Genomic DNA, 56,178 nt, shown 5'->3' with positions numbered 1-56,178 from the left:
CGTGATCGTCGATACCGCCGGTCGTCTCGGCATCGACTCGGAGCTGATGGCGCAGGCCGCCGGCATCCGTGACGCCGTCAACCCGGACGAGACCATCTTCGTTCTCGACGCCATGATCGGTCAGGACGCGGTCAGTACCGCCGACGCTTTCCGTGAGGGAGTCGGCATCACCGGCGTCGTCCTCACCAAGCTCGACGGCGACGCCCGCGGTGGCGCCGCACTGAGCGTCCGCGAGGTCACCGGTCAGCCGATCCTCTTCGCCTCCACCGGCGAGAAGCTCGAAGACTTCGACGTCTTCCACCCCGATCGCATGGCCAGCCGGATCCTCGGCATGGGCGACGTCCTGAGCCTCATCGAGCAGGCCGAGCAGGTTTTCGACGCCGATCAGGCCGAAGCCACCGCAGCCAAGATCGGTTCCGGACAGCTCACCCTCGAAGACTTCCTCGATCAGATGATGGCCGTCCGCAAGATGGGCCCGATCGGCAACCTGCTCGGCATGCTGCCGGGTGCAGGCGGCATGAAGGACGCGCTTGCCAACGTCGACGAGAAGCAACTCGATCGCATTCAGGCAATCATCCGCGGTATGACGCCGGCCGAGCGTGACGATCCGAAGATCATCAACGCCTCACGCCGACTGCGCATCGCGAACGGTTCGGGCGTCAAGGTTTCCGACGTCAACCAGTTGGTGGATCGCTTCTTCGAAGCCCGCAAGATGATGGCTGCCATGGCCGGCCGTATGGGCATGCCCGGCGCCCGCAAGCAGGTTCGCAGTAAGAAGGGCAAGAAGGGCAAGAAGGGCGGCAAGGGTCCGACGCAGCCCAAGATGCGCGGAGGATTCCCCGGCATGGGCGGGTTCCCGGGTATGCCCGGCGGAATGCCGGCCGGAATGCCCGACCTGTCGAACATGCCCAAGGGTCTCGATCAGTTGCCGCCCGGACTGGAAGGCATCGATCTCTCCCAGCTCAAGCTGCCCAAGAAGTAGTCGGTGACTGCGCTTCATCTTCGGGGTATCGGTCTGCCCGATGCCCGGCCGATCGAATTGTGGATCGTCGACGGGCTGATTTCTTTCGAGCCGGTGTCCGGTGCGGAGGCGATCGTCGAATCGGGTTGGATCACACCGGGTCTCGTGGATGCGCACTGTCACGTCGGTATCCGTTACGGCGGTGGCGGCGGCGAAACCGTCGACGGCTTGCTGGGGCAGGCGCAGACCGAACGTGACGCGGGCGTGCTGTTGCTTCGCGACGCAGGATCACCGGTCGACACCAGGTTCATCGACGAGCACCTCGATTTGCCGCGGATCATTCGCGCAGGTCAGCACATCGCGGCACCCAAGCGATACATCCCGGGCCTGCCGGTCGATCTGGACGACGAATCTCAGTTGCCGGCCGAAGTCGTACGGCAGGCACGCGCCGGTGACGGTTGGGTCAAGCTCGTCGGGGACTGGATCGATCGTTCCATCGGCGACCTCGCCCCGTTGTGGAGTGACGAGATTCTGGTCGAGGCCATCGCCGCCGCTCATGCCGAAGGCGCACGGGTCACCGCTCACGTTTTTGCCGAAGATGCTCTACCCGGACTGATCAACGCCGGTATCGACTGCATCGAGCACGGGACCGGATTGACGGACGCGACCATCGAATCGATGGTCGCTCACGGCACAGCCCTGGTTCCGACGCTGATCAACATCGCTACTTTCCCCGAGATCGCGGACTCTGCCACGCGGTATCCAACCTACGCAGCGCACATGCGGGATCTGCACGCTCGTCGACACCAGACCATCGGTGCCGCTCACGACGCGGGGATTCCGATCTATGCCGGAACGGATGCCGGTGGTTCGATCAGGCATGGGCGGATCGCCGACGAGGTGGCCGAACTCCAGTTTGCCGGTCTGACGGCGCACCAGGCGCTGGGTGCAGCCTGCTGGGACGCACGGAGTTGGTTGGGCGCTCAGGGCATCGAAGAAGGAGCGCCCGCCGACCTGGTGGTGTACGCCGAAGATCCGCGCGGAAACCCCGCTGTGCTCGCGAAGCCGACGCGTGTGATCCTGCGCGGCACCCCCGTGAGTGGTTAGGGAGTCCCTGCACTCCCCGGACGCGCACAGGGTGGTTTCCGAACGAGCCCACCCATCTGGCACAATGGACCATTGTTCGTCGCAACCGGTTACGTACCGCTGCGACGGTCACAGGATAGAGGCAAAACCGGGCTCACAAATCGTGTGGGTCGCTGAATTGCACGTGACATGCGCAGCACTGTTGTGCGCGCTGAAGGAGAACTGCAGCTGTGGCTGTCAAAATCAAGCTCACCCGCCTCGGCAAGATCCGCAACGCTCAGTACCGCGTTGTCATCGCCGACTCGCGCACCCGTCGTGACGGCCGTGCGATCGAGACCATCGGCAAGTACCACCCCAAGGAAGAGCCCTCGCTGATCGACATCGATTCCGAGCGCGCTCAGTACTGGCTGTCCGTGGGCGCACAGCCCACCGAGCCCGTCGAGGCACTCCTCAAGATCACCGGTGACTGGCAGAAGTTCAAGGGCCTGCCGGGCACCGAAGGCACCCTGCGTGTCAAGGAAGCCAAGCCCACCAAGCTCGAGCTCTTCCAGGCTGCACTCGCGCAGGCCGAGAACGAGCCGGTTGCTGAAGCAATCACCCCCAAGAAGAAGAAGGCTGCAAAGGCTGACGAGGCCAAGGCAGAAGACACCGCGGCTGACGCCGAGGCTCCCGCTGCAGACGCCGAGGCTGCTGACAAGTGAGTGCCGTCGTCGCTGATGCGGTAGAGCATCTCGTGCGTGGCATCGTCGCCAATCCCGACGATGTTCGTGTCGAGCTGATCACCGGACGTCGGGGACGGACCGTCGAGGTGCACGTGCACCCCGACGATCTCGGCAAGGTCATCGGTCGGGGTGGTCGCACGGCGACCGCTCTGCGGACCTTGGTCTCCGGCATCGGTGGCCGCGGTATCCGTGTCGATGTCGTCGACACCGATCAGTAGACGGCAGTAAACAGGTGGAACTCGTAGTCGGTCGTGTCGCGAAGTCGCATGGCATCAAAGGTGAATTGGTTGTCGAGGTTCGTACAGACGAGCCCGAAGATCGTTTTGCCGTAGGTTCCGTGCTGCGTGGGCGTAAGCCGCGCGAGTCCACACTGAAGTCGTACACAGTGGAAGCCGCCCGGGATCATTCCGGGCGGCTTCTGCTGCGCCTCGAAGGTGTCAGTGACCGTGGCGACGCAGATGCGTTGCGCGGCACACTGTTTGTGATCGACAGTTCCGAACTCGAGCCTTCGGATGATCCGGACGAGTTCTACGATCACGAACTCGAAGGACTGAAGGTCGTCCTCACGGACGGCACCGAGGTCGGTTCGGTCATCGAGGTATTGCATTCCGCCGCAGGCGAATTGCTTTCGATTCGCCGCGCCGGTGAGACGTCGGGTGAATTGCTGATCCCGTTTGTCGCAGCCATCGTCACCTCGGTGTCGATCGCCGACGGCGTCGTGGTGATCGAGCCCCCCGAGGGACTGCTCGACCCGGACTTCGGTGACAAGTCGAACAGCGACAATTCGAACGCCGACAGCGACTGATCGCTCGTCATGCGTCTCGATGTAGTCACCATCTTTCCCGAGTATCTCGAACCGCTTCGTGCTGCCTTGCTGGGCAAGGCAATCGAACGTGGCTTGATCTCGGTCGACGTCCACGATCTGCGGTCGTGGACCCATGACGTGCACAAAGCCGTCGACGATTCTCCGTACGGCGGCGGACCAGGCATGGTCATGAAACCGACCGTCTGGGGCCCGGCCCTGGACGACGTGATCGGACGAGCAGATACTGACGGCCCGGATGACGCCGAGACGATTCTGGTGGTGCCCACTCCTGCCGGCGTCCCGTTCACTCAGGCGACCGCGCACCGCTGGTCTACCGCAAAGCATCTTGTCTTCGCCTGCGGCCGATACGAAGGAATCGATCAACGAGTTTTCGACGACGCAGCCAAGCGGGTTCGCGTCGAAGAAGTCAGCATCGGCGACTACGTGCTGATCGGCGGTGAAGCTGCCGTGCTGGTGATGGTCGAGGCTGTTGTTCGACTGATGCCCGGTGTTCTCGGCAATCAGCTTTCACACCAAGAAGATTCGTTTTCCGACGGACTCCTCGAAGGACCCAGTTACACGCGTCCGGCCGTGTGGCGCGACCTCGAGGTCCCTCCTGTTCTGCTGTCCGGTGATCACGCAAAGATCAAGGCTTGGCGCCATGAGCAGTCGCTGCAGCGCACGGCCGAGCGTCGACCGGACCTGCTCCCTTAGGTATTTCGCTTCAACCAGGTGATGCTCGCGCCGTCACTCAGCGATTCGGTTGCAGTCGGTGTGAACGGTGTCGGCTCGAAGTTGCCTCTGATCATCGGTATGCCCGCGCCTGCGACAAGCGGATACCTCTTGACGACCAATTCGTCGATCTCCGGTAGCAGTTCGCCGGCGAGAGTTCCGCCGCCGCAGAGCCAGATATCTTGTCCTTCCTCCTCTTTGAGAGATTTGACCAGCGCCAGGGGATCAGCGCGGACGAGGGTGATCGCGGGATCCTCGGTGTCGGGGAGGGTGGTGGAGACGACGAACTGGCGCAGATGTGCGAACGGACTGCTCACCCCGGCGGACAGCCCGGGCTCGTAGGAACCGCGACCCATGATGACGGTGTCGAAGACCTTGTTGGGTACGCCCTCCACTCCGAGGGAAGACCGCACGTGCGTTGGCACGGTGTCGGGATACCGATCGCATATCCAGGCCGTGATCTGTTCGGATACCGGGTAGAAGTCGAATTCGCCGCCGGGTCCCGCGATGTAGCCGTCGAGCGATGCTCCTACGTAGTACACAAGCTTTCGCATGAAATGCTCCGTTCGTAGTACTCTGTTTGTAGTGGTTTAACCTAGGTTCGTGTCTGGAGTGATGTCAAGTGCGAAAGAACCCGGAACGTCGGCTTGCCCTGATCGACGCGGCAATCGAGGTGTTGGCGCGAGAGGGCGCTCGAGGCTTGACCTTTCGAGCCGTCGACAGTCAGGCAGCTGTGCCGAACGGGACTGCGTCGAACTACTTTTCCAATCGCGACGACCTACTGACACAAGCCGGTGGCCGGATCTACGAGCGACTGATTCCGGACGACCTCGAGGGACTGATCGATCCCGTCAACGGCACCGATCGTGAGCGTCTGGTGACGCTCATGCTCGAAGTGGTCGAGCGGGTCACCTCGTTCGGGACAGGTTTCCTTGCGCTCATGGAGTTGCGACTGGAGGCGACGCGTCGACCGGACCTGCGTGCGGTACTGACCGTCCGCATCCGAGAAGATTTCGATCTGAACGTAGCCAATCATCTGGCGTCGGGCGTGCCCGGTGATGCGATGACCGTTCGCCTGCTCTACATGTCGTTGAACTGGCTCGCTCTGGATCGACTCACATTGCCGAACCTGTTCGGAGAGGAAGACATTCGAGCGATCGTCGAGGCGGCAGTGGATCGCGCGTTACCCCGCGAGTCGTAGAAGGTCAGTGCCGTTCGGTTGGTTTGCGGCGGAACGAGAAGTATCGATGACCGAAGAAACTCACACCGGCAACGATCAGCATGACAACAGCCTGAGCGGGGAGCGGCGGGGCGTGCAGAATCGACACTGCGAGTGTTCCGAGAATCAGATTCAGCACGAGGCCACCGGAATTGACGACGATGAACGCGCCCAGATCGCGAGCAACATGTCCGCGAACGCGGAATACGAGAGTCCGATGCAGAACAAAAGCGATGAGGACGCTGATGGAGTACGCGCCGATCACGGCCACCTGATACAGATTCTTGTTGTCGAGGATCAACGACCACATCACGAAGAGCACGTAGCCGATCGCCGTATTGGCAACTCCGACAATGGCAAACGCAATGGGTTGATGCTTGACCACCCGCAGCAGTGGGCCGGGGTTCTCGGTTGATGTGACGTCTTCGGTCATGAAGACTCGGTGTGCACGTCGCTGATCCGGTCCTTGCGTCGCGTGCGCAGATACATCCATTCGAGCACCCCGAGTCCGAGGACTCCGGCGACCATCGAAGCGCCGCCGACCTTCCATCCCGGGGGACGCCACGTCAGGACAAGTTCCGCGTCTTTCGTACCGGCTGGAACGTCCACGGTGACAAAGGACTTCGCGACGACGTCGATCGGGACAGGCTGACCGTCGATGCTCGCCCGATATCCGGGCCAGCCGAGCCGTGCGAACACAACCTTACCGCCGGTCTCCGAACTGACACGAAGGGTGCTCGACATGTTCGATTCCCCGGTCGAAACAGCCTCGACACCTTGGGCGTCGGCGATGCGTCCGTTGCGTGTCGAGACGGGGCCGTCGACGCGTTCGAGTACCGAGATGTAGTTCTCGTGTCCGGGGTAGTCGACCCATTTCCATCCGTCGGGAGCCGGGTTCTTGCGTGCATCGGGATAGAGGGCGTTTTGCAGTACGACGCGGTCCACGTTCATCAGATCGACGATGGTGCGGCCAGTGGTGGGTTCGACGGTGAATGCGCGTCGGAAGGCGTCGGGGCAGACACTCATGTCCCAGCGCATGCAAAGCAGGTCACCGAAGTAGAAGTGCCCGTTGGGGGTGTAGCCGCTGGTGTAGGTCAGTTCGAGGTCTTTGGGGTAGTTGCCGAAGGCCAGGGAACCGTACGCTCCGTCGAGTGTTCGCTCGCCGGGGCCGATGAGCGCGCGGTCGCCCAGTTGTAGTGTCGTGCCTTCGAAGTCGGGGAAGGCTTCCTTCATCTCCGAGCGGGATTCGGGCAGGTTCCAGCTCATCGGGGTCGGTTGTGCTGCTCGAACCTGGGCATAAGCGATGGGGGAGACCGCGACGATCGCTACGAGGCATGCGAACGCAGTGCCCTTGGTACGGCCGAGCCACACCGTCGCGGCGCCGAGGGCAACGACGGCGACGGCTGAGATCACATGCCATTTCGCGAGCCCCGGGGCTGCCGAGGCGGACCGAATCAGCAGCAGGCCCACGAGGATTCCCGCCGCAACGCAGCGCCCGCGCAACTTGTCGGTCGTGGCGTAACGCCCGAGCAGGATGCACACCAGAAGCAGAAGGCCGATGGCCACCATCGGAAGCACGCGTGCGGGCCACCGCAGCGGGCCGATCGTGCTCGGCCCGGCAGTCCACATGAGGACGGCGACGGTGAAGATCCCGACGGCGGTCAATTCGCGTGCCGCGGCGCGTGCCTTGCCCCAGTCGATGAACGCCAGGGCCGGAATGAGGAACCAGGCGATGTAGACCATGGGCATGGTCTGGATGTATCCCCACCACGAGGTGAACGCAGGCATGGTGCTCGGCAGGCTCGCGTTCAGCGATTCCGACCACGGAACGGCAAGGAATGCGTCGTTCTTGACCTCGGATGCACCGCGCCAGGTGACGTCGGCGGTGAGCAGGCTCGGCAGATACGTCGCGAGCCCGGCCAGAGCCGCACATGCGGACACCGCCAGAAGCCGCAGCGACGGTAGCCAACGCCGCTGATAGACAACTTCGCCGATTGCGACCGCGCCGATCATCAAGCCGGATTCGACTGCGGGGAAAACATATTGGACCGACATCGCGAGATACAAGAACACGAAGGTCGGGATCGGACCGCTCTTACCTCGGGCATAGCGGATTGCCGACGCCCACGCCTGAACCATCCATGCAGTGCCGGTGAAGGCAGTCATCCAACTGGCCGAGTCGAAGAACAGCAGGAAACCGGTGAACGGAATCGAGACGCCGGCGACCGCAGCCCACGTGGGCTTCGAACCGTACTCGAGACAGATCCGATAGACGCCCAGCGCAAGAATGATCGCGAAGATCAACTTCACGATCGTCGCGTACAACGCCAAGTTGTCGAAGGACGGTGCGATCAGGTCGATCAGGAGTTGCGGTGGATTGAGAAGGCCCGCTTCCTCGATCGCGTAGTTGCCCGCCATCCAGTTCTCGGGGACGAGTACCGGGAGGTGTCCTTCTCGCAGACTGCGGCCGAGCATGACCCACAGCGGTGCGTACTGGGACTCGGTGTCGTCCGTGTAGAAGTGACGAGCATTCGCGAGCACCACGGCCAGGTAACCGGCGATGACACCGACCGCCGTGACGGCGCCCCACTTGTACACATCGGCCCGGGCGAGAGTGCGAGTTTCCACCACGAGTTCCAGACCTTAACAGGGCAGGTCGGGCGTACGGAGACGCGAGCGCGTCACGCGCCGCCGGCATCCGAAGTCAAGACATCTTTGCGTGTTAAAGTTCGCGACGGTGTGGGCCCGATCGTGCCTGTCTCTCGGCGCCAGTCGAGCCCCCTGAAGGGAGTGGAAGCGAGTGCACTCGATTTCCGTCGTAGTGCCCGTTTATCAGGGCGAAAAGACGATCACAGCGCTCGTCGAGGAGTTGGACGCCCTGGGCGCACCGAGTACGACGCCCGGTGGTGCGCAGTTCTCGGTCGACGAGATCGTGCTGGTCCACGACAACGGCCCGGACCGCTCCGACGTCGTGTTACTCGAATTGGAGCGCCGTTTCGAGCAGGTGCGTGTCGTGTGGCTCAGCCGCAACTACGGCCAGGACGCGGCGACCATCGCCGGCATGGCCGCTGCAACCGGCCAGTGGATCGTGACGATGGACGAGGACGGCCAGCACGACCCGGTGCACATCGGGGCTTTCCTCGACACCGCGCTGACGGAGCGATCCGATCTCGTGTATTCCAAACCCACGAACACCCGCCCTCACGGATTTTTGCGGAACCTGACCTCGCGCGGCGCAAAGATCGTCTTGGCGACGGTGTTCGCGTTCCCTGATTCGACGAGATTCGAAAGTTACCGCCTGATCCGCGGTGACATCGGTCGACAGTTGGCCGGCGTCGCCGCCAACGGCGTGTATCTGGACGTCGCGCTGACGTGGGTTGTCGGTAACACGGCCACGGCCCCGGTGACACTTCGAGCCGAAGGCCGCGAGGAATCGGGATACAACTATCGCCGTTTGTTCTCGTTGTTCTGGAAGATGGTGTTGTGTAGCGGAACCCGCGGTCTGCGGCTGGTCAGTCTGCTCGGAGTCACCCTGGCGTCAGCCGGTGTGATCATGGCCGCGGTGATCTTCATCCAGGCCATGACCGGCGACAACAACGACCCCGAAGGATGGGCGTCGATCATCATGGCGCTGCTGGTCTGTTCAGGTGCGATCCTGTTCTCGCTCGGGCTGATCGCCGAATACCTCGGTGTGGCACTGCACGTCCTCGTCGGAAAGCCGCTGTATCTGACTGTCGATTCACCGCGGCCGGGAACCTCGATCGATCGGCGTACTCGTGAGCACTGATCGAATCATCTTTTCCCGCCCCTATCGGGCCTCGAACGAATTGTCGAATCTGGCAACGGTTCTGGAGTCCGATCACATTCACGGTGACGGGCGTTTCACCAAGTCCGCGACTGCAGCCATCAAAACGATTACCGGATCCACGCATGCCCTGCTGACCACCTCGTGCACGCACGCACTCGAATTGGGTGCCCTGCTGCTCGAATTGGGCCCGGGCGACGAGGTGATCGTTCCGAGCTTCGCGTTCAGTTCGGCGGCGACCGCCGTCGCGTTGCGCGGGGCCACTGTTGTTTTCGTCGACATCGATCCGAGTACCGGCAACATCGATCCGGCGTGCGTCGCGGCGGCGATCACCGAACGCACCAAAGCAGTACTTGTCATGCATTACGGCGGGGTCGCCGCCGACATGGAACCTCTGCTCGACCTCGCGGAACTTCACGGCGTCGCGTTGATCGAAGACAACGCACACGGGCTCGGCGGAAAGTGGCGCGGGCGCGCGCTCGGCACCATCGGAACAATCGGAACGCAGAGTTTTCACGACACCAAGAACGTTCATTGCGGCGAGGGTGGCGCGCTGTTGCTCTCCGACGATCAGCTGATGACCCGCGCCGAAATCATCCGTGAGAAGGGGACCGACCGTGCGCGTTTCCTGCGCGGCCAGGTCGACAAATATTCGTGGCAGGACATCGGGTCGAGTTATCTGCCCAGTGAACTCAATGCCGCTGTCCTCGACGCACAACTCTCCGAGTTCGACGCGATTCAGGCGGCCAGGCATCGCGTCTGGGATGCCTACAGCGTGAGTCTGGGCGAGTGGGCGTCCGCGAATGATGTCGTGCCCATGGCGGTCCCTGATGATCGCGAGCACACCGCGCACCTGTTCTACCTCAAGATGCCGACCGAAGAGAGCCGTGACGGCTTGATTCGGCACCTTGCCGGTGACGGAATCGTGGCGCCGTTCCATTACGTTCCGCTGGATACGAGTGCGGCTGGTGTGCGCTATGGACGAACACCGGAGCCGTGCGTGCGTAGTGCCGAGTTCTCGGCGTCGATCCTTCGACTGCCGCTATGGCCGATGCTCACGTCCGAACAGCAGGAGCGGGTCATCAGTTCGGTGCTCGAGTACAAGCAGGCTTGAGGACGAACACGACCGCGCGGATCGAATCAGGGCCCGGAAGCTTCGGGCATCGCCGAATCCGCGGTCGTGGATGCCGCCGCCCAGTCGTCGATGCTTCCGCTCGGGAAAAGTATCTGCGTGACGCCGGTGACCGTGTCGCGAGCGTGCAGTGCACTCTCGTCGTCGACGGCATCAGTGAACGAGGTGTCGGGATAGAAGCTGTCCTCGTCCGTGTACTGGACGTCTTCTCGCGAACCGATCGCGATGATGTATCGGTTGTCGTCACCGACGATGCCGGTGGACAGATGGATCCACTTGTCCTCGACACAGCACATCCAGCCCTGTTTGACTCCTATGACCGGCTCGCCGAACAGGGCCTCGGGCAGGCCGAACCTCTGGTCGTAGCCGTCAGTTCCTTCGGGAGTGGATTGCCGCAGGTACTCGACGAACTGGTCGACCCGTTCGGGTCCGAGTTGGTCGGAGTCGTCGAGGACGGCGTTGTAGAAGGTGACCAGGTCACGGGTCGTGGTCTCGGTGTTCCACCACATTCCGTCCCACGGCGGCGTCGTCGCGGTCAGTGCGTAACGCTCGGCGACGCGGGTGATCACCTCTTGACCGCCGACCTCGTCCCACAGGAGGTTGGCTGCAGTGTCGTCGGAGGATTCGAGCATCGCCGCCATGAGAGTGCGGTCGTCGTCCGTGATCGGTCGCTCGCCTCGCGCGTCCTGATGAAGTAGATCCTCCGCGATGAATAGCTTTGCCACCGAGGCGGTTTCGATCTGCTGGTCGCCTGACGCATCGAGGTACTTGTCCGAGGAGCGGTCGAGGATGGCGATGGAGACGTCCGCGCCGCGCCCGAGCGCCGCCACCTGAGCTTGCGCCAGTCGACCGTCGAGAGTCTCCGCGACCGGAACACTGGTGTCGGGAAAGGCGGGGGTCTGCATCGGATCATCCGGGTTCTGTCCACCGCTGCACGAAGCCGCAAAAGTAACTGCGGCCACCATTGCGGCAATCCGGACGTACCGCGTACTCATTTGTTTCCCCCGGTAGCCCTGACACGGCACTGTTGCCGATCTTCTTGTCTCAGGATAGCGGTAGGGTCGGATCTCGTGATTCTCAAGACCGTGAACCAGCGCATTGCCGAGGAACTCGACGTCCGCGAAGGCCAGGTTGCAGCAGCAGTCGACCTTCTCGACGGCGGAGCCACGGTGCCCTTCATCGCCCGGTACCGCAAGGAAGTCACCGGCACGCTCGACGACGCCCAGCTGCGACTCCTGGACGAGCGGCTGCGGTATCTCCGCGAGCTCGACGACCGTCGTGACGCCGTGCTCACGGAGATCGACTCTCAGGGCAAACTCGACGATCAACTGCGCGGTCAGATCATGCTGGCCGAGACAAAAGCGCGGCTGGAGGACATCTACCTCCCCTTCAAGCCGAAGCGGCGCACCAAGGCGCAGATCGCCCGCGAGGCCGGCCACGAGCCCGTCGCCGATGCTCTCATCGGAGATCCCACCACCGATCCCTCGCAGTATTCGGACGAGCAACTCGACGGTGCCCGGTCGATCCTCGTCGAGCGCTTCGCCGAGGACGCCGATCTGGTCGGTGAATTGCGTGAGCTGATGTGGAATCGCGGCCAGGTCGTCTCCTCGGTCCGCAAGGGCAAGGAATCCGATGGCTCGAAGTTTGCTGACTACTTCGAGTTCTCGGAACCGTTCTCCAAATTGCCCTCGCACCGCATCCTCGCCGTCCTGCGCGGCGAGAAGGAAGAAGTGCTGTCGGTGAACATGGCTGCCGACACCGAAGAGCTCGCGCCGGGGGAGCGCACGGTCTACGAAGGCCGCATTGCGTCGCGGTTCGAGATTGCCGACCGTGGCCGTGCCGCAGACGGGTGGCTCCTCGACACCGTGAGGTGGGCGTGGAAGACGAAGTTCGCGGTCACGCTCGGTATCGACACTCGGATGCGTTTGCGCCAGTCGGCCGAAAAGGATGCCGTCGACGTCTTCGCCACCAACCTCAAGGATCTACTTCTCGCGGCTCCCGCAGGCGCCCGGCCCACCATGGGGCTCGACCCCGGATTCCGCACCGGAACCAAAGTTGCCGTCGTCGACGGAACCGGCAAAGTTGTTGCCTACGAGACGATTTACCCACACCAGCCGCAGAACAAGTGGGACGCTGCTCTCGCGACGCTTGCCGGGCTTGTCGCCAAGTACGGCGTCGAACTGATCGCCATCGGCAACGGCACGGCTTCACGCGAGACCGACACGCTCGCTACCGAACTGATCAAGAAGACCGGCGCGCCCAACCTGACCAAGATCGTCGTGTCAGAGGCAGGCGCGTCGGTGTACTCGGCTTCGGCCTATGCGTCGCAGGAACTTCCCGACCTCGACGTCTCGATTCGCGGTGCGGTGTCCATCGCGCGTCGCCTGCAGGATCCGTTGGCGGAGTTGGTGAAGATCGATCCCAAGTCCATCGGTGTCGGTCAGTACCAGCACGACATCACCGAATCGCTGCTCTCCCGTTCCCTCGACGCCGTCGTCGAAGATGCCGTCAACTCGGTCGGCGTCGACGTCAACACTGCGTCCGTGCCGCTGCTCGCTCGGGTGTCCGGAATTGCAGGCTCGCTCGCGGAGAGCATCGTCGCGCATCGGGACCAGAACGGTCCGTTCAAATCCCGCAAGGGACTCAAGGACGTCTCACGATTGGGGCCCAAGGCATTCGAGCAGTGTGCCGGCTTCCTCCGGATCGCCGACGGCGACGACCCTCTCGACGCGTCGAGCGTCCACCCGGAGGCGTACCCGGTGGTTCGCAAGATCGTCGCGAGTGCCGGCGGGGACGTGCGCACCGTGATCGGAAACTCGCAGGCACTTCGATCGGTCAAGGCGTCCGACTACGTCGACGAGCGATTCGGTCTGCCGACCGTCACCGACATCATCTCCGAGTTGGAGAAGCCTGGACGAGATCCGCGACCCGAGTTCAAGACCGCGACTTTTGCCGCAGGCATCGAAAAGGTCGCGCACCTCAAGCCCGGTATGACGCTCGAAGGTGTGGTCACCAACGTCGCGGCCTTCGGCGCCTTCGTCGACATCGGAGTTCATCAGGACGGTCTGGTTCACGTCTCGGCGATGTCACACAACTTCGTCAAGGACCCACGAGAGGTCGTCAAATCGGGTGACGTCGTCAAGGTGAAGGTTCTCGAAGTGGACGAGGCGCGCCAACGCATCGGGTTGACGCTCCGACTCGACGACGAGGTGGGCGCACCCCGCAAGTCCGAAGGCCCGCGAGGTGGGCAACCTCAGCGACAGGGCCAGCCTCCGCGTCAGGGGCAGGGCCAGCAACGAGGTGGCGGAGGGCGACAGGGTGGACGCGAGTCGCGTCCGGACAACCGTGCGCCCGTCGCAGGATCGATGGCCGACGCGCTGCGCAAGGCCGGATTCGGCAAGTAAAGCCGTACGCCGGGTTTTCGAAGTCCGTATCGTCACAATCGAGTCGGTTCGCGGTATGAATCCGATCAGGGTCGGATCATGAATTCGGTGAAGGGAGGACAGTGATGCGGGAGTGGCTCGAGCGAGAGATCATCGCCCATGGCCGATTGCCGCTGCTGTTCTTCCTTCTCGGGTTCCTGTCCGCCTTCCTTTTCATCCGCCTGAGCGTCCGGATGATCCGCGCGAAGGTGAAATGGTGGCCGGGCAACATCGCGCCGGGCGGTCAGCACGTGCATCACGTCGTATTCGGTGTGATCGCCATGATGATCTCCGGTGGTGCGCTGATCGCGGTCTACGTCGACGGTTCGCAGACCACCGGTGCCGTACTGGCGGCGATCTTCGGTATGGGTGCGGCGTTGGTGCTCGACGAGTTTGCACTGATCTTCTATCTGAAGGACGTGTACTGGTCCGAGCAAGGTCGGACCTCGGTGGATGCGGTCTTCGTAGCGATCGCCGTGACCGGTCTGGTGCTGTTGGGTTTCCGCCCGCTCGAACTGCTCGACGTCGCCGGATTCCGTGAGGAACGAGATCCGTGGATCAAGTTGGTCTTCGTTTTTGTCGCGTTGATCAACTTCGCCTTGGCCGCGATCGTGATTCTCAAGGGGAAGATCTGGACGGGGCTCGTTGGCCTGTTCGTCTTTCCGTTGCTGGTAATCGGCGCGCTTCGCCTGAGCCGGCCGGGTGCGCCGTGGGCACGCTGGCGATACACACGGAAGCCGAAACGGATGAACCGCGCTCTCGAGCGTGAACGGAAATGGCGTCGGCCCGTCATCCGCGCCAAGATCTACGTTCAGGATCTCATCGCCGGATCGCCGAGCGTCGAACATGCCATGACGGCGGCCGAGCAGGAATTGGACCACACCATCCACGCGGCTCCGCCGCCACCGATTTCCCCGCTGGTGTCCGCGTCTGGCACAATGGACGGGTTGCCTGGACCAGGCAGCAGCACTTGATCTGGGCACGAACCAGACGAGCGCCGTTTCGGGAGACCGAAACGCGTGCCGCTCGGTTCCTCTGCTCCTGCGAAATACAAGGATGACATATGAACACCCTGGACTTCCTGGACAAAAAGTCGCTTCGCGACGACATCCCCGAGTTCCGTCCCGGCGACACGCTCAACGTGAACGTCAAGGTTATCGAAGGCTCCAAGGAGCGCGTGCAGGTCTTCAAGGGCGTCGTTATTCGTCGCCAGGGCGGCGGCGTTCGCGAGACCTTCACCGTCCGTAAGGTCTCCTTCGGCGTCGGCGTCGAGCGCACCTTCCCGGTTCACAGCCCCACGCTGGCCTCCATCGAGGTTCTGACCCGCGGTGACGTCCGTCGCGCCAAGCTGTACTACCTCCGTGAGCTTCGTGGCAAGAAGGCGAAGATCAAGGAAAAGCGCTGATCTTTCCGATGAGCCCGGCACCGCGTACGCGCGGTGTCGGGCTAATCTGGTTTCTGTGGCAGATTCTTCGAAGGAGCAGGCATTGTCGTCCGGACCCGAGAATCACGAGGGATCAAGCGGTTCCGAGGAACCGACCTCACATCGGCCGCAGAAGAAACAGCGATCGTTCCTGCGAGAACTCCCTGTTCTGATCGGCGTTGCGCTGGTACTCAGCATCGTTCTTCAGGCATTTGTCTTCAGAGTTTTTCTCATCCCATCCGAGTCGATGGAACCGACACTGCACGGCTGTGCGGGATGTACCGGTGACCGCATCGTCGTGGAGAAAATCGGATACCGCTTCGGCGATCCGGAACCCGGCGACGTCGTCGTCTTCAAGGGACCCGATTCGTGGAACACGAAGTATGTGTCCAATCGGTCCGACAACGTTGTCGTCCGCGGCATTCAAGAGGTCGGTTCGTGGGTCGGCCTCGTCCCGCCCGACGAGAACGATTTGGTCAAGCGAGTGATCGCAACCGGCGGCCAGACCGTCGAATGCTGTGACGATCAGGGCCGAGTGCTGGTCGACGGCAAACCACTCGACGAGCCGTACATCAAGATGGACTTCCCGTTCACTCCGGGAACACAAACGTGTGACACCGAACTGAAGTCGGGGCGCTGCTTCGGACCGATCACCGTGCCCGAGGGACACGTATGGGTCATGGGTGACAATCGGAGTAATTCCGCCGATTCGCGCTACCACGTCGACGACGAGTTCCAGGGAACCGTCCCGGTCGACAACATCATCGGTCAAGCACGATTCATCGTCCTTCCCCCGTCGCGAATGGGCGGCATCGATGCGCCTGATATTCAGGGCAATTGAGTTGTCGGACCGTACACATGGATTCGCTTAGTTCCGAATAGGCAGAGACAGTGAGTAGTTGGCCCCCTCGCGTTGTCATTCGCAGATCGGCAGGTCTGCGGACGATGGAGTCTGCGTTAGCGCGAACCGGACTCGGCCCGGTCGCCGGCGTCGACGAAGCCGGTCGCGGAGCGTGCGCTGGTCCGCTCGTCATCGCAGCGTGTGTCCTGGCACCGAAACCGCAAGCGGCACTGGCGCGTCTGGACGATTCGAAGAAGCTGACCGAACGTGCTCGCGAGGAGCTTTTCCCAGCCATCAAACGCTTGGCATTGGCGTGGAGTGTCATCGCTGTTCCCGCCGCGGAAGTCGACCATATCGGTATTCACGTCGCGAACATCGAGGGGATGCGGCGAGCAGTTGCGGGCCTCGACCTCGAACCGGGCTACGTCCTCACCGACGGATTCCGGGTTCCGGGTTTGACGGCTCCCTCACTGCCGGTCATCGGCGGTGACGGCGCCGCCGCATGTATCGCTGCGGCCAGCGTTCTCGCGAAGGTGACCCGAGATCGCGTGATGACCGAGATGGACAACACTCATCCCGGATACGGCTTCGCAATTCACAAGGGATACAGCACGCCCCTGCACATGGACGCTCTCGACGAGCTGGGGCCGTGCCCAGAGCACCGCATGACCTACGCCAACGTGGTGGCTGCGGGAGTCCGGTTGGAACAACGTGCAGGCCGTACGGGATGATGGAAGTTCAGACGAACTGGGAGGACTGGCTAAACCGATGAGTGCCGAGGATCTCGAGAAGTACGAAACCGAGATGGAGCTGTCGCTCTACCGCGAATACCGGGACATCGTCGGACAGTTCTCCTACGTCGTGGAGACCGAACGACGTTTCTACCTGGCCAACACGGTCGAGTTGCTGCCCCACAATTCAGACGGGGAGATCTACTTCGAACTGCGGATGTCCGACGCGTGGGTGTGGGACATGTACCGCCCGGCGCGATTCGTGAAGTACGTACGCGTCGTGACGTTCAAGGACGTCAACATCGAAGAGCTGGACAAGCCGGATCTGCGCCTTCCTGACTGACCTGCGCTTGCCTGACTGCTCGACAACGAAGTGCCCCGCCGATATCGGCGGGGCACTTCGTCTTTCGCGGAGTTGCGCAGGTCAGTTGCCCTTGACATTCAGGATCTGACGCAGCGTGTGCCGAATCTCGACCAAGTCCTTCGCGTCGTCCATGACGACGTCGATGTCCTTGTAGGCACCCGGGATCTCGTCGAGGAACGCCGCGGAGCGCTTGTATTCGATTCCGACCATTGCCTTGTCGAGATCTTCGATGGTGAAGGTCTTGCGTGCCTGGTTACGCCCGTACACCCGACCCGCGCCGTGGGGGCTGGACTTGAACGACGGTACGTTTCCCTTCCCGACGACGACGTAACTCGCCGTCCCCATCGAACCGGGGATGAGCCCGGGCGTGCCCTCGTCTGCCTTGATCGCACCCTTACGGCTCAGCCACACACCCCGGCCCATGTGGAATTCCTTCTGCGTGAAGTTGTGGTGGCAGTTGATCCGCTCGATCTCGTCGATGATCGTGCCGTCACCCATGAAGTGCGCGAAGTCCTTCACGACGCGGTCCATCATCTCCTCACGGTTGAGCAGAGCGAAGTGCTGAGCCCAGTTGAGATCGGTGATGTACGAGTCGAATTCGGGTGTCTTCTCGATCAGGTAGGCAAGATCCGGATCGGGAAGGTTGATATACCACCGCTCGCACAAGTCCTTGGCGATCTTGATGTGATGCTGTGCGATCTTGTTTCCGATACCGCGGCTACCCGAGTGCAGGAACAGCCAGACGCCGTCGCTTTCGTCGAGCGTCACCTCGATGAAGTGGTTACCAGAACCCAGCGTTCCGAGCTGAAACCTCCAGTTGTTCTTGAACTTGTCGTAGAAGGGCAGACGATCGCCCGCCATGGTCTCGAGTTCTGCGATGCGGATTTGCGCCGTGTCGCTCAGCGTCTTGTTGTAGACACCCGCCGAGAGTGGAACGGAGCGTTCGATGCTGTGGCGAAGAATGCTCAGGTCGCGGTCTTGCAGGTCGCGTGCGTTGAACTGGGTTTTGACTGCGATCATTCCGCAGCCGATATCGACTCCGACGGCGGCGGGCATGATTGCGCCTTCCGTCGGAATGACCGAACCCACCGTCGCTCCCGCACCGAGGTGCGCATCCGGCATCAATGCCAGATGTGGACGGACAAAAGGCATCTGGGACGTGCGCAGCGCTTGCTCGCGAGTATTCTCGTCGAGTATCGATGCCCAGTTCCACAGCCTCTTGGTGATCTTCTCCATCAGATTTCTCCCACATAGTTCACAACCGAACCGATCGGTCCGGTGTGTCGTGCAGGAATGACCATGCGCTCGGTCAGTGGTTGTGTGCAACCCCTTTTCAGGTGCGCAGGCCGTCTGCGAGTTCGTAGATTCGTCCGACGTACTTCTCCTGGAAGGCTTTTCGGGCAGCGTCTGCTTGTTGTCGCTCGCCCATTCTGGAGTAGAGGTACTCGAGTTGAACCAAGCTCTCGCCGATGTCGACGCGTCGCTGGTCGAGAACCGTCAGTTCGTCGACCAGTCGAGTCAGATCTAACGCGGTGCCCGGTACCTCGTCCATGGTGGTCCTCGATGTTCGTGGGTTCGTCCTGACTTCGAGGCTAGCACTCTTCGAACATAGTTTCGATACCTGTCCTGTTTGTTTACTTCGACAACGTGGCGGTCAGTTGGTCGATGGCATACGGAATGCTCAGGACTGTGTTGCCGGACATCGCCGCACCAACCGGTGGATCTGCGGTGTATCGCACGACTACCGCGCTTCCGTTCTTCACGGCGGGTAGGCGCTGGTAGAGGGTGTTGCCGGCGAGGGCCTTCTCTCCCTCCGGGTCGGCCATCACGATCAAGCGGTCGACTGACTCGAGGATGTCGTAACGCTCGTTCGGAAGCCAGTCGCCGAACTGTTCGCCGACAAATGCGTCGACCGTCGGCGGGAGGGTGAAGCCGAGCGAAGAGAGGAAGATGCCACGTGGGTCGTGCGACGAGAATACGTATCCCTCGGGAGTGTCGAGGTTGACGATCGTTGCGGTTTGCCCGGAAAACTCCGGGTGTGCAGCGCGAGCGGTGGCAAACGCGTTTTCGGTATCCGTGATCAGTTGCTGAGCTTGTGGTTCTTTGCCGAGGGCGCGCCCGGCGGTGAGCGTCATGTCGGTCCACGGCGTTGTGTACGCGTCGTAGTCCTTGCTCTGTGCGACAGTCGGCGCAATCGAGGTCAGCTTCTTGTAGGTTTCCGTGTCGATGTCGGCGTACAGCGCAAGGATCAGATCTGGTGCGAGGGAGGCGATTTGCTCGAAGTTGAAGTCTCCGCCGCTGTTGATGTAGGTCGGAGTCTTTCCCTTCCAGTAATCCTTCGTCCACGGCCAGCTTTCATCCATGCCGGACCCCCACCATTCGGCCATGCCGACGGGTTCAACTCCCAAGGCGAGCAGTGGTTCGTGATCGGTGTATCCGAGTGTCACTACCCGCTGCGGTTCGGCATCGATGGTCGTCGAACCCTGTGCGTGCTCGATCGTCACGGGGAATGTGTCGTTGCTCTGGGTCGCTGATGCGGTGTCGACGCCTTGCGAGGTTCCACAGGCGGTCGAGAACCCGACGATCGCGGCCGTCGTGAATAAGGCGGCGAGGATTCGGGTGCTACGTGAGGGCACGTGCATGCTCCTTCGAAGTGGTGGGCGAAGTGATCTGAGTTCCGCGTGAAGTGCTGAACTGGTCGCGTCAGCAATAAAGTGAGGCTAACCTTTGCAGGATCGTCGGTCCATCCTTCAGGATGGACTCGGATACGCCCAGAAAGACGCAAAATGTCCACTATCGAGTACTCGACTCGTCCAAAGTCCTTGCTAGCGCTACCCGATAGTCGCGGACGGACATTCAAAGATTTTCAGGTCTACACCAACGTCGTCGACGGAGTGACTGCGTACGGAGCTCATCGACACCCCGAGCATCAGATCGCCTGGATGAGTGAAGGGACGATGCAGATCGCTGCCGGAGGCAATGTGTGGCACCTGCACAGCGAGCACTTGGTCTGGTTGCCGGGCACCGTTCTCCACGACATGACACTTCTGACGGAGGGGTGCATGATTGCGGCCTATGCGCGTCCGGATCTACGCCCTGCCGGGCCGCGGTGGACTCAGCCACTTGTTCTCGAAGTCGATGCTCTGTCCGCTCAATTGCTGCGCCATCTCGCCGACCGGACCATCGATGATGCTCGGCGGTTGATGAGTCAGGAGTTGCTCTACGACATTCTTGCTGCCGCGCCCGAACGGCACGACGTCCTCGCGGTTCCTCGCAATGCTGCGGCGAGTTCGGTTTCTGCCCGCATCCTTGCCGATCCGGCAGACTCACGGACGCTGGGGGAGTGGGCGGGCGAACTCGGGGTCAGTTCCAAGACCTTGATGCGTGCCTTTGTCGCCGATACCGGGATTACCTTCGGGCAGTGGAGAACTCGAGCACGCATGTACGCATCACTCGAGATGCTCGCGCGGGGTGAGGGTGTCAATGACGTTGCCCCGCAGGTTGGTTACCGTACCAGCAGTGGGTTCATCGCCGCATTTCGGGAAACCTTCGGTACGACGCCGGCCCGGTACGGCGGAAAGCTGATGCGGTGATTTGCTGATGATTTCTTGAACTCGGTTGACGGCAAAGCTTTGTTCGGCAACGTAGAAATGGGCCGAGCTACCAGCATCTGCTGGTAGCTCGGCCGATTTACTAATCTGAACTGAGTCAGCTCATGTTGCCGAGCACATTGCCCAAGACACCGCTGATGACATTGGTCATCGACCCCTGCGGGTCGGTCAGGGAGCCGAATACCTGGCCTGATCCGGAGTTGAGTGAGCCGAAGCCCATGTCCTCGAGGCTTCCGGCGCCCGCCTCGACGGGGTTCGGCTGCCGGATGGTGACGCACACGCCCATCGGGTTGATGTTCCAGTCGCCCGCCGCCAGCACAATGTTGGTGCCGGCGCCGCTGTCGAGCTGCGTGCCTACAACTGCGTTATCGGGAACTTTGTAGGTGGTTTCCAAAGCGATGACGCCGCCGCCCGCAGTGGTCCATCCGCCGCCCTTTGCCACCACGGAGTTGTTGCCGACAACGACGGTCTTGGTGACGTCGTCCCACTTCTGGTCGCCGATAAGCCATTTGACGTTCAGGCGAGCCTTGACCAGCTGGAATCCTGCCGGGTGGAAATCGCGGATCTGATTGACGAGGGCTCCGGAACCGGAAACCTTGGTGATGTAGGTGACCGTCTGACCCGCGGCGACCTTGCCATCGCCGACAACCTCCTTGCTGACGGTGTACGGCGTTCCGAGGGAACCGGCCCAACTGTCGGTCACCGATTGGTTGAGCGCGCAGGCCGGCGCTGCTTGTGCCACCGAGGCACCAAGTCCAACAGTGACGCCGGCGGCGATGAGAACGAGGGAAGTGGTGGTGGCTACTGCGTGGCGTAGTGAGCGGCGGGCCATATAGAACTCCATTCAGCGGGGTGCGTGACGGTTTGAGCAAAACTGTAACTAGTTCTACTGGACTTTTGTCCAATTTGTGGGGATTTCAGAAAATTGCCGGAATGTGCGTCGTTGTTGTTGTGCCGCGCTGCCGAATTCCACAGGTTCTGGGTTGTCCACAGGTTGGTTTTGGGTGGCTTGGTTTTGTGGTGGTGGGTTGAGGCTGGTGGTTGGGACGCGTTTCGTATGGGGCGGGCGCGCGGGGTGTGAGTGGTGGGGGCTGCGATGGCGGGAAATATGGCGTTGGGGGCTCGGGGCGAGGATGTGGCTGTCGAGTTTCTGATCGATGCGGGTTTGGAGATTGTCGAGCGTAATTGGCGTTGCCGGTATGGCGAGTTGGATGTTGTTGCGACGTCCGGTGATCGGTTTGTGTTCGTGGAGGTGAAGACTCGCTCGGGTGTCGGGTACGGGAGTCCGGCGGAGTCGGTGACGTTCGCGAAGCAGCGTCGGATTCGGGACCAGTAGGCCGATCAAATCTTCGTACGTGTTGCGGTGGATAACCCGACAGCGCGGACAAACTCCGTTGGTGTCGTGGTAGTCCGTAGTGTGCCGGGACATATCCAGACAAGCAATACAGCGGGTGACAGTTGCGCTAGTCATCGCCGTTCATCATCTTCTCGATCTGCTTATGTCGGAGCCGGCCCAATACGGCTTCCGCATCATCGACATTCTTGATCTTGATTCACACCGACACGAACCAGTCTCGGCTCTTCCCCATCTCATCGGCGAGATCGCTTATCTCTGTAAAGACTCGCTCTAGGGGATCGATAGGTTCATCGCCGACGATCTCAGCTTCTACAGGATCTTGCTTCGGTGCTGGGGTAGGAGCTGGTGTCTCCGGCTCCTCAACGGACTCTTGGGTCTGCACCTCGAACTCCCCGCTAATCTCGCCCTCTACGTACACAGGAGTGCCGTAGAAGACGTCTGGCGTGTAGAAGTGGACTCCGTTGCTTAGAGCACGGGCGAAGCGCATGTTCATAGGGAACTTCTGCCAGGTTGGATTCCGCGTGAGGCCAGCTCGTTTGGCGTCGTTGATCGTCCATGTGGACTTCCCGAGCGACACGCTTTTGCCGGCTATGAACTGGAAGAACTCAAGGGTGCACTCGTCGTTGGACGATGTCACTACCCGGTAGTCATACTTCGGATGCTTCTTGACCTTGGCAGCCATGAGGTTGGAACTCATCTCTGCGTTGCCGTTGATGATGTTGATGCCCCTCATGCTTGCGAAGGGTTGGATGCCAAACTCGATACCCGCGACGATCTTTACGCAGGCCTGGGACAGTTGCTTCAACTGATTGGTGCCAGATTCGGTCTTGAACATGCCTGACTCAATGAACATCGAGGACTAGCTGTTGTGGGTATGGACGTAATGCGAAACGGTGGGGCATCGTCTACCTACTGAACGCGGAGCGATCATTCGGAACACGATCATCGGCCTGGACGCGGTCAATCCGGCGATCACGGACGCAGCACGCGGTGTGAGACGATACATAATCCGTACACGAACGAACGCCAGGAGCTCGTGGCCAAGCTCGACGCTCTGGGTGCGTCTATCGAGTATCGGCAAGACGCGTTCACCAGCGCAGACCGTAAGACGGACGTCGAAACGGCAATAGTCCATGTGAAGATCGAGCAAGCGCCACAGAGAGACATACTCAAGAACCTGGCAGAGACGAAGCAGGTCGAGGAGCGCGAGCACACTACCTCTGACCTCGTCGACGGCGATGCACTGAGGGGTGCAGTGCGACGTTACGAGATCGAGGCAGAGTCTGGCCTCAAGTTGATCGATGAGTACAACGCGCTCAACCAATACCTACGCGGAATTTTGAGACGGATGGCCGGCACTCGTACCCGATCCTTCAGCTCAAAGTGGATGGAGATACTGGCAACACCAGACAGAAGTTTGTGGAGCGTCTGCGGATGAAGTACTGGCAGCAGGCCTTCAGCATCGGGGACATGGCGCGGTTCTTCACCTCGAAGACGCGCGAGGCGTACCAGGCGAAAGTGGCCGAGCTAGCTCGGTACGAGTTCAATCTTGCCAACATCAAGCAGGTGCAATCTGACCTCGCCAGCTCAATGCTCGTGAGTCTCGATGACTCGATCGTGCAGCTCTTCGACAGTTTCTGCAGCCAGTACTGGGACGAAGCGAGCAACAACGTCCACTATTACAACGGGTGGAAGACCAACAAGGCCTACAGAGTCAATAGCAAGGTGATCACCGGCTCGACGCGTGGGGCTGGGGTGGAACATTTACCCGCGCTACAACGTCAACGAGCACCCTGGCGGACATCGGGAAGGGGTTCGCTTACCTCGATGGGAAAGTGTTCGAGCCCGAATTGATCAGTAGCGTGCTCGAAGAGACTAAGCGGACGGGGGAGAGCCGGAACGTTGATACCCCACACTTGGTGGCGAGCTTCTACAAGAAGGGCACGACGCATATCGTCTTCAAAGATGCGGACTTGCTGAAGAAATTCAAATATATCGGGTCGCAGCGTAGAGGCTGGCTACCCCCGAACTATGGCAAGAAGAGCTACACGGCCATGACCAGCGACGAGCGTGCCGTGGTGGATGATTTCGAGGGTGCGGAGGCATACGCCGAGACTGTCCAGCGGATCGAGTTCTACGAGTCACGGCCTGCTATGGGCTGGGCGCTGGGCTCTAACTACTACATCTTGCGCTGGTGGTTTCCCCTCCCGGCGCTTTTCCATCTCGGCAAACTCCCGGCGTCGGCGCTCGTCCCAGGTCATCGTGTGGTTCTCTTCCATGCGACGCATGTATCTCGTCCGCGAGACGCTGTCCTTGCGCTCCTGCTGCAGCTCGCTGAGTACGCGGAGGACCTGGTAGGTGAACCCCGATACGGCGGTTTAGTAGTAAGGAGGGGGAAGCGGTTGGTTTCGATGAAGTGACGCCGTTCAGACTCATCGAAGTCATCCTGCTCAGGCATGCGTACATCAAACACCACACATGGGCGTACTTGCCGATCACCTACAGGTACGTCCAACCTTGGGGCATCGGTCTGTCAGCCTCATGTGTGACCATCATCTGTATGGACCCAACCACCGACAACGTCACTCGCTTGATCGCGCACATCAACGCCCTCGGTCTCGAGCCCAAAGAGGAGGAGCGGAAGTGGGACCACATGGGTGCACTCATCACTGACGCTGCACTCCAGCCGCGGACGAACTACAAGACGACCGTGTGGCCACGCGCAAACAAGGTGTGGAGGGAGTGGCCAGACGCGGACACGTTGAGCGGCTTCCTCAAGCGACTCGATGCGGAAGACTTGCCCTCGTTCCTCAAGTGGCGGCGCTCGTCTCCCAAGTTGCCGAAGATTCAACACACTGCCATGGCACTGGATGAACTTGGCGTAGAGACGGTTGCGGATCTGGCCACTAGGTTCCGTGATCCAGTCCTGGAGGCGGAGACGCGGAAGACGCTCAGGCGTGTGAAGCATGTCGGGCCGAAGACGCTGGACTACATCGCTATCCTTACCGGGTCCAACAACCACGTCGCCGTCGACCAACATGTCCAAGCGTTCGTGGCAGATGCCGGCGTCCCTGGCCTGGACTACGACTCAATCGGTTCGCTCGTGAAGGCGACCGCTGACGAGATGGGCTTCAGCCCCGGAGCTCTGGACGCTGCGATCTGGAACCACATGAGCACGCGGGGCAAGGCTTGATCGGCATACTCAAACTATGGAGCTGACGAACACAATTCCCACCGTTAAGCCGGGGCAGTCCCTCTACATCGGCCGGCCGCATTCAAGGGACTGGCGGGAGGCGCTGAAGGATCACTGGGAAGTGATGGCCGGCGGAGCCCCGAAATCGGTCTGGGTCGTTCCTGAGTGGACCTTCAAGAAGGGCGACATCCTCGTGACCTACATGCAGACGCGTCCCTCGATGGTTGTGTTTGTCGATCGTTTCACTGAGGACGCAGCCGAGTGGCAGGACTACATACCGTCGGACACCTTGGCGCTGTTCAAGCACGGCATTCCGCTCGGAGTCGTCGCCGAGCACACGGGCATCGATCTGAGTCAGCGGTTCAAGCTCGATGAATCCGAGGCGAGAGCCGTGCTCAAGGTGTTGCGCCGGGAGCACAAGGCCGACGTCGGCGTGTTCGGCGACAGCAGGATGGCGGATCTGATCTAGCGATCTGGTTGCAACCCTGTTGAACGGACGACGGACTTACACCGCACACTGTCGGTGGGCCGAGCTGTCAGATCAACTCGGCATACTCTCCACCCGCGACGGTTTACAACAAGCTCGCGTACCAGCGCGGTGAGCTGCTGAGTAAGCAGCATGCCCCGCGCAACGTAGAAGCCCGGCTTGCACGCCGATTCAACGGCGAAGTAGGTCGTCTGAACAAGTGGGTCGAAGAGGTGCGAGCCGAGACCAGCGAGTCAATTCCGTACCTGGACTCCGACGCCGCACGCAAGGGTGTCCGCATACTCGTGCTCTTCCAAGACCCGTCGGGAGCTGCCGAGGGTGACTCCGGCTTCATCAGCAAACACAACAACGAACCAACGGCGCGCAACTACTACGGGGCCACCGAGGCAGCCGGAGGCCCATACGACATCACGTTGAACTGGAACGTCGTGCCGTGGTGGTCGACGAACAACCCGCTGTTCCCAGCTCGCACAGTGAGCAAGGAGGCTCCGCGTGCAGCGCCGTACCTCGTCGACTTCATCCGGCTGTTGAGTGAGCCGCCCCGCGTACTGGTGTTGTCAGGGGACAAGGCGCAGAAGGCATGGGATCGGATTGCTTCGAAGATCGATGCTGAAGTAATCCGTAACACCGTTATCCTCAGGTGCCCACATCCGAGTCCGTTGTCCTACAACGCCACCAACAGCGGTGACGGTCGCAAGAACTACCTGCACATCATCGAGACGTTCCGGGAGGCTGCGAGGATCGCGGGCTAGTTGCTCGGGTGCTCCGAAGAAGTTGGGTAATCGGTCGGTGCCCGCAAGTAGAGTCCTGAGCATGACTCCTGGCAAGACGACCCCGCCGTTCGCCCTCATGTCCGAGGTGCCGCGTGGTTACTAGTAGGAGAGGTTGGTTCGAGTGGGACGACGATAACCTGATTCCCGGCAACCGTAAGGACGGCGGGCTTCACAACAACCTTTACGACTCTGACGGCAAGCTCAAAGGGAGTGCCAGATTCATCCCGGATGACGAGCCAGACCCCGTGGTGGTCAACAAGCCGGCCAATCCGCATGGCACAGAGCAAGAGCAGCGGCAAGCCCCTCAGGGCCTTGGAACCCTTATTCGGGGAGAGGTTGCCGAGATTCTTGTCGATATTGTGAAAGGTGTAGCCAAGGACCTCGTCGTGGAAGCGACACCCCACGCGAGAAGGTTGTGGGAGGAGAAGGCTCTCCCTGCCATTGAGGCACGACGTGCAGAGGCAGCGCACGATGCCAGGCTGTTATGGAACGAGAAGGCCTTACCACTTTTTGAGCGACAAGTTGGACGACAACGCGAAAAGTTTGCGGCGCGCACGACGAAGAAGGCCGCAGCCAAACAACCCATCGTGATTGAGGGCGAGGTCGTTCCCAGCGAAGAGCGACGGGATCGGTAATGATGAGAACGGCACCTGATAATTCGTAAGGTGCCGGTGGTCTGGCGTTACTAACTCATCCACACCCGCTTATAAAAGTTTTGCAATAAAATGCACTATAGCGCATAGTAGTACCGTAATATAAGCGGAGACAACTGAATAATGAATAACCGAATCAATCGAATAGCGAAGCTTCCCCGCAGCGAGAAGCTTATCCTCGCCGCAAGTACATATCGACGTGACAGAGGAGATCGTCGTGAAGGTCATCCTCGACAAGCAGGTGGACTGGAAGGACGACGTTGACCATGAGCAGCACGTCAAGAAGCACCTGCGCCGTCTAGTGGAAGAGCGCTCAAACGATGGCCGTTTGTACGCACCAGGCACCATTCGTTACGCGCTCGCGAACCGGCTGGAGATCTGAGCGTCAAATGCGCCTCGGCAGTGACCATGCTCTCCGCATTTCTTGCCGCGATCCCATACTCGACCGACATCGCCGCACTGACCGCGACTCGTTTACTCGTGCGTACTCGATACGAATGCCAACGCAATAGCAATGTCGTCTGAACGTATGAATCCCGTGGCTAGCGACGCTATCTGGTGCTATGTTGGCCCGCGGGTTGGGGATTAACAATGACAAACAGAAACGGGTCGAATAGTGCGCTCTCTTGTGAACTCTCTGGTTGCCGTGGCCGCTCTCTGCCTTTCGCTGGCAGCCTGCGGCTCTGGTGACAGCACGGATGGGTCTGCCGCCTCCGGGGGGATCAGCGGAGGTGCAGGGCTTCAGTATGGAACGGATGAGTACACGGCAGCGCGCATCAAGCTCTACGAGGATGCTGACCTGATCGAATCAGGAAGGCTAACGGCAGATCATCTGCCGTGGGACCCCAATGGGCCTACTGTCAGTATCGCCGACCTCAAAGCAACCCTCCGCCAAGCTACGCTGCTCGACACCGTCCCGGAAACCCGGGACGGATATGCCGACTTCAACAACAAGCTTGATAACTTGGTTCTCGCTGTGCGGAAAGTCTGCGCGGAAGAATTGACCGGATGGGATGCAGCTGAGTATATCGACGAGACAATTGCCTACCTGCGCTTCGGCAGCAGCTTGGGTAGTAGCCCTGTTGATGCCAGCGGCGGAGTCCAGTGCGAAAACAACAAAGTAGTCGGTGGTACGGGCCACCCCGTCTTCATCAACCATGACCAGGATAACTACACCTTCATCGGTGGACTGGTGGTGCAAGAAGCTCTTGTCCCATAGGTCTATTGACCAATCATTCCGACCCTGCAATGTGAAGGGTATAAGTGGGAACCAACAATCGATGTCGACAACTACATACAAGAACGTCTCTGAGGCCGACCAGACTCTGGTCGGCTTCGGCGTTGTTCGGGCCGGTGACACGGTCGAGACGGAGCAAGAGATTAACCACCCTGCCTTCGAGCAGGTTGACGCAAAGGCGGTGAAGAGCAAGAAGGAGGTACGGGTAGATGAATGACGGAACTAGCGGTAACAGTGGCTATCTCATGATTGGGCGTGAGTCGACCATCGGCGTTCCAACAGCCACGATACACACCGTCCCACCCACTGAAGAGACGCTGACAAGCATATTAAACATGAACGTGAGTCGCTTGTCTTCGGCTCCAAAGCGGCACGCCTCCTGATCCCTCCCGGCATCCGATGATATGGCGGTGATAGTTACCGCCCTTGCCGAACCAATGAGTGCACCGCTTAACTTCGACGCTCTGCTCCCACGGATAAGCATCACGAGAATCGGGGGCGTTAATCGCAGCGGCGAGTTCGGAGCCTTGATGTACCCCGATTTTCGTGGAGTTGCGGTATTTGACTTCATGCCGCACTTCGCTGGTTCGGAACTGTTGTAGCGCGGTCTGGCTGGGCTTAGGTAGTCGATAACACCGCCCGCGCGACGTGCGATTGACAAGCATGATCGGAAACTCGGCTGATATTCCCGAAAAAGTCTTGTTCTGGTACCCGTTCTTGAGATCGTTTGCTGCATGGTGGAATCCGTTCTGACATCGTGCGGTCACCTCGAATCGCACAGCCGTGACGTGGACAGCCAAGTTGGGTCCAAGCGGGACTGCCTCGACCTTCAATCGCGCAGCCGCTCTCAGAGGATGAGTCTTCATCACACTTATTCGCGTGGTTGAGTGCGACGTCGGTCAATTCGACCGTCACACCAGTGCCCCAGTCACCACGTGCGGTGATCGAGCGAGAGTCGAAGCTCGCAGCTGCGTCCCCCTTCTTAGTCGTGAGTTAACCGGCGAGGGGACCTCTGCTGGCGATCTGCCTGTGGTGATTGATCTTTGCCGGGCAGAGCCGTGCTCAGGGTCCAGGCCAGGGGGAGTTCATCCACAGGTTCTGGGTTGTCAACAGGTTGTTTTTGGGTGGCTTGGTTTTGTGGTGGTGGGTCGAGGCTGGTGGTTGGGACGCGTTTCGCATGGGGCGGGCGCGCGGTCGTGTGAGTGGTGGGGGCTGCGATGGCGGGAAACATGGCGTTGGGTGCTCGGGGCGAGGATGTGGCTGTCGAGTTCCTGATCGATGCGGGTTTGGAGATCGTTGAGCGTAATTGGCGTTGCCGGTATGGCGAGTTGGATGTGATTGCGACGTCCGGTGATCGGATTGTGTTCGTGGAGGTGAAGACTCGCTCTGGTGCCGGGTACGGGAGTCCGGCGGAGTCGGTGACGTTCGCGAAACAGCGTCGGATTCGGGTTTTGGCGATGCAGTGGCTCACTGATTCGGGCCGGTCGTGGTCGAGGGTGCGTTTTGATGTGGTTGCGGTGTTGATCGGCCGCGACGGCGAGCCTTCGGTCGAGCATTTTGTGGACGCGTTCTGATGGCGTTGGGGCGGGCGCATTCTGTTGCGGTCAGTGGCGTGGACGGGCAGATCGTGGAGATCGAGGCGGATATCGGGCGCGGGTTGCCGGCGGTGCATTTGGTGGGTCTTCCGGATACGGCGTTGCACGAGTCGCGTGATCGGATTCGGGCGGCGGTGACCAATTCTGGTGAGGAGTGGCCGGACAGCAAGGTGATTTTGGCATTGTCGCCGGCGACGTTGCCGAAGGTGGGCAGTGTTTACGATTTGGCTTTGTCGTTGTCGGTTCTCGATGCGGCGAAGAAGTTGCCGCGGAAGTTGTTGCGGGAGACTGTCTTTTTGGGGGAGTTGGCGCTCGACGGTCGTTTGCGGTCGGTGCGTGGTGTGTTGCCTGCGGTGCTTTCGGCGAAGAGGGCGGGGTGGGGGACTGTCGTGGTTCCAGCTCGGGCGTTGGCTGAGGCGGGCCTGGTGAAGGGGATCGAGGTGCTGGGCGCTGACGATCTGTCTGCGGTGATCGGGTGGTTGCGTGGTGAGTTGGCGCTGGCTGTTCCTGATGTTTTCGAGCGTGCTGATGCGGTGACGGTGCGGGATCTGAGTGAGGTTGTCGGGCAGACGGATGCTCGGTGGGCGATCGAGGTTGCTGCGGCGGGTGCGCATCATCTGATGTTGACGGGTCCGCCGGGGATCGGGAAAACGATGTTGGCGCAGAGGCTTCCGGGGATTCTTCCGCCGTTGACGGAGGGGGAGTCGTTGGAGGTGACGGCGATTCATTCGGTGGCGGGGGTGTTGCCGGAGGATCGGCCGTTGATAGATATGCCGCCTTTCATTGCGCCGCATCACAGTTCGTCGGTCAGTTCGCTGGTGGGTGGTGGTAGTGGGATGGCTCGTCCTGGTGCGGTCAGCCGGGCTCATCGCGGCGTGCTGTTCCTCGACGAATGTGCCGAGATCGGGGTGAAAGTGCTCGAAGCGCTACGCACGCCACTCGAAGACGGGGAGGTGAGAATTGCCAGGCGGGACGGAGTTGCTCGTTACCCGGCGCGATTCCAGCTCATCCTGGCCGCGAATCCGTGCCCGTGCGCGCCGCCCCGAGACGCGGATTGCGTCTGTGCACCCGCGGCACGTCGCCGATACCTGGGTAAATTGTCCGGCCCGTTGTTGGACCGAGTCGACATCAGGGTCCGGATGCAGGCCGTTGCAACCGGAGCGCTGATCGACGAAGTGGGGGAAAGCACCAGCGATGTTCGTGCGCGCGTGGCGGCAGCTCGAGACACTGCGGCCCAGCGGTGGAGTGAGTACGGGTGGCGGACCAACGCGGAGGTACCAGGGCCGGCGCTGAGGCAGAAGTTCAGACTCTCGCGTGCTGCGTTGGCGCCAGTGGAACGGGCGCTGCGCAAAGGGGTGATCACAGCTCGAGGGGCGGACCGAGCGTTGCGGGTTGCCTGGAGCGTCGCCGACTTGGCAGGTGAGGCGATGCCCGGACCAGATCAAGTTGTCACTGCACTCGACTTCCGAGACAGAGGATTCCAATGACTGCACACGATCCACGACTACTCGCTTGGGCATATCTGTCCCGCGTCGTGCAAGGGCCCAGCGCGTACATGTCCATGTTGATCGACGAGCTCGGGATCGAAGAAACTGCGAGGGCGGTCCGCACCGGCGATCTGCCACCCGCGATCGAGGAGAAGACGCGAGCGCGCGCTCACATCGACACAGCCCAGCGAGACCTCGACCTGATGGCGGCGATGGGAGGCAGACTCGTAACACCGAACTGCGCCGATTGGCCGGCGTGGCGAATGCTCTCCTTCGACGGACTCGATGCCGCCGCCAGCGAGATCGCGCCATTTGTGTTGTGGGTGTTGGGGTCTGGGGATCTGGTAGATCTGACCGAGAGATCGGTAGGGATTGTCGGCACGCGGGCCTCGACTGCGTACGGCGAACACGTGACGGCAGAGATTGCCGGTGACCTGGCTGTCGACGGATGGACCGTGATTTCCGGGGCGGCCTTCGGTATCGACGGGGCCGCGCACCGCGCTGCATTGGGCGTAGGGGGAACCACAATGGCTGTCTTGGCCTGTGGCGTGGATCGTGCCTATCCGTCAGGGCATGCGCGACTACTCAAACAGATAGCGAGTTCGGGTGCAGTGATAAGTGAATATCCACCGGGCACAACACCTGCAAAGTTCCGGTTTCTGGCAAGGAATCGACTGGTTGCTGCATTGTCGGACGGAGTAGTGGTGGTCGAGGCCGGATGGCGCAGCGGGGCACGCAATACTGCCAATTGGGCTCGGAAGTTAGGCCGCCCCGTGATGGCGGTGCCCGGACCGGTTACCTCGGCATCGTCGACCGGATGTCACCGGATGATCCGCGAAGGTGAAGCGCACCTCGTCTCCAATGCCGTGGACGTAGTCGAAGCCTCGGGTCCGTTCGGTGTGGGTGATTCCGCGGAGGATGTCGCCGCGACGCGTGACATCGACGCATTGCGAGGCAATTCTCGATTGGTGTACGAAGCTTTGCCGGGAACAGGTTCCCGTAGTACCCGTGAGTTGTCCGAGGAATCGGGATTGCTCGTAGCTCAGGTTCGTGCAACTCTTCCTCTGCTCGAACTCGAGGGGTTTGCGAGTTCTGATTCGAGTGGTTGGTTTCGGACGCGGTAGCGCGAGAACTTCATTCTGCTCTTCCTGTGGGCAGGTGGCGATGCTCACTAACTGTTCCTGCGATTGCGAAACGTGAATACCCTCGCGATGCTGGTAATTGCACGTCAGGGCTGTTTTTCGTGAACTTGCTCGGCTGTGTGCAGCGTTATTCTCGACCCTGCTATCTAGACCTGGCGGTGAATTTCAACGGGCCTCAGGAAAGTCTCAGGTCAATGTGCTTAGTCGTCTGATTAGTCTGGATCACAGTGAAGGCTGGTATTGATTGGTATGTCGTTAACCCGCTGCTAATTCGGACCATTGAGTCTGTTCGGAAATGGCAGAGGTTTTCGGACTTCTTTTGTTCATCAACGCTCTATCTGTGTATTGTGAAGGAGAATTGAATCGATCATTGAAAGAGGAGTGCAATGGCTGAGAAGCTGATTCGGCAACTCATCGACGACCTTGACGGTAAGCCGATTGACGATGGATTCGGTGATCGAATTGAGTTCTCTTACCAGGGAACGGATTACGTGATCGATCTGCGCGCCACCAATGCGGAGAAGTTCGACGCGGCGGTGAAGCCGTTCGTCGAGGCGGCTGCGAAGGTGAGCGGAAAACGCGGTAAGAAGGCTCAGGCTGCATCTCCGCAGGCCACGTCGGGTTCCGGACGCTCCAAGGAGACGCTCCAGGCCATTCGCGACTGGGCGGGTAAGAACGGTTACGAAGTTGCTCCGCGTGGGCGTATCAAAGCGGAAATCATCGACGCTTTCGATGCTGCACACTAGGCTGAATTAAATACCTCCTCTGGCTCCTGGCGAACCTCGTCAGGAGCCAGAGGCGTATTGTGACCCGGAAGCGTATTTTACTGTTGCTTTGCTAATTTCTCCGATAGTGATGTCCTGCCTGATCATCCGCTGGTTCGTGAGCCGATAATTTGGCTGCCATCACATTTACCGGGCAGAGTGGTCGGTTTATTTCGTTGCTTACCCTGATCTGTCCGCGCGCTGGACGGATTCACCGCGGAGGCATTTTGCCCGTGCACTGCAATTGTCGTGTACCTTAGTTAGGTAACACTAACTTTCGGAAGGATCTTTCTGTGGCCAAGCCGACAACTGCATTGACGGTTCTGCGGACCGAACAATTGACTCCCCATATGGTGCGAGTGTTTCTCGGGGGATCGGGCTTCGAGTCGTTCACTCCCAGCGAATACAGCGATTCCTATGTAAAGATCGAATTCGGCACGCCTGATCAGCCGGTACTGCGTACCTACACGATTCGTTCGTACGATCTTGATGCCAAAGAGATTGCGATCGATTTTGTCGTCCACGGTGACATGGGAGTTGCAGGCCCGTGGGCCGCGTCAGTTCAGCCGGGCGCGGAGATTACCCTGCGTGGACCCGGTGGCGCGTTTTCGCCGTCACCAACCGCTGATTGGTATCTCTTCGTCGGAGACGAGACCGCAATACCCGCTATTTCGGCGTCGATAGCGCGATTGGCGCCGAATGCGGTCGGCTACGCCGTTGTCGAGGTCGGGGGACCGGAAGACGAAATCGCACTCGATGCCCCAGAAGGTATTGCCGTGACCTGGCTGCATCGCGGGGCATCGTCCGACGCGGTCGGCGAAGAATTGGCGGGCGACAACGCTCCGGTTGTCGCCGCGGTCAAGACGCTCGAGTGGTTGCCGGGCGAACCGCAGGTGTTCATTCACGGTGAAGCGCAAGCCGTCATGCACAACCTCCGGCCGTACATTCGCAAGGAACGAAATGTCCCGGCGTCGGCTGCTTCTATTTCCGGCTATTGGCGTCGTGGTCGCACCGAAGAAGGCTTCCGGGTCTGGAAGTCCGAACTCGCCGCGGCCGAAAACTAACTCGCGGTGGCCTTGCCGCGAGTCAGCAACACGAGCGCAACGGCCGCGAGAACTCCGAAGGTGGGAATTGCGATTGCCATCGGCACGGCAGTGTCTTCTCCCGCAATTCCCACCAACGGCGAAACCAGCGCTGCCAAGCCGAACTGGCCCGCTCCCATCAGGGCTGAACCAGTTCCGGCCGCGTTGGTGACCTCTCCTTGGGCGAGAGCGGTTGCATTGCCCATGATGAACCCGATGCTCGAAATCGCCACGAACAGCGGGACCAAGATCAGCCACGTGTTCGTGGAACTGAAAACCACGCTGGTACAGAACAATACGGCGCCGCCCATGAGGAGCAGGCACACCCCGAAACGGAGTAACGTGCGAGCTCCGACGCGACCGAGCAGGCGAGTGGTGATCATCGCTGCCGTGACCATTCCGGTGGCGTTCACTGCGAACACGATCGAGAATTGTGACGGACTCATCCCGAGAACGTTCTGAACGACGAACGGTGACGCGGAGATGTACGCGAACAATGCGCCGAATCCGAAGACGAATGCGAGTGCATATCCGAGGTAGTGCCGATTGCGGACCACGTATCGCAGATTCGAGATCAGTGCCTTCAATCCGCCGCCGTGGCGTCGGTCGGGCGGAAGTGTCTCGGGAACAAGCAAAACGACACCAGCCACCATCACAGCGCCCGCGACCGCCAGGACCCAGAAGATTCCGCGCCATCCGACGGGGCCGAGGAGTGCGCCGCCGATCAATGGCGCGACCACGGGGGCGATACCGCCGATGATCATCATGATGCTGAAGAGTTTCGCTGCGTCGTCGCCACGTGCTCGGTCGGCAATACAAGCGCGGGCGAGAACGATGGCAGCGCCTCCACTCAATCCCTGGACGAGTCGGGCGCCGATGAGAAACTCGATGTTCGGCGCCACAGCGCATGCCGCGCCGCTCAGTGCTGTGATGATCGTCGCGGCCAGCAGTATTCGCCGCCTGCCAAGCCCGTCGGAGATCGGACCGATGATCAGTTGGCCGATTCCGAGGCCGGCCATGAAGGTGGTCAGTGTCAGCTGAACGCTGGCCGCAGTAGTGTCGAGTGCATCCGCCATCAAAGGTAGGCCGGGCAGGTACATGTCGATGGACAGTGGAGCGATTGCGGAAATCAGTGCCAGTACACACAACATCTTCAGAGGAATTGCTCGATTCACCGATCAACCCTATCGGCGAGGCAGCTTGCAGTTTCAATCGCGGCGGGCGAGCGTGTGTTCATGACTGACGCATTGCCGGCGAGCTTGAGTGGTCACCTCGATGCGTATGCCGAGCACCTCCGACTGAGCCGAGGGCGGTCGGAACACACGATCCGTGCCTACGTCGGTGACGCGCGGGCATTGCTGACCCATTTCGCTGCGGGTTCGGCGACTGCAGATCTCGATGGCCTCGACTTAGGAGTCATGCGCTCGTGGTTGGCTGCCCAGAATGCCGTGGGAACGGCCCGGACGACGGTCGCTCGACGGGCGTCGTCGGCGCGCGGTTTCACGGCGTGGCTCGCGCAGACAGGACGCATTCCCGTCGACCCCGGTACGCGTCTGGCGGCCCCACCTGCTCGCCGCACATTGCCGACGGTGCTGCGTCAGAGCCAGGCCCTCGACGCAATGGATGCGGCCGAAAGCGGTGCGCAGCAACAAGAGCCGCTCGCCCTGCGGGACCGGCTAATCGTGGAGTTGTTGTACTCCACCGGAATTCGCGTCGGCGAGTTGTGTGGACTGGACGTCGAGTCGGTCGACGCCGATCGACGCCTGCTGCGTGTGCTCGGCAAGGGAAACAAGGAGCGATCGGTGCCCTACGGCCTGCCCGCAGAATCGGCACTGAACGGATGGCTGGAGCACGGAAGACCCGCACTGACTTCGGATCGGTCTGGGCGGGCATTGCTCCTTGGAGTTCGAGGCGGCCGGCTTGATCAGCGTCAGGCGCGTTCGGTGGTCCACGAGACCATGGCCGCAATTCCAGGGGCCCCCGACATGGGTCCGCACGGGCTCAGGCACTCGGCTGCGACACATTTGCTCGAAGGCGGTGCAGACCTTCGTGTGGTGCAAGAACTTCTCGGGCACGCGAGTCTGGCGACCACTCAGCTGTACACGCATGTATCGGTCGAACGGCTTCGATCCGTCCACGATCAGGCCCATCCGCGCGCCTAGATTGTGAAGCGACGCGAGTTCTCGACGGGTATTTGGTAGCGTCGCAGGTCAGAAGAGTGAACAATCGGCAAAGTTCGATCGTCGTGTCAAGACACTCGATTACATGCGATATCCGGGGGATTCGTGAACCGCCAAGATGTGAAGCACCCGCCGAACAGTGGCCAACCGGCCTGGCTGTCCGAAGCGCCGCAACCGGCTCCCGTGCCGGTGTCGACGCCGGAGCCGGCGGCACGACCGCAAGAGGCCTGGGCCGCGCCGCCGCCGCCGTCGAGCCAGCAGCAGGTGACCAACCAGGACCTGGTTGCCGAAGCTTTACTGAAACGCCCTAAACGGACACCGCGAGGTGGCTGGCGAAGAGGATTGCATCGTGCGACCGGGGGCGTGGTCAATCTGGGGGATTCGACCAACGAACAGCGCAACCGCGCACTGGCCGCCAGAATCGAGCAGCCGATACGCAACGACTACCGAATAGCGTTGCTCTCGCTCAAGGGTGGCGTCGGCAAGACAACCGTGACGGTCGGACTCGGTGCGACGTTTGCTTCGCTGCGTGGCGACTGCGTCGTGGCGGTCGACGCCAATCCCGACTTCGGAACCTTGGCGCAACGTGTTCCGCTGCAGACAAATTCGACAGTGCGCGATCTGATCGCCGCGAGGCCGGACATAAAGAGCTATTCGGACGTACGCGCGCACACATCTCAGTCGCCGAGTCGTCTCGAGGTCTTGGCCAGTGAGCAGGATCCGGCGATTTCGGAGGCGTTCAGCGAGGCCGACTATCGCCAGGTCATCGACATCTTGCAGGTCTACTACAACATCATCCTCACCGATTGCGGTACCGGGATCATGCACTCGGCGATGAACGGCGTTCTCGATCTTGCCAATTCGTTGGTTCTCGTCAGTTCTCCGGCAATCGACGGAGCGCGAAGCGCAGCGGCAACGCTCGATTGGCTTCAGTTGCATGGATACGGTCATCTGGTCGAACGGACCGTCGTCGTGATCAGCGCCGCCCGACCAGGGTCGAGCGTGATCGACATGGATGCGTTGGTGGACTACTTCATGCGTCGATGCCGCGCCGTCGAGGTCATTCCTTTCGACGAGCATCTCGCGGAGGGATCGGTCATGGATCTCGACCTGATGCGACCGGCCACCAGGCGAGCATTCATGGAATTGGCAGCGATGGTTGCCGACGATTTCGCGGACGCCGTGGGTCGGCACGCCGTCTCCGAGTGGCACTGACTCAACCCCATCGGTCTCAACCCCCGGTCAGTGGCTTGAGTCTGAGCGGTTGCGACCGAACCAGTCCGAGTGGATCGAGATACTCGCGCCCTCTGCGCAGGCCCCAGTGCAAACACGCGGCGACGACGCACCCGTCGTGCCCGGGTTCGAGGGTTCCGATCACCGCCCCGGTTGCGATGCGTTCACCTGCTCGAACGTCGGCCGCGACGGGTTCGTAGGTAGTACGTAGGCCGCCGTCGTGATCAATCGACACCGTCGGCTTTCCTGCGACGACTCCCGCGAACGCCACGATGCCGTCGCCGGCCGCGAGGACGGATTGGCCGGCACTGCCGCCCAGATCGACGCCGCGATGACCAGGCAGCCAGTTCTGGGCCGGTTTGTCGAAAGCGCGTTCCACACGCGGCAGGGGAGTGAGCGGCCAGTCGAAACGCGCCTCTGCCGTCGCCGTGCTTACGGCGACACAGCAGAAAATCACGGCGACGACCACTCCTCGTCGGGCTCCGCTCAACATCGTCATTGCTTGATCTTGCGTGGAGTCGCGCTCGCTTCAATGCAGATCAGACGGGTAATCCACAGGATGGCCGCCGATCCACAACCGCCGGTTCGGTCTGTTGCTTCCGGGGTGGTTATGGCATCGGGAGACGAGGACGTACACTTGTCGAGCGGTCTGTGTTCGCACAGTCCGACTTCGCGCGCCCGCGCACGTTTTCCGGCCTCGGCTGGTCCTGGTTTTCACGAAACAGGTCCGACGGCCGTGCGGGTGCCAGGGCAGGGATCACCCGATCGCCTGCATCAACCGGATTGAAAGTTTGAGGTACACAGCCATGGCTGTCGTAACCATGAAGCAGATGCTCGATAGTGGAACCCACTTCGGACATCAGACCCGTCGCTGGAACCCGAAGATGAAGCGATTCATCTTGACCGACCGCAACGGCATCTACATCATCGACCTCCAGCAGACGCTGACGTACATCGACAAGGCGTACGAGTTCGTCAAGGAGACCGTTGCCCACGGCGGCACCGTTCTCTTCGTCGGCACCAAGAAGCAGGCGCAGGAGTCCATCGCTTCCGAAGCGACTCGCGTCGGAATGCCCTACGTCAACCAGCGTTGGCTCGGCGGCATGCTCACCAACTTCACCACCGTCCACAAGCGTCTGCTTCGCCTCAAGGAGCTCGAGGCAATGGAGCAGACCGGTGGATTCGAAGGTCGCACCAAGAAGGAAATCCTCATGCTCACGCGTGAGATGACCAAGCTGGATCGCACCCTCGGTGGTATCCGCGACATGGCCAAGGTTCCTTCCGCGGTGTGGATCGTCGACACCAACAAGGAGCACCTGGCAGTTGCCGAGGCTCGCAAGCTGAACATCCCGGTCATCGCGATCCTGGACACCAACTGCGACCCCGACCTCGTCGACTACCCGATCCCGGGCAACGACGACGCCATCCGCTCCGCAGCACTGCTGACCAAGGTTGTCGCTTCCGCGGTTGCCGAGGGAGTGCAGGCACGTGCAGGACTGAGCGCCGACAAGGACGCGAAGCCCGAAGCCGGCGCAGGCGAGCCCCTCGCCGAGTGGGAGCAGGAACTGCTCTCGCAGGCAGCTCCGGCCGCAGAGGCTGAGGCAGCTCCCGCTGCAGAGGCTGAGGCAGCTCCGGCTGCAGAGGCTGAGGCAGCCCCCGCCGCAGAGGCACCGGCCACCGAGGCCTGATTCGTTGAAACCGGCCCTGACCAAGAGTTCTTTTGGTCAGGGCCGTTTCACCGTTAGGCCGTGCTCACCGATAGTCCTAGGTCCGAAACAGACACATGAGGAGGCTCGCTAATCATGGCGAACTACACCGCCGCTGACGTCAAGCGGCTCCGTGAGCTCACCGGCTCCGGAATGATGGCATGTAAGAACGCACTCGCAGATGCAGACGGCGATTTCGACAAGGCCGTCGAGCAGCTGCGCATCAAGGGCGCGAAGGATGTCGGAAAGCGCGCAGAGCGCACCACCGCTGAGGGTCTCGTCGTCGCCAAGGACGGCGTCATGATCGAGATCAACTGCGAGACCGACTTCGTCGCCAAGAACGACGAGTTCATCAAGCTGGCCGACGCCATCGTGACCGTCGCTGCCGCTGGCAAGCCCGCCGACCTCGACGCACTCAAGGCGCTCGAGCTCGACGGCAAGACCATCGACACCGTCATCCAGGAGCAGTCCGCGAAGATCGGCGAGAAGCTCGAGCTGAGCCGCGTCGCTTCCTTCGACGGCCCCGTTGCCGTGTACCTGCACAAGCGCAGTGCCGACTTGCCGCCGGCCGTCGGCGTGCTCGTCGAGTACACCGGTGAAGGCGATGCCGCAGCCGAGGCTGCTCGCGCAGCTGCAATGCAGGTCGCTGCACTCAAGGCCAAGTACGTCACGCGTGACGAGGTCCCCGCGGAGATCGTCGCTTCCGAGCGCCACATCGCCGAAGAGACCGCTCGCGCGGAGGGCAAGCCCGAGCAGGCTCTGCCGAAGATCATCGAAGGCCGCGTCAACGGCTACTTCAAGGACGTCGTGCTGACCGAGCAGTCTTCGGTTCAGGACTCCAAGAAGACCGTCAAGGCGATCCTCGACGACGCCGGCGTGACCATCAAGCGCTTCGTGCGTTTCGAGGTCGGCGCCTCCGCTTAATCGGAGCCCGTACACATGGACCCCGCCAGAAGAGCATTTGCTCTACCGGCGGGGTCTACGTGTACCTGGGGCCTCCGATGAGGCAGGATGGGAGTGCCTTGGGACTAGTCCCGAGGGCTTTCTGTGTCACCGTCGCCGATTCGGTGACAGAAGAAGAACGAAGGACCCACAGGGTCTTGTATCGAACTGAGGAGAACAATGTCCGAACCTGCCAACGAACGTCCAGGATTCAAGCGGGTCCTGCTCAAACTCGGCGGCGAAATGTTCGGAGGCGGCAAAGTCGGTCTCGATCCCGACGTGGTCACCAAGGTGGCTGAGCAGATCGCAGAGGTCGTTCGATCAGGCGTACAGGTTGCAGTGGTCATCGGCGGCGGAAACTTCTTCCGCGGAGCGGAACTGCAGCAGCGTGGCCTCGATCGCGCGCGCTCCGACTACATGGGCATGCTCGGCACCGTCATGAACTGCCTCGCTCTGCAGGATTTCCTGGAGAAGGCCGGCGTCGATTCTCGTGTGCAGACTGCCATCACCATGGGACAGGTCGCCGAGCCGTACCTTCCCCTTCGTGCACGTAGGCACCTCGAGAAGGGGCGCGTGGTCATCTTCGGTGCCGGGATGGGTATGCCGTACTTCTCCACCGACACCACTGCTGCGCAGCGCGCGCTGGAGATCGGTGCTGAGGTAGTGCTGATGGCCAAGGCTGTCGACGGCGTCTACTCGGCCGACCCGCGTATCGACCCGGACGCGACGATGTACGAACAGATCACGCACCGCGAGGTCATCGAGCGTGAACTCAAGGTCGCGGACGCAACGGCGTTCAGCCTGTGCATGGACAACTCGATGCCGATGATGGTGTTCAACCTCCTCACCGAAGGAAACATCGCTCGCGCGGTGTCCGGTGAGAAGATCGGCACCCTGATCAAGTCGTGAGTGAACCCCGAAAAATGATGCAGAACAACATGGAGGAACAGCCGTGATCGATGAAGCGCTCTTCGAGGCAGAAGAGAAGATGGAAAAGGCTGTCACGGTAGCCAAGGACGATCTCGGCTCGGTTCGTACCGGACGCGCCAACCCCGGTATGTTCTCGCGCATCGTGATCGACTACTACGGATCGATCACACCGATCACGCAGCTCGCGAGCATCAACGTCCCCGAGGCGCGCATGGTCATCGTCAAGCCCTACGAGGCTTCGCAGCTCAACGCGATCGAGACGGCGATCCGCAACTCGGATCTCGGAGTAAACCCGTCCAACGACGGCAGCATCATCCGTATCTCGGTTCCGCAGCTCACGGAAGAGCGTCGTCGTGAACTGGTGAAGCAGGCCAAGTCCAAGGGCGAGGACTCGAAGGTCACGCTGCGCAACATCCGCCGCAAGGCGATGGACGAACTCGGCCGGATCCAGAAGGACGGCGAAGCCGGCGAGGACGAGGTCGGTCGCGCAGAGAAAGAACTCGACAAGACCACGGCGAAGTACGTGCACACGGTCGAGGAACTCGTCAAGCACAAGGAAGCAGAGTTGATGGAGGTATAGCCTCCTCGTTTGCAGTGTTTGTCGTCGGGAGTAGATCAGGGAGTCTGGGTGCACGCACAAGAGGGAACCGCCGGTGGTCCCGTCACGGACGGGCCTACGGGCGGCGCTGAGGGCGCGCAACCGCCGAAGTCGAAGGCAGGCAGGAACCTACCTGCCGCCATCGGCGTCGGAGCCGGTCTCGGCGCCCTGGTCATCGGCACTTTGATCTTTCTGCCTCCGGGGTGGATCGCTGTAGTCGCGATCGCGATGTTCATCGCGACGTGGGAGGTCACCACGCGGCTTCGTGAAGCCGACATCGAGGTGCCGCGAATTCCGCTGCTCGTCGGAGGGCAAGCCACGATCTGGCTCGGCTGGCCGTGGGGACCGGTCGGAGTGCTCAGCGGATTCACCGCGACTGTCCTGGTGTGCATGGTGTGGCGGTTGTTCGACCACGGGCTCAAGGCGACTCCGAAGAACTTCCTGAGAGACACCTCCATCACGGTGTTCGTTCTGGCGTGGATCCCGCTGTTGGCGTCCTTCGGTGCGTTAATGGTGCTCGAAGACGACGGCCCGGGTCGTGTCTTTGTCCTGATGATCGGCGTCGTGTGTTCCGACGTCGGCGGTTATGCCGCGGGAGTCCTGTTCGGAAAGCACCCGATGGTCCCGGCGGTGAGCCCGAAGAAGTCCTGGGAGGGATTCGTCGGCTCCCTCATTTTCTGCGTCATCGGCAGCCTGCTTTCGGTGACCCTGATCCTCGACGCGAACTCGATGATCGGCGTCCTGCTCGGCGTGGTGCTGGTGGTCGTCGCGACGGTCGGTGACCTGATCGAATCGCAGATCAAGCGTGAACTCGGCATCAAGGACATGGGAACTTTGCTTCCCGGCCACGGCGGAATCATGGATCGCCTCGATTCGCTTCTGCCGTCGGCATTTGTCACCTGGCTGATTCTGTACGCACTCGTCTGATTTCTCGTGCGTGATTTCTTCTCGGGCCGATCCAAGCCCATCCCCAGTCCGAACATCTGGCACTGGCCGGACGTCTACGAGGTCGAGAACCGTGCGCAGGACGTCGACGGTTCCATCTGGGCCGCGATGCGAGCCCAGGTCGACTGGTCTGGACTCGACGTCGTCGACGTCGGCTGCGGCGCGGGGTTTCACCTACCGGAGTTCGCTCGTACCGCGCGCCGTGTTGTCGGAGTGGAGCCGCACGCGCCGCTGGTGAAGGCCGCGCGAGAACGAACCCGTGATTCGGCGTCGATCGACGTGGTCCAGGGTTCCGCAGAGTCCACGGGTCTGGTCGATGCTTCCGTCGATCTCGTTCATGCCCGAACGGCGTACTTTTTCGGCAAAGGCTGCGGCCCGGGAATTCGTGAGGCGATGCGCATCCTGAGGCCTGGGGGAGCCCTGCTGATCGTGGACCTGGACGTGAGCTCCGGCCCGTACGGAGAGTGGATGAGGGCGGATCTGCCCAAATACGATCCCGCGGCCGTCGAAGCGTTTTTCGAGGCTCAGGGATTCTCTCTCACCCGTGTCGACGCCCGGTGGGAGTTCGAGAATCGCGACGACTTGCGGCGAGTACTCGGGATCGAGTTCACCGAGAAGACCGCCGAGCGTGCGTTCTCGCAAGTGACGGGATTGGCCTTTGCGGTGCGATACCGGATCCATGTTCGATTCAAACCGCGGTCACTCGAACTTTCGTGACCGGGCTCGAACGGACGAACGTCAGGCGCTCCGACGTGAGCGCCTGACGTTTTCTGGACCGATTCAGTAGTAAAGGTGATTAGTGATTGGTGTGGATGTGGAACAGGGTGGCGAGCTTGTGGATCTTCTTTGCCTTGGCGAGCTTGGGCAAGTCACTCCCGTCGCGTACGCGTGAGCCATCTTCGCCGAGATCGTCGATGACGTTCTGTGCCCAGATGGCGTCGGCAACGGAGGGGCTCAGGCCGGCGTTGACGGGAGCCGTCTGCGCGGTGGTCATGCAGAGCTTGCCGGCCATGCCGAGCGACAAGGTGATCGCGCAGTCTCGGGCGAGCAAATCCGGGTCGGGGCCTAGCGTGGGGCCGTCGATCGGCGGAGCGATACGAGCGGCGCGACTGGCGATTGTCAGTCGCGAGCGCGGGTACGACATCGAGGTGGGCGAGTCGTCCATCCCAGTATCGCGACGAAAGTCTCCGCTGCCGAATGCAAGACGGAAGATTCCGTCGGTGCGTGCAATCTCGGGAGCAGCTTCGAGTCCCACCGCAGATTCGACGAGGGCAAGAATCTTGGTGCCCTCGGGAAGTCGTTCGGCGGTGGCGTCGGCCTGCTGGCCGCTTTCGGTCTTCGCGAGCATGACACCCTCGAGTCCGGGGAGGCCCGCAAGTACGGCGAGATCCTCTTCCCAGAACGGTGTCGTTGCGTCGTTGATCCGAACCCACGCGTGATTGTGTTCGCTCAGGAATGCGACGACATCGCGGCGAGCGGCCGGCTTGTTGGGCGCGGTGACGGCATCCTCGAGATCGAGAATGACGGCGTCGGCGGCGCTCGCGAGAGCGGCGTCAAAAGTGTCCGGTTTGGATGCGGGGACGAGGAGCCAGGATCTTGCCTGTTGCGGGGCAATACGCGAGGTCACAGGTCTCTCCATGTGAGTAGTCACATCAGGGCCTTTCGGGTGATTTCCACGACAACAATGATGCCTGCTTACCCGCGGGTAGACCCAATTGCGTAACTAGATTTCAGTCACATCTGCCGCTTGGCTGCGCGCCGGATCTGAATGATGCGAACCCCGCCTGCCAACGCCATGATCAATGCGCCCGCGATCGCGGAAAGCAGGATCGTGATTCCGAGCGGAAAGTCGATTTGCCAGGCCAGGATCTTGACGGAGACGCTCTCGAGGTTCTGCAAGATGAACACCAGCAGCATGATCAGCACGATTGCGCCGATGACCAGGCCAACCCACGTCGTCGCAGCCCTGGTCCGGTCGGTAACCGCGGTTCCGGTCGGCGTCGGTTCAGGCGTCGGGTTCGGTTCGGGATCGTGTTTTTCGACTGCCTTGTCCTCGCCCACCTTCGGAAGTTCCGGGTCGGGACCGAAACCGTCGGCGGGGCCGTACACGGGGGAGTTCGACGGATCCTCTGGTGTGGTTGACATGACATGATCATCACGCAACCTGCGCGAAGTTGCACGGGTAATCCGGCCACAATCGGGTGGCAGTGGGGTAGCACCCCAAAACAATGGGACAATGGTGTAACTATGGCTGCCTCTCTTCCCCTCGTTTTCACTGCACCCAAGCGCGGAATGCCTCCACGGCACCTCGCCGATCTCGATTCCGCCGAGCGCAAAGAAGCGGTGAAAGAGCTCGGCCTTCCCGCTTTCCGGGCCGATCAGCTGGCGCGTCAGTACTACGCTCGGCTCGAAGCAGATCCGGAAAAGATGACCGACCTCCCCGCATCGGTACGCGAAAAGGTGGGGGATTCGCTCTTCCCGACTTTGTTGACGCCGATCAAGCATCTCGCGTGCGATTCAGGCGACACACGCAAAACCCTGTGGAAGGCCCATGACGGAACGCTGCTCGAGAGCGTCCTGATGCGCTATCCCGATCGGGCGACACTCTGCATCTCGAGTCAGGCAGGCTGCGGAATGGCCTGCCCGTTCTGTGCGACGGGTCAGGGCGGCCTCGACCGCAACCTTTCGACTGCCGAGATCGTGGATCAGGTTCGCGAGGCGGCAGCAGCCATGCGCGACGGTGAAATAGCCGGCGGCCCCGGCCGCTTGTCGAACGTGGTGTTCATGGGCATGGGCGAGCCGTTGGCGAACTACAAGCGTGTGGTGGCGGCGGTTCGCCGCATCACCTCGCCCGCACCGGACGGACTCGGCCTGTCGCAGCGGTCGGTCACGGTCTCGACCGTCGGCCTCGCTCCCGCGATCCGCAAGCTCGCCGACGAAGGCCTGAGCGTCACGCTGGCGGTATCGCTGCACACGCCGGACGACGAACTGCGCGACACGCTAGTGCCGGTCAACAACCGTTGGTCAGTGTCGGAGGTGCTTCAAGCCGCGCGATACTACGCAGACAAGACCGGCCGCCGTGTCTCCATCGAGTACGCGATGATCAAGAACGTCAACGATCAGCCGTGGCGTGCGGACATGCTGGGCAAGAAGCTGAAGAAGGCGCTCGGCGGGTTGGTGCACGTCAACCTTATTCCGCTCAACCCGACTCCGGGCAGTGAGTGGGACGCGAGCCCGAAGGACGTCGAGCGTGAGTTCGTGCGTCGGGTCATCGCCCAAGGCGTCTCGTGCACGGTGCGCGATACGCGTGGCCAGGAAATTGCCGCAGCCTGTGGCCAGTTGGCCGCCGAGAACTGAGACGCTCCAGGTCTGAAACGTTCTAGGCCTGTAACACGTAAAGAGAAGGCCTCCACGAACTTTCGTTCGTGGAGGCCTTCTCTTTGTCAGGTCTCTAGCGCGGGCGGCGACGGATGACGATGTCGCGGACCAGAATGAAGATCATCAATCCGGCGGTGCCGATGAGCCACAGATCCTCGACCTTGCCGTGATGGTTACCGATCATCATCAGAAGCAGGAATATTGCGAAGAACCATCCGAGGAAACGGAAAAACTTGAGTCCTTCACCACTCCACCCCCATGCGGCAGAGGGAACCTCGGCCTCATCGACGTGCGAGACCACGACGGGGGCGCTGGACTTGACGTCCAACTGGGTATCGGCCACGGTCGATCCTCCTGCTCATTCGGTTGCACTACTGCCCAATATGGTGACATACGACTGCCTGTCGTACGTAGTTGGGCGTCGATAAGGTTGTTCTCAGGTGTTATCAGGAACAATGGGCGAGTGCAGGAAACCACACGTACCCGCGTCCTCCTCCTCGGCAGTACCGGTTCGATCGGTACCCAAGCGCTGGAGGTCATCGCTGCCAACCCTGATCGTTTCGAAGTAGTCGGACTGGCAGCGGGCGGCAACAACGTCGAATTGTTGGCCGAGCAGATCCGTGCAACCGGCGTCACCGACGTCGCCGTCGCCGATCCTGCTGCCGCCGCTGCTCTGGAATCGGTGACGGCTCGCTCGGGACCGAGCGCAGTGACGGAACTGGTTCGCGACAGCGGCGCCGATGTCGTCCTCAATGCGCTCGTCGGTTCGTTGGGACTCGAACCGACCCTGGCGGCTTTGAACTCGGGTGCGCGTCTGGCGCTGGCGAACAAGGAATCCCTTGTCGCAGGCGGAGCGTTGGTGACCAAAGCTGCCGCACCCGGCCAGATCGTGCCGGTCGACTCGGAGCATTCGGCGTTGGCCCAATGTCTACGTGGGGGAACGGGCGACGAGGTGGCGCGGTTGGTTCTCACCGCCTCCGGTGGGCCGTTCCGCGGCTGGAGCGCCGAGGATCTCGAAAATGTGAATCCGGCTCAGGCGAAAGCGCATCCCACCTGGTCGATGGGACCCATGAACACCCTCAACTCGGCAACCTTGGTCAACAAGGGCCTCGAGCTGATCGAGACGAATCTGCTGTTCGGGATCGACTACGACCGCATCGACGTCACCGTGCATCCGCAGTCGATCGTGCACTCGATGGTGACCTTCTTCGACGGTTCGACGCTGGCGCAGGCAAGCCCACCGGACATGAAGCTTCCGATCGCCCTCGCGCTCGGCTGGCCGGACCGTATCGAAGGTGCGGCGTCGGCATGCGACTTCACAACCGCCTCCACCTGGGAATTCGAGCCGCTCGATTCGTCGGTGTTCCCCGCCGTCGATCTCGCGCGAAGTGCAGGCAAATCGGGCGGTTGCTTCACTGCGATCTACAACGCGGCCAACGAAGTGGCGGCTCAGGCATTCCTCGACGGCGTCATTTCGTTCCCGGCGATCGTCCGTACGGTGGCTGCTGTTCTCGACGATGCAGGTCAATGGTCCGCGGAACCGGTTACCGTGGACGACGTTCTGGCCGCGGACGGCTGGGCACGCACACGAGCGCGTCAGCTCGTGAAGCAGGAGGGCTAGAACTTTCATGGTTTTTGCACTGGGCGTAGTGCTGTTTGCCCTCGGCATCGGCGTGTCCATCGCCCTGCACGAAGCCGGCCACATGTGGACGGCCAAGGCTTTGGGAATGAAGGTTCGCCGCTACTACATCGGCTTCGGACCGAAGATCTTCTCGTTCCGTCGAGGTGAGACCGAGTACGGACTCAAGGCACTGCCGCTGGGCGGATTCTGCGACATCGCAGGCATGACGGCTCTCGACGAGATGACGCCTGAAGAAGAGCCGCACGCGATGTACAAGAAGGCGGCGTGGAAGCGCGTCGTCGTCATGTCCGGCGGTATCGCGATGAACTTCATTCTCGGGTTCCTCCTGATCTACGCATTGCTCCTCGGCTGGGGCCGAACTGAGCCTGCTCAACCAGTGGTTCAAGAAGTCACGTGTGTGGCCCCCGATCAGTTGGGTCAGGACGGCAACTTCGAGCTGACAGCGTGCTCGGGTGGGGGCCCTGCGGGCGATGCGGGCTTGAAATCAGGAGATCGGATCACCGCAGTCGATGGAACGTCGACGAGTACCTTCCCCGAGGTGGCAGCAGCCATTCGAGGTGTGGATGGGCCCATCACGTTGTCGGTTGATCGCGATGGAGAGGCATTGTCGATCACGGTCGTTCCCGAACGCGTCCAGCGATACGTGAACTCCGCCAGTGGTGTTCCCGTGAAGCAAGAAGTATCTGCTGTCGGAATCGGTGGACCCGGCTCGGCGTTGGTCGAGTACAACGCGCTCACGGCTGTTCCGGCAGCCTTCGACTACACCGGCCAGATCATGGTCGACTCGGTGAAGGCGTTGGCTGACATTCCGTCGAAGGTGGGGGCTCTGTGGGAGTCGGTCACGGGCGGCGAGCGGGCGCAGGACACACCGATCAGCGTGGTCGGCGCCAGCGTGATCGGCGGCGAGGCTGCTGATCGAGCTGAGTGGCCGATGTTCGTCGGCCTGCTCGCGTCGATCAACTTCTTCCTCGGCGTTTTCAACATCCTGCCGCTGCTGCCGCTCGACGGCGGGCACATCGCGGTGGTCTTCTACGAGAAGATCCGCGATTGGTTCCGCGCCCGCCGCGGCCTGATCCCGGGCGGTCCGGTCGACTACACGAGACTCCTTCCGATTACTTACGTATTCATCGTGATCGGTGGCGCGTTCATGTTGCTGACACTCACGGCTGACATCGTCAATCCGATCAAGATCTTCTGACCGTGTGAGCAGGGCGACGGTTGCCGCGCGGTAGTGCGGTGATCGCCCGGCTAAACTTGCAGTGAAGCTATGAAAGAAGGCACAGACGTGACCATCCCTATCGGACTGGGAATGCCCTCGGCACCCGCAGCGATTCTTGCTCCTCGACGCAAGACTCGGCAGCTGCAGGTCGGCACGGTAGGTGTGGGCAGCGATTTCCCCATCTCGGTGCAGTCCATGTGCACCACGAAGACGCACGACGTCAACGCAACGCTCCAGCAGATCGCCGAACTGACCGCTTCCGGATGTGACATCGTCCGTGTCGCCTGCCCGCGCCAGGAAGATGCGGACGCTCTGGCGACAATCGCGAAGAAGAGCCAGATTCCGGTTATCGCCGACATCCACTTCCAGCCGCGCTACATCTTCGCGGCAATCGAGGCGGGATGCGCTGCGGTGCGCGTCAATCCCGGCAACATCAAGGAATTCGACGGCCGCGTCAAAGAGGTGGCGAAGGCCGCGGGCGATGCCGGCATTCCGATCCGCATCGGCGTCAACGCCGGATCGCTCGATCCTCGCTTGATGGAGAAGTACGGCAAGGCGACGCCCGAAGCGTTGGTCGAGTCTGCGCTGTGGGAAGCCGGGTTGTTCGAAGAGCACGGCTTCGGTGACATCAAGATCTCCGTCAAGCACAACGATCCGGTGATCATGGTCGAGGCTTACCGACAACTCGCCGCCAAGTGCGACTACCCACTGCACCTCGGTGTCACCGAGGCGGGTCCGGCGTTTCAGGGCACGATCAAGTCCGCGGTCGCCTTCGGTGCGCTGCTCGCGGAGGGCATCGGCGACACCATCCGTGTGTCGCTCTCAGCCCCGCCGGCCGAGGAAATCAAGGTCGGTAACCAGATTCTGCAGTCGCTGAACCTGCGTCCGCGCAAGCTCGAGATCGTCTCATGCCCTTCGTGTGGCCGTGCACAGGTTGACGTCTACACACTGGCCGACGAGGTCTCCGCGGGTCTCGAAGGCATGGAGATTCCGCTTCGCGTGGCAGTCATGGGCTGCGTCGTGAACGGACCGGGTGAAGCGCGTGAGGCCGACCTCGGTGTGGCGTCCGGCAACGGCAAGGGCCAGATCTTCGTCAAGGGCAAGGTCATCAAGACGGTGCCCGAGGCGCAGATCGTCGAGACGTTGATCGAAGAGGCGATGAAAATTGCCGAAAGCATGGAGGGTGACGCTTCGGAGGGTGCGCCGGTCGTCACCGTGAGTTGAGTGATTGCCGGATGAATCTTCCCCGTCGGTGTCAGGTTCGTGGCAATCTGAGTGCATCATGATCGGGTAGTGATATTCGTGGACGCGCAGTCGAGTCGAGGGGGTTGACGGATGCTCAAACTCCTCGGAGCCAAGCAGGTCGGAAGTCGAGATCTCGACGACGTCCGAGCGGTACTCGACGCCGATCCGGTCGCGGCCTGCATGATTGCCGCGCGCGTCGAAGAATGCGGCGTCGACCCACGAATGATTCACGGCGAGCTGTGGAGTCGAGGCGGGCCGTTGTCCTCCCTGTGCTTTGCCGGGGCAAATCTGGTTCCGCTTCGGGGCGATCCGGGTGACATTCGAGCATTCGCCGACCGTGCCTGTCGGATTCCACGCATGTGCTCCTCAGTGGTCGGTCGCGCCGAATTGGCGTTGCCGCTCTGGGAAATGCTCGAACTCGATTGGGGAACTGCGCGGGAGGTTCGCCCCGAACAACCGTTGCTCGCGGTATCCGAGCCGCTGGCATGCCCGTCGGATCCTCTGGTCCGGCAGGTCCGCTCCGACGAACTCGACATCTACCTGCCTGCCGCGATCGCGATGTTCATCGAAGAGGTGGGCGTCGATCCGCGTGCCAACGACGGTGGGCGCGGCTATCGGCATCGTGTCGCAAGCCTGATCGCCGCCGGGCGAGCGTGGGCGCACATCGAGGACGGCCAGGTCGTTTTCAAGGCGGAGGTCGGTTCGATGTCCGCGCGCTGTGGCCAGATTCAGGGCGTCTGGGTCAATCCCGAGTTTCGCGGACAGGGCTTCGGCATGACCGGAACGGCGGCTGTCGCGGAGTCGATCATGGCGACCGGTCGCATTGCGAGCCTGTACGTCAACAGCTTCAATACGATTGCGCGGTCGACCTATTCGCGGGTCGGGTTCCGACAGGTCGCAACTTTCTCGACGGTACTGCTCGACTGACCGCACACGGTGGTTGCAATGGTCGCGCCTACCCTGACCGCGTCGGTTGCCGCCCTAGTATGGGGCTCGATGAACACTCGGCATTTCTCTCGTAGTCGCTCGGCCCAACTGTTGGCCTCCTGCACCGTGATTTTCTTGGCGGTGGGGATCAGTTCGTGTACTCCGAAACCCGCCGGCCCCGAGCCCGTCGCGCAGCAGTTCCTGAGTGCGTTCGGTGACAGAGACATCGACGAGGCAGCAAAATTTACGGACCGGCCTGATTCTGCCGGACCCGTGTTGAGCGATACCTGGGATGCGCTTCAGGCCGAGTCGATGACCGCTGAGACCACGTCGGTGAAGATGAACGGAGACACCGCGACGGTCGGCTACACCTACGAGTGGCATCTCCCGAAGGACCGCGTCTGGACCTACGACGGCGAGCTGCAGATGGGTCGCAAGGACGGCGACTGGTCTGTCCGGTGGAGTTCGACGGACGTTCATCCCCGTCTCGGTGACAAACAGACGATGTCGTTGCGGGCAACCGCTGCGCCGAGGGCGAGGGTCAACGAGCATTCGGGCACGGACGTCCTCGTGCCGGGAATCGTCTACCGCGTGAAGTTCGATCGCTCGAAGAGCAACGACATCATCGGCTCCGCGAACAGTCTCGCAAGCGTTCTCGGGCGATTCGATTCGTCGCTGACGGGTCAGTCGATCGCGGAATCGTCGACGGCCGTCAAGGGCGACTATCTGGTGACCAGGTTGCGTAGTGACGACTACGACCAGGTTTCCGCGCAACTGGGAGCCATATCCGGGGTTTCGGTGTCGGACGAATCGGATCTGGTCTCGACCGACCCGGAGTTCGCACCTGACCTGCTCGGGCAGATCAAGAAGACGATCATCGACGAGGTCGACGGCAAGGCCGGCTGGAGTGTCGTCACGGTCAACCAGAACGGCGTCGACACCGACGTGTTGACCGAGACTGCGCCGCAACCGGTTCCGTCGTTCAGTATCAGTCTGGACCGCAACATCCAGATCGCTGCGCAACGCGCGGTGAACGTGAACAAGGATCAGGCGATGATGGTGGTCATCGAACCGTCGAGCGGTGCCATTTTGGCCGTTGCGCAGAACAAGGCAGCAGACCGCGACGGACCGGTCGCGACGATGGGTCAGTACCCGCCCGGTTCGACGTTCAAGATCATCACGGCAGGCGCCGCAATTTCGACCGGTCAGGCGACCCCCGACACGATGGTGCCATGCCCGGGCCGAATCGAGATCGGCGAGCGCAGCGTCCCCAACTACAACGAGTTCTCACTCGGCACGGTGCCGATGGCAACGGCCTTCGCGCGTTCGTGCAACACGTCCTTCGCGAAGCTGGCCAGCGAGATGCAAGCGGACACGTTGACCACTGCCGCAGCGCAGTTCGGTATCGGCCAGGACTACAACGTGGTGGGATTGCCGATCGATTCCGGTTCGGTGCCACCGGCGTCGGATCTGGTGCAGCGGACCGAGGACGGATTCGGTCAGGGCAAGGTCGTCGTCAGTCCGTTCGGAATGGCGATGGCGGCGGCGACGGTCGCGAACGGTTCGACACCGGTGCCGCAACTGATTTCAGGGCGCGAAACCACCATCGACGGTGAGCGCCCGGCGATCACACCGGCCATGGTCGACGGTCTGCGCGGAATGATGCGACTCGTCGTCACCAGTGGTACCGCCGAACGCGTCGAAGATCAGGGTGAGGTGTACGGCAAGACCGGTGAAGCCGAGGTCGACGGGGGATCGCACGCATGGTTCGTCGGCTATCGCGGAAACCTGGCCTTCGCGACTCTGGTTGTGCGGGGCGGAAGTTCGGACAACGCCGTCGCAGTCACCCGCGACATGCTCACCGCCCTGCCGGAAGGTTACTGACCCGTCAGGGGAGCAGTCCCAACCTCCGGGCGGTCACCACGGCTTCGTGGCGTGAGCTGGCGTCCAGCTTTCCCATCGCGCTTCGCAGATAGCTCTTGACTGTTTCAGGGCGAAGGGAAAGCCGTTGGCCGGCTTCGATGTTGGTACAGCCGAGTGCGACCTGAGAGAGAACGTCCACTTCGCGCGGGGTGAGCGTGACGTCGGATTCGGCGTCGGCGGTAGGACGCAGCAAGTTGGCCAAACGCTGGGAGAGTCCGCGGAGTTTGGTCTGCAAGTCGGTGTCGGTGACGGTCTGGGCGACACTGCGTAGTTCGGCGTGGACTCCGCGGATCTCTTCCGAAGACATACCGTCGGCGGTAGTCGCGGCGGCGGCCTGCAGTAGTTGCAGGCGACGATCGACTTCGTCGCGGATGGCGAACTCCATCCCGAGACGCCGGGACGCGCCGACCATGACGTCTGCTGTGCGGTCACCCAACGGAGCGGAATCCCGGATCGCGGCGTAGAGCACAGCGCGCGATTTTCCCGAAACCATGACCGGAACGGCGATGATCGAATGCAGGCCCTCGCTGAGAACAGGACGGTCGAAGTGATGAGTGATGGACTGCGAATTGCCGTAATCGTTGACGGTGATCGGTGAACCCTGGGCTACGACGCGTCCGCCCATGCCCGAGCGTGGCGGGATGGCCAAGCCCTTGAGGTTGTTTGTGCGGGTGCCGACGAATTCGCTCAGGTGCAGGGTTCCGTCCTGGACCTCGCCTCCGAACAGCACGGGAACAACACCCTGAGCTGCAATGGTTCGGAGTTCACCTCGCATTGCGTCCCCGTCGCGGGGACGCAGAAGTGACGAAGCATGTCGATTCACGCAGGTACCCCTTTCTGGGGGTAGTGAAGTTCTCTTGTGAGCTAGATCATAGGGGGCGAACAGTACGTATGACGAGCCGCCAACGTAAGCGGTCGGGCCAACCATACGACGATCGATAAGGAGCAAGTTGATGAGCACCGATCCCACCGCACGGGTGCGCGAGCTGCTGGACCAGTACGACACCCCGCATGCCAGCGCCGCAGAATTGCTCTGCGATCGGCATCCCGCGGATGGCGTTGCATTCACCGTCGTCGAGGCAGACCTTAGCTCGGTGGACCTCACTTACGGTCATCTACGTGAGCAGTCGGCGCGTTTCGCAGCAGCTCTGGCGGACCTCGGAGTCGAGCCGGGAGACAACGTAGCGACTCTCATGGGCAAGTCTGCGGATCTCGTGGTCGCGCTCCTCGGAATCTGGCGCCGCGGCGCGGTCCACGTGCCGTTGTTCACGGCATTCGCCTCGCCTGCCATCGCATTCCGCTTGACGGCCAGCGGTGCGAAGGTCGTCATTTCCGACGCCAATCAGCTCGACAAGCTCGCGCCGGGTGAGGACATCCCCGCCGACGCGGCGTGGCAGGTCATCGTCGCCGGCGGCGCGGCCGGGGACGAATTGGACTTCGACGCCCTCCTCGCAGCTCAGGATGCAGAAGACCCGAAGGGCGCTGCTCAGGCCGTCGGCGGAAATGCACCGATGGTGCAGTTGTTCACCAGCGGCACCACGGGAACACCCAAGGGCGTGCCGGTTCCGGTGCGTGCGCTCGCGTCGTTCCACGCCTACCAGGAGTTCGGCCTCGACGTCCGTGAGGACGACGTGTTCTGGAACGCCGCGGACCCGGGCTGGGCGTACGGGCTGTACTACGCGTTGCTCGGCCCGCTTGCCGCCGGAACGCGAAGCATTCTGCTGCACGCCGGATTCTCCGCGCCCCTGACGTGGCAGATCATCGAGAAGTTCGGTGTCACCAATTTTGCGGCCGCTCCGACCGTGTACCGCAGTCTGCGTGCCGACAAGGCGCCGGTTCCGGAAGGGCTTTCGCTGCGCCGCGCGTCCTCGGCCGGTGAGCCCTTGACTCCGGATGTTGTTGCGTGGTCGAAGAACTCGTTGGGCGTCGAGGTCCGTGATCACTACGGCCAGACCGAGCACGGCATGTTCATCGTCAACGCGTGGGCCAACGGGCTCCGCGAGGATGTGCGCCCCGGATCGATGGGTCGTCCGTTGCCGGGTTGGTCTGCTGCTGTGCTGGAAGACAATTCGGATGACATCGCACCGGCTCGCACTCAGGGCCGCGTGGCGATCGATACCCATAACAGCCCGTTGATGTGGTTCACCGGATACGTCGATGCTCCGGAGAAGACGAAGCAGCGATTCAGCGAAGACGGCCGCTGGTACATCACCGGTGATGCCGGAATGACGGACGAGGACGGATTCTTCTTCTTCTCCTCGCGAGATGACGACGTCATCATCATGGCCGGCTACCGCATCGGACCCTTCGACGTCGAGAGCGTGCTTGTCATGCACGAGCACGTCATCGAGGCCGCCGTCGTGGGCATGCCCGACGAGTTGCGCGGTGAGGTCCTCGAGGCGTTTGTCGTTCTCCGCGAAGGCGTCGACGGCGACGACGAACTCGAGAAGGAACTGCAGACGTTGGTGAAGAAGAAGTTCGCGGCGCACGCGTACCCGCGCACCGTGCACTTTGTTCCGAACCTGCCCAAGACCCCGAGCGGCAAGGTTCAGCGGTACATCTTGCGGAAGGGCTAAACCCCTGCTGTGGGGCGGTTTTTAAAACGGGGGGGTTTTTAATTTGCACAACCACGTGATCGCCCACCGGTTATTGCGTCCACCCAAAAGGGGGAGAGGGTGGAATTTTA

At 61.5% G+C, this 56,178-nt stretch carries 61 protein-coding genes and 1 pseudogene (1 of these 62 only partly in view); 47 read left to right on the top strand and 15 right to left on the bottom strand.

What is annotated here, in order from left to right:
* The 6 genes from ffh to trmD all read left to right on the top strand — a co-directional run.
* Positions 1-982, top strand: the 3' portion of a protein-coding gene (gene ffh, locus ACFWAD_RS17435; RefSeq protein WP_230812905.1) for a signal recognition particle protein. It extends 596 nt beyond the left edge of the window; the window shows 982 of its 1,578 coding nt (coding positions 597-1,578); its start codon lies beyond the left edge, outside the window; its stop codon occupies positions 980-982.
* A 3-nt stretch (positions 983-985) separates the two neighbouring features.
* Positions 986-2,068, top strand: coding sequence for an amidohydrolase family protein (locus ACFWAD_RS17430; RefSeq protein WP_378545933.1), 1,083 nt, complete (start codon positions 986-988; stop codon positions 2,066-2,068).
* A 209-nt stretch (positions 2,069-2,277) separates the two neighbouring features.
* On the top strand, positions 2,278-2,748 hold the full coding sequence (rpsP, locus tag ACFWAD_RS17425) for a 30S ribosomal protein S16 (protein WP_003942818.1): 471 nt from the start codon (positions 2,278-2,280) through the stop codon (positions 2,746-2,748).
* A complete protein-coding gene (locus ACFWAD_RS17420) occupies positions 2,745-2,987 on the top strand; it encodes an RNA-binding protein (protein WP_003939023.1) in 243 nt (80 codons plus the stop codon). The genes rpsP and ACFWAD_RS17420 overlap by 4 nt, the downstream gene beginning before the upstream one ends.
* Before the next feature lie 14 nt (positions 2,988-3,001).
* Positions 3,002-3,574 carry a ribosome maturation factor RimM gene (gene rimM / locus ACFWAD_RS17415; protein WP_378533801.1) on the top strand — a complete coding sequence of 191 codons (573 nt, stop codon included), beginning with the start codon at positions 3,002-3,004 and terminating at the stop codon, positions 3,572-3,574.
* A gap of 9 nt (positions 3,575-3,583) precedes the next feature.
* A complete protein-coding gene (gene trmD / locus ACFWAD_RS17410; protein ID WP_230812909.1) occupies positions 3,584-4,288 on the top strand; it encodes a tRNA (guanosine(37)-N1)-methyltransferase TrmD in 705 nt (234 codons plus the stop codon).
* On the opposite strand, the gene ACFWAD_RS17405 is transcribed toward trmD, so the two are convergent.
* Positions 4,285-4,860 carry a dihydrofolate reductase family protein gene (locus tag ACFWAD_RS17405; RefSeq protein ID WP_378545930.1) on the bottom strand — a complete coding sequence of 192 codons (576 nt, stop codon included), beginning with the start codon at positions 4,858-4,860 and terminating at the stop codon, positions 4,285-4,287. The genes trmD and ACFWAD_RS17405 overlap by 4 nt on opposite strands.
* 68 nt (positions 4,861-4,928) lie before the next feature.
* Here ACFWAD_RS17405 and ACFWAD_RS17400 point away from each other — a divergent pair, with 68 nt between their 5' ends.
* A complete protein-coding gene (locus ACFWAD_RS17400; RefSeq protein ID WP_378545927.1) occupies positions 4,929-5,507 on the top strand; it encodes a TetR/AcrR family transcriptional regulator in 579 nt (192 codons plus the stop codon).
* Positions 5,508-5,511: 4 nt separating this feature from the next.
* Here ACFWAD_RS17400 and ACFWAD_RS17395 read toward each other — a convergent pair whose 3' ends face one another.
* Positions 5,512-5,958 (bottom strand): GtrA family protein, encoded by a 447-nt coding sequence (locus tag ACFWAD_RS17395; RefSeq protein ID WP_378545924.1) that lies wholly within the window; start codon positions 5,956-5,958, stop codon positions 5,512-5,514.
* Entirely contained in the window at positions 5,955-8,153 is a 2,199-nt protein-coding gene (locus tag ACFWAD_RS17390; RefSeq protein WP_378545921.1) for a hypothetical protein, read from the bottom strand. Before ACFWAD_RS17390 ends, ACFWAD_RS17395 begins: the two co-directional genes overlap by 4 nt.
* Before the next feature lie 172 nt (positions 8,154-8,325).
* On the opposite strand from ACFWAD_RS17390, the gene ACFWAD_RS17385 reads away from it, so the two are divergent.
* Together ACFWAD_RS17385 and rffA are read left to right on the top strand one after the other, a co-directional pair.
* Positions 8,326-9,312, top strand: a complete 987-nt coding sequence (locus ACFWAD_RS17385; protein WP_230812918.1) for a glycosyltransferase — start codon at positions 8,326-8,328, stop codon at positions 9,310-9,312.
* The gene (rffA, locus tag ACFWAD_RS17380; RefSeq protein WP_378545919.1) at positions 9,302-10,444 is read left to right on the top strand and encodes a dTDP-4-amino-4,6-dideoxygalactose transaminase; all 1,143 of its coding nucleotides are present in this window, start codon (positions 9,302-9,304) and stop codon (positions 10,442-10,444) included. The genes ACFWAD_RS17385 and rffA overlap by 11 nt, the downstream gene beginning before the upstream one ends.
* Before the next feature lie 26 nt (positions 10,445-10,470).
* Here the strand turns inward: rffA and ACFWAD_RS17375 are convergent, their stop codons facing one another.
* Entirely contained in the window at positions 10,471-11,457 is a 987-nt protein-coding gene (locus ACFWAD_RS17375; protein WP_378545917.1) for a serine hydrolase, read from the bottom strand.
* A gap of 75 nt (positions 11,458-11,532) precedes the next feature.
* On the opposite strand from ACFWAD_RS17375, the gene ACFWAD_RS17370 reads away from it, so the two are divergent.
* From ACFWAD_RS17370 to ACFWAD_RS17345, 6 genes are all read left to right on the top strand, one after another.
* On the top strand, positions 11,533-13,866 hold the full coding sequence (locus tag ACFWAD_RS17370) for a Tex family protein (RefSeq protein WP_378545914.1): 2,334 nt from the start codon (positions 11,533-11,535) through the stop codon (positions 13,864-13,866).
* A 104-nt stretch (positions 13,867-13,970) separates the two neighbouring features.
* Entirely contained in the window at positions 13,971-14,858 is an 888-nt protein-coding gene (locus ACFWAD_RS17365) for a hypothetical protein (RefSeq protein ID WP_378545911.1), read from the top strand.
* An 89-nt stretch (positions 14,859-14,947) separates the two neighbouring features.
* Entirely contained in the window at positions 14,948-15,289 is a 342-nt protein-coding gene (gene rplS, locus ACFWAD_RS17360; RefSeq protein WP_003942791.1) for a 50S ribosomal protein L19, read from the top strand.
* 55 nt (positions 15,290-15,344) lie between these two features.
* Positions 15,345-16,148: a signal peptidase I gene (gene lepB, locus ACFWAD_RS17355; protein ID WP_230812928.1), complete on the top strand. Its 804-nt coding sequence runs from the start codon at positions 15,345-15,347 to the stop codon at positions 16,146-16,148.
* A 50-nt stretch (positions 16,149-16,198) separates the two neighbouring features.
* Positions 16,199-16,879, top strand: a complete 681-nt coding sequence (locus ACFWAD_RS17350; RefSeq protein ID WP_378533781.1) for a ribonuclease HII — start codon at positions 16,199-16,201, stop codon at positions 16,877-16,879.
* A 37-nt stretch (positions 16,880-16,916) separates the two neighbouring features.
* Positions 16,917-17,222 carry a DUF2469 domain-containing protein gene (locus tag ACFWAD_RS17345; RefSeq protein ID WP_003942715.1) on the top strand — a complete coding sequence of 102 codons (306 nt, stop codon included), beginning with the start codon at positions 16,917-16,919 and terminating at the stop codon, positions 17,220-17,222.
* Between the two features lie 81 nt (positions 17,223-17,303).
* Here the strand turns inward: ACFWAD_RS17345 and ACFWAD_RS17340 are convergent, their stop codons facing one another.
* The 3 genes from ACFWAD_RS17340 to ACFWAD_RS17330 form a co-directional block, all read right to left on the bottom strand.
* On the bottom strand, positions 17,304-18,479 hold the full coding sequence (locus tag ACFWAD_RS17340; RefSeq protein WP_378545908.1) for an RtcB family protein: 1,176 nt from the start codon (positions 18,477-18,479) through the stop codon (positions 17,304-17,306).
* Between the two features lie 97 nt (positions 18,480-18,576).
* A complete protein-coding gene (locus ACFWAD_RS17335) occupies positions 18,577-18,795 on the bottom strand; it encodes a hypothetical protein (RefSeq protein WP_378533777.1) in 219 nt (72 codons plus the stop codon).
* 82 nt (positions 18,796-18,877) lie between these two features.
* Complete coding sequence (locus tag ACFWAD_RS17330) at positions 18,878-19,885, bottom strand: iron-siderophore ABC transporter substrate-binding protein (protein ID WP_378545905.1); 1,008 nt, start codon at positions 19,883-19,885, stop codon at positions 18,878-18,880.
* Between the two features lie 144 nt (positions 19,886-20,029).
* Between ACFWAD_RS17330 and ACFWAD_RS17325 the strand changes: the two genes are divergently transcribed.
* Positions 20,030-20,836, top strand: coding sequence for an AraC family transcriptional regulator (locus ACFWAD_RS17325; protein ID WP_042951517.1), 807 nt, complete (start codon positions 20,030-20,032; stop codon positions 20,834-20,836).
* 115 nt (positions 20,837-20,951) lie between these two features.
* Here the strand turns inward: ACFWAD_RS17325 and ACFWAD_RS17320 are convergent, their stop codons facing one another.
* Positions 20,952-21,686 carry a hypothetical protein gene (locus ACFWAD_RS17320; RefSeq protein ID WP_003942731.1) on the bottom strand — a complete coding sequence of 245 codons (735 nt, stop codon included), beginning with the start codon at positions 21,684-21,686 and terminating at the stop codon, positions 20,952-20,954.
* A 264-nt stretch (positions 21,687-21,950) separates the two neighbouring features.
* Between ACFWAD_RS17320 and ACFWAD_RS17315 the strand changes: the two are divergent.
* A pseudogene (locus ACFWAD_RS17315) lies at positions 21,951-22,181 on the top strand (YraN family protein); the annotation flags it as partial.
* Positions 22,182-22,407: 226 nt separating this feature from the next.
* On the opposite strand, the gene ACFWAD_RS17310 reads toward ACFWAD_RS17315, so the two are convergent.
* Positions 22,408-23,046: a hypothetical protein gene (locus ACFWAD_RS17310; RefSeq protein WP_378545902.1), complete on the bottom strand. Its 639-nt coding sequence runs from the start codon at positions 23,044-23,046 to the stop codon at positions 22,408-22,410.
* A 201-nt stretch (positions 23,047-23,247) separates the two neighbouring features.
* Here ACFWAD_RS17310 and ACFWAD_RS17305 point away from each other — a divergent pair, with 201 nt between their 5' ends.
* The 15 genes from ACFWAD_RS17305 (at position 23,248) to ACFWAD_RS17235 (ending at position 34,606) form a co-directional block, all read left to right on the top strand.
* Positions 23,248-23,649 (top strand): hypothetical protein, encoded by a 402-nt coding sequence (locus tag ACFWAD_RS17305; RefSeq protein ID WP_378545899.1) that lies wholly within the window; start codon positions 23,248-23,250, stop codon positions 23,647-23,649.
* Positions 23,646-24,065 (top strand): DUF4942 domain-containing protein, encoded by a 420-nt coding sequence (locus ACFWAD_RS17300; RefSeq protein WP_378545896.1) that lies wholly within the window; start codon positions 23,646-23,648, stop codon positions 24,063-24,065. Before ACFWAD_RS17305 ends, ACFWAD_RS17300 begins: the two co-directional genes overlap by 4 nt.
* The gene (locus ACFWAD_RS17295) at positions 24,005-24,631 is read left to right on the top strand and encodes a DUF4942 domain-containing protein (RefSeq protein ID WP_378545985.1); all 627 of its coding nucleotides are present in this window, start codon (positions 24,005-24,007) and stop codon (positions 24,629-24,631) included. The genes ACFWAD_RS17300 and ACFWAD_RS17295 overlap by 61 nt, the downstream gene beginning before the upstream one ends.
* A 140-nt stretch (positions 24,632-24,771) precedes the next feature.
* Positions 24,772-25,404 (top strand): hypothetical protein, encoded by a 633-nt coding sequence (locus ACFWAD_RS17290; RefSeq protein ID WP_378545893.1) that lies wholly within the window; start codon positions 24,772-24,774, stop codon positions 25,402-25,404.
* A gap of 16 nt (positions 25,405-25,420) precedes the next feature.
* Positions 25,421-25,873 carry a hypothetical protein gene (locus tag ACFWAD_RS17285; protein WP_378545890.1) on the top strand — a complete coding sequence of 151 codons (453 nt, stop codon included), beginning with the start codon at positions 25,421-25,423 and terminating at the stop codon, positions 25,871-25,873.
* Positions 25,874-26,103: 230 nt separating this feature from the next.
* On the top strand, positions 26,104-26,643 hold the full coding sequence (locus ACFWAD_RS17280; protein ID WP_378545887.1) for a uracil-DNA glycosylase family protein: 540 nt from the start codon (positions 26,104-26,106) through the stop codon (positions 26,641-26,643).
* A 113-nt stretch (positions 26,644-26,756) separates the two neighbouring features.
* A complete protein-coding gene (locus tag ACFWAD_RS17275; protein WP_378545884.1) occupies positions 26,757-27,299 on the top strand; it encodes a hypothetical protein in 543 nt (180 codons plus the stop codon).
* A gap of 235 nt (positions 27,300-27,534) precedes the next feature.
* Positions 27,535-27,699, top strand: coding sequence for a hypothetical protein (locus tag ACFWAD_RS17270; RefSeq protein WP_378545881.1), 165 nt, complete (start codon positions 27,535-27,537; stop codon positions 27,697-27,699).
* 246 nt (positions 27,700-27,945) lie between these two features.
* Positions 27,946-28,536: a hypothetical protein gene (locus tag ACFWAD_RS17265; protein ID WP_378545878.1), complete on the top strand. Its 591-nt coding sequence runs from the start codon at positions 27,946-27,948 to the stop codon at positions 28,534-28,536.
* A gap of 61 nt (positions 28,537-28,597) precedes the next feature.
* Complete coding sequence (locus ACFWAD_RS17260) at positions 28,598-28,771, top strand: hypothetical protein (RefSeq protein WP_378545875.1); 174 nt, start codon at positions 28,598-28,600, stop codon at positions 28,769-28,771.
* Between the two features lie 1,000 nt (positions 28,772-29,771).
* On the top strand, positions 29,772-30,128 hold the full coding sequence (locus tag ACFWAD_RS17255; RefSeq protein ID WP_378545872.1) for a YraN family protein: 357 nt from the start codon (positions 29,772-29,774) through the stop codon (positions 30,126-30,128).
* Entirely contained in the window at positions 30,128-31,636 is a 1,509-nt protein-coding gene (locus tag ACFWAD_RS17250; protein WP_378545869.1) for a YifB family Mg chelatase-like AAA ATPase, read from the top strand. Before ACFWAD_RS17255 ends, ACFWAD_RS17250 begins: the two co-directional genes overlap by 1 nt.
* Positions 31,633-32,760 carry a DNA-processing protein DprA gene (gene dprA / locus ACFWAD_RS17245; RefSeq protein WP_378545866.1) on the top strand — a complete coding sequence of 376 codons (1,128 nt, stop codon included), beginning with the start codon at positions 31,633-31,635 and terminating at the stop codon, positions 32,758-32,760. The genes ACFWAD_RS17250 and dprA overlap by 4 nt, the downstream gene beginning before the upstream one ends.
* Positions 32,761-33,164: 404 nt before the next feature.
* Positions 33,165-33,524, top strand: coding sequence for an Lsr2 family protein (locus tag ACFWAD_RS17240; protein ID WP_003942721.1), 360 nt, complete (start codon positions 33,165-33,167; stop codon positions 33,522-33,524).
* A 311-nt stretch (positions 33,525-33,835) separates the two neighbouring features.
* Positions 33,836-34,606, top strand: a complete 771-nt coding sequence (locus ACFWAD_RS17235; protein WP_378545863.1) for a siderophore-interacting protein — start codon at positions 33,836-33,838, stop codon at positions 34,604-34,606.
* On the opposite strand, the gene ACFWAD_RS17230 is transcribed toward ACFWAD_RS17235, so the two are convergent.
* Entirely contained in the window at positions 34,603-35,775 is a 1,173-nt protein-coding gene (locus ACFWAD_RS17230) for a multidrug effflux MFS transporter (protein ID WP_378545982.1), read from the bottom strand. The genes ACFWAD_RS17235 and ACFWAD_RS17230 overlap by 4 nt on opposite strands.
* 84 nt (positions 35,776-35,859) lie before the next feature.
* On the opposite strand from ACFWAD_RS17230, the gene ACFWAD_RS17225 reads away from it, so the two are divergent.
* Both ACFWAD_RS17225 and ACFWAD_RS17220 read left to right on the top strand, forming a co-directional pair.
* Complete coding sequence (locus ACFWAD_RS17225) at positions 35,860-36,786, top strand: tyrosine recombinase XerC (protein ID WP_378533739.1); 927 nt, start codon at positions 35,860-35,862, stop codon at positions 36,784-36,786.
* 123 nt (positions 36,787-36,909) lie between these two features.
* A complete protein-coding gene (locus ACFWAD_RS17220) occupies positions 36,910-38,019 on the top strand; it encodes an AAA family ATPase (RefSeq protein WP_378545860.1) in 1,110 nt (369 codons plus the stop codon).
* A 16-nt stretch (positions 38,020-38,035) separates the two neighbouring features.
* On the opposite strand, the gene ACFWAD_RS17215 is transcribed toward ACFWAD_RS17220, so the two are convergent.
* Positions 38,036-38,536, bottom strand: a complete 501-nt coding sequence (locus ACFWAD_RS17215; RefSeq protein ID WP_378545857.1) for a M23 family metallopeptidase — start codon at positions 38,534-38,536, stop codon at positions 38,036-38,038.
* Positions 38,537-38,843: 307 nt separating this feature from the next.
* Here ACFWAD_RS17215 and rpsB point away from each other — a divergent pair, with 307 nt between their 5' ends.
* The 6 genes from rpsB (at position 38,844) to ACFWAD_RS17185 (ending at position 43,875) form a co-directional block, all read left to right on the top strand.
* Positions 38,844-39,725, top strand: coding sequence for a 30S ribosomal protein S2 (rpsB, locus tag ACFWAD_RS17210; protein ID WP_113682954.1), 882 nt, complete (start codon positions 38,844-38,846; stop codon positions 39,723-39,725).
* 114 nt (positions 39,726-39,839) lie between these two features.
* Positions 39,840-40,667 (top strand): translation elongation factor Ts, encoded by an 828-nt coding sequence (tsf, locus tag ACFWAD_RS17205; protein WP_378533733.1) that lies wholly within the window; start codon positions 39,840-39,842, stop codon positions 40,665-40,667.
* 198 nt (positions 40,668-40,865) lie between these two features.
* A complete protein-coding gene (gene pyrH / locus ACFWAD_RS17200; protein WP_019747988.1) occupies positions 40,866-41,594 on the top strand; it encodes a UMP kinase in 729 nt (242 codons plus the stop codon).
* A gap of 43 nt (positions 41,595-41,637) precedes the next feature.
* Complete coding sequence (gene frr / locus ACFWAD_RS17195; RefSeq protein ID WP_003942777.1) at positions 41,638-42,195, top strand: ribosome recycling factor; 558 nt, start codon at positions 41,638-41,640, stop codon at positions 42,193-42,195.
* Positions 42,196-42,243: 48 nt separating this feature from the next.
* The gene (locus ACFWAD_RS17190; protein WP_283303770.1) at positions 42,244-43,140 is read left to right on the top strand and encodes a phosphatidate cytidylyltransferase; all 897 of its coding nucleotides are present in this window, start codon (positions 42,244-42,246) and stop codon (positions 43,138-43,140) included.
* A 6-nt stretch (positions 43,141-43,146) separates the two neighbouring features.
* Positions 43,147-43,875, top strand: coding sequence for a class I SAM-dependent methyltransferase (locus ACFWAD_RS17185; protein WP_378545854.1), 729 nt, complete (start codon positions 43,147-43,149; stop codon positions 43,873-43,875).
* 79 nt (positions 43,876-43,954) lie between these two features.
* Here the strand turns inward: ACFWAD_RS17185 and ACFWAD_RS17180 are convergent, their stop codons facing one another.
* Both ACFWAD_RS17180 and ACFWAD_RS17175 read right to left on the bottom strand, forming a co-directional pair.
* Positions 43,955-44,797: an HpcH/HpaI aldolase/citrate lyase family protein gene (locus ACFWAD_RS17180; RefSeq protein WP_378545851.1), complete on the bottom strand. Its 843-nt coding sequence runs from the start codon at positions 44,795-44,797 to the stop codon at positions 43,955-43,957.
* A gap of 95 nt (positions 44,798-44,892) precedes the next feature.
* Complete coding sequence (locus tag ACFWAD_RS17175; protein WP_378533729.1) at positions 44,893-45,303, bottom strand: lipopolysaccharide assembly LapA domain-containing protein; 411 nt, start codon at positions 45,301-45,303, stop codon at positions 44,893-44,895.
* Positions 45,304-45,405: 102 nt separating this feature from the next.
* Between ACFWAD_RS17175 and rlmN the strand changes: the two genes are divergently transcribed.
* Entirely contained in the window at positions 45,406-46,515 is a 1,110-nt protein-coding gene (rlmN, locus tag ACFWAD_RS17170; RefSeq protein WP_378533727.1) for a 23S rRNA (adenine(2503)-C(2))-methyltransferase RlmN, read from the top strand.
* 94 nt (positions 46,516-46,609) lie between these two features.
* On the opposite strand, the gene ACFWAD_RS17165 is transcribed toward rlmN, so the two are convergent.
* The gene (locus ACFWAD_RS17165) at positions 46,610-46,879 is read right to left on the bottom strand and encodes a DUF2631 domain-containing protein (protein WP_003942762.1); all 270 of its coding nucleotides are present in this window, start codon (positions 46,877-46,879) and stop codon (positions 46,610-46,612) included.
* Positions 46,880-46,999: 120 nt separating this feature from the next.
* Between ACFWAD_RS17165 and dxr the strand changes: the two genes are divergently transcribed.
* From dxr to ACFWAD_RS17140, 5 genes are all read left to right on the top strand, one after another.
* Positions 47,000-48,157 carry a 1-deoxy-D-xylulose-5-phosphate reductoisomerase gene (gene dxr, locus ACFWAD_RS17160; RefSeq protein ID WP_378545848.1) on the top strand — a complete coding sequence of 386 codons (1,158 nt, stop codon included), beginning with the start codon at positions 47,000-47,002 and terminating at the stop codon, positions 48,155-48,157.
* Positions 48,158-48,164: 7 nt separating this feature from the next.
* Positions 48,165-49,376 carry a M50 family metallopeptidase gene (locus ACFWAD_RS17155; protein ID WP_378533723.1) on the top strand — a complete coding sequence of 404 codons (1,212 nt, stop codon included), beginning with the start codon at positions 48,165-48,167 and terminating at the stop codon, positions 49,374-49,376.
* Between the two features lie 87 nt (positions 49,377-49,463).
* Entirely contained in the window at positions 49,464-50,621 is a 1,158-nt protein-coding gene (gene ispG, locus ACFWAD_RS17150; protein ID WP_378449524.1) for a flavodoxin-dependent (E)-4-hydroxy-3-methylbut-2-enyl-diphosphate synthase, read from the top strand.
* Positions 50,622-50,732: 111 nt separating this feature from the next.
* Positions 50,733-51,569 (top strand): GNAT family N-acetyltransferase, encoded by an 837-nt coding sequence (locus ACFWAD_RS17145; protein WP_378545844.1) that lies wholly within the window; start codon positions 50,733-50,735, stop codon positions 51,567-51,569.
* Between the two features lie 69 nt (positions 51,570-51,638).
* On the top strand, positions 51,639-53,453 hold the full coding sequence (locus ACFWAD_RS17140) for a penicillin-binding transpeptidase domain-containing protein (protein WP_378449522.1): 1,815 nt from the start codon (positions 51,639-51,641) through the stop codon (positions 53,451-53,453).
* 4 nt (positions 53,454-53,457) lie between these two features.
* Here the strand turns inward: ACFWAD_RS17140 and ACFWAD_RS17135 are convergent, their stop codons facing one another.
* The gene (locus tag ACFWAD_RS17135; protein WP_042450799.1) at positions 53,458-54,267 is read right to left on the bottom strand and encodes a LuxR C-terminal-related transcriptional regulator; all 810 of its coding nucleotides are present in this window, start codon (positions 54,265-54,267) and stop codon (positions 53,458-53,460) included.
* A 178-nt stretch (positions 54,268-54,445) separates the two neighbouring features.
* Between ACFWAD_RS17135 and ACFWAD_RS17130 the strand changes: the two genes are divergently transcribed.
* Positions 54,446-56,068 carry an AMP-binding protein gene (locus ACFWAD_RS17130; protein WP_378545841.1) on the top strand — a complete coding sequence of 541 codons (1,623 nt, stop codon included), beginning with the start codon at positions 54,446-54,448 and terminating at the stop codon, positions 56,066-56,068.
* Positions 56,069-56,178: the final 110 nt, after the last annotated feature.

Origin of the sequence: Rhodococcus sp. NPDC059969 (assembly GCF_042738325.1) — a bacterium.
Lineage (GTDB): Bacteria > Actinomycetota > Actinomycetes > Mycobacteriales > Mycobacteriaceae > Rhodococcus_F.
The sequence above is the reverse complement of the archived record's forward strand: the minus strand, read 5'-3'. Positions and strand labels throughout refer to the sequence as shown.

What these genes read in the sequence shown, in the direction of transcription:
- ACFWAD_RS17330 (WP_378545905.1), bottom strand. Translation starts at nt 19,885, where the DNA reads ATGCACGTGCCCTCACGTAGCACCCGAATCCTCGCCGCCTTATTCACG.
- ACFWAD_RS17180 (WP_378545851.1), bottom strand. Translation starts at nt 44,797, where the DNA reads ATGGAGAGACCTGTGACCTCGCGTATTGCCCCGCAACAGGCAAGATCC.
- ACFWAD_RS17345 (WP_003942715.1), top strand. Translation starts at nt 16,917, where the DNA reads ATGAGTGCCGAGGATCTCGAGAAGTACGAAACCGAGATGGAGCTGTCG.
- dprA (WP_378545866.1), top strand. Translation starts at nt 31,633, where the DNA reads ATGACTGCACACGATCCACGACTACTCGCTTGGGCATATCTGTCCCGC.
- ACFWAD_RS17175 (WP_378533729.1), bottom strand. Translation starts at nt 45,303, where the DNA reads ATGTCAACCACACCAGAGGATCCGTCGAACTCCCCCGTGTACGGCCCC.
- ACFWAD_RS17320 (WP_003942731.1), bottom strand. Translation starts at nt 21,686, where the DNA reads ATGGCCCGCCGCTCACTACGCCACGCAGTAGCCACCACCACTTCCCTC.
- ACFWAD_RS17365 (WP_378545911.1), top strand. Translation starts at nt 13,971, where the DNA reads ATGCGGGAGTGGCTCGAGCGAGAGATCATCGCCCATGGCCGATTGCCG.
- ACFWAD_RS17285 (WP_378545890.1), top strand. Translation starts at nt 25,421, where the DNA reads ATGGAGCTGACGAACACAATTCCCACCGTTAAGCCGGGGCAGTCCCTC.
- ACFWAD_RS17310 (WP_378545902.1), bottom strand. Translation starts at nt 23,046, where the DNA reads ATGTTCAAGACCGAATCTGGCACCAATCAGTTGAAGCAACTGTCCCAG.
- ACFWAD_RS17130 (WP_378545841.1), top strand. Translation starts at nt 54,446, where the DNA reads ATGAGCACCGATCCCACCGCACGGGTGCGCGAGCTGCTGGACCAGTAC.
- ACFWAD_RS17250 (WP_378545869.1), top strand. Translation starts at nt 30,128, where the DNA reads ATGGCGTTGGGGCGGGCGCATTCTGTTGCGGTCAGTGGCGTGGACGGG.
- pyrH (WP_019747988.1), top strand. Translation starts at nt 40,866, where the DNA reads ATGTCCGAACCTGCCAACGAACGTCCAGGATTCAAGCGGGTCCTGCTC.
- rplS (WP_003942791.1), top strand. Translation starts at nt 14,948, where the DNA reads ATGAACACCCTGGACTTCCTGGACAAAAAGTCGCTTCGCGACGACATC.
- ACFWAD_RS17340 (WP_378545908.1), bottom strand. Translation starts at nt 18,479, where the DNA reads ATGGAGAAGATCACCAAGAGGCTGTGGAACTGGGCATCGATACTCGAC.
- ACFWAD_RS17230 (WP_378545982.1), bottom strand. Translation starts at nt 35,775, where the DNA reads ATGTTGTGTGTACTGGCACTGATTTCCGCAATCGCTCCACTGTCCATC.
- ACFWAD_RS17255 (WP_378545872.1), top strand. Translation starts at nt 29,772, where the DNA reads ATGGCGGGAAACATGGCGTTGGGTGCTCGGGGCGAGGATGTGGCTGTC.
- rpsB (WP_113682954.1), top strand. Translation starts at nt 38,844, where the DNA reads ATGGCTGTCGTAACCATGAAGCAGATGCTCGATAGTGGAACCCACTTC.
- ACFWAD_RS17135 (WP_042450799.1), bottom strand. Translation starts at nt 54,267, where the DNA reads ATGCGAGGTGAACTCCGAACCATTGCAGCTCAGGGTGTTGTTCCCGTG.
- ACFWAD_RS17140 (WP_378449522.1), top strand. Translation starts at nt 51,639, where the DNA reads ATGAACACTCGGCATTTCTCTCGTAGTCGCTCGGCCCAACTGTTGGCC.
- ACFWAD_RS17375 (WP_378545917.1), bottom strand. Translation starts at nt 11,457, where the DNA reads ATGAGTACGCGGTACGTCCGGATTGCCGCAATGGTGGCCGCAGTTACT.
- ACFWAD_RS17290 (WP_378545893.1), top strand. Translation starts at nt 24,772, where the DNA reads ATGGACCCAACCACCGACAACGTCACTCGCTTGATCGCGCACATCAAC.
- trmD (WP_230812909.1), top strand. Translation starts at nt 3,584, where the DNA reads ATGCGTCTCGATGTAGTCACCATCTTTCCCGAGTATCTCGAACCGCTT.
- ACFWAD_RS17325 (WP_042951517.1), top strand. Translation starts at nt 20,030, where the DNA reads ATGTCCACTATCGAGTACTCGACTCGTCCAAAGTCCTTGCTAGCGCTA.
- ACFWAD_RS17155 (WP_378533723.1), top strand. Translation starts at nt 48,165, where the DNA reads ATGGTTTTTGCACTGGGCGTAGTGCTGTTTGCCCTCGGCATCGGCGTG.
- ACFWAD_RS17240 (WP_003942721.1), top strand. Translation starts at nt 33,165, where the DNA reads ATGGCTGAGAAGCTGATTCGGCAACTCATCGACGACCTTGACGGTAAG.
- ACFWAD_RS17405 (WP_378545930.1), bottom strand. Translation starts at nt 4,860, where the DNA reads ATGCGAAAGCTTGTGTACTACGTAGGAGCATCGCTCGACGGCTACATC.
- rlmN (WP_378533727.1), top strand. Translation starts at nt 45,406, where the DNA reads ATGGCTGCCTCTCTTCCCCTCGTTTTCACTGCACCCAAGCGCGGAATG.
- ACFWAD_RS17225 (WP_378533739.1), top strand. Translation starts at nt 35,860, where the DNA reads ATGACTGACGCATTGCCGGCGAGCTTGAGTGGTCACCTCGATGCGTAT.
- ACFWAD_RS17395 (WP_378545924.1), bottom strand. Translation starts at nt 5,958, where the DNA reads ATGACCGAAGACGTCACATCAACCGAGAACCCCGGCCCACTGCTGCGG.
- ACFWAD_RS17145 (WP_378545844.1), top strand. Translation starts at nt 50,733, where the DNA reads ATGCTCAAACTCCTCGGAGCCAAGCAGGTCGGAAGTCGAGATCTCGAC.
- ACFWAD_RS17300 (WP_378545896.1), top strand. Translation starts at nt 23,646, where the DNA reads ATGAAGTACTGGCAGCAGGCCTTCAGCATCGGGGACATGGCGCGGTTC.
- ACFWAD_RS17215 (WP_378545857.1), bottom strand. Translation starts at nt 38,536, where the DNA reads ATGACGATGTTGAGCGGAGCCCGACGAGGAGTGGTCGTCGCCGTGATT.
- ACFWAD_RS17260 (WP_378545875.1), top strand. Translation starts at nt 28,598, where the DNA reads ATGTCGACAACTACATACAAGAACGTCTCTGAGGCCGACCAGACTCTG.
- tsf (WP_378533733.1), top strand. Translation starts at nt 39,840, where the DNA reads ATGGCGAACTACACCGCCGCTGACGTCAAGCGGCTCCGTGAGCTCACC.
- ACFWAD_RS17335 (WP_378533777.1), bottom strand. Translation starts at nt 18,795, where the DNA reads ATGGACGAGGTACCGGGCACCGCGTTAGATCTGACTCGACTGGTCGAC.